Origin of the sequence: Pyxidicoccus xibeiensis (assembly GCF_024198175.1) — a bacterium.
Classification (GTDB): Bacteria; Myxococcota; Myxococcia; order Myxococcales; family Myxococcaceae; genus Myxococcus; species Myxococcus xibeiensis.
Genome location: NZ_JAJVKV010000001.1, coordinates 1,893,177 through 1,947,161, shown reverse-complemented (window position 1 = coordinate 1,947,161; position 53,985 = coordinate 1,893,177). Strand labels below are relative to the sequence as shown.

Annotated in this window: 57 protein-coding genes and 2 pseudogenes (2 of these 59 running past the window's edge); 20 read left to right on the top strand and 39 right to left on the bottom strand. The window is 70.9% G+C overall.

What is annotated here, in order from left to right; all coding sequences use genetic code 11:
• The 7 genes from LXT23_RS07895 to LXT23_RS07865 form a co-directional block, all read right to left on the bottom strand.
• Positions 1–6, bottom strand: the beginning of a protein-coding gene (locus LXT23_RS07895; RefSeq protein WP_253979444.1) for a hypothetical protein. The gene continues 1,347 nt to the left of window position 1, outside the view; 6 of the gene's 1,353 nt are visible here — the first part of the coding sequence; its start codon is at positions 4–6; its stop codon lies beyond the left edge, outside the window.
• Positions 7–456: 450 nt separating this feature from the next.
• Positions 457–1,572: a LysM peptidoglycan-binding domain-containing protein gene (locus LXT23_RS07890; protein ID WP_253979443.1), complete on the bottom strand. Its 1,116-nt coding sequence runs from the start codon at positions 1,570–1,572 to the stop codon at positions 457–459.
• A 108-nt stretch (positions 1,573–1,680) separates the two neighbouring features.
• Complete coding sequence (locus LXT23_RS07885) at positions 1,681–2,667, bottom strand: c-type cytochrome (protein ID WP_253979442.1); 987 nt, start codon at positions 2,665–2,667, stop codon at positions 1,681–1,683.
• Positions 2,664–3,341: a cytochrome c oxidase subunit 3 gene (locus LXT23_RS50310; protein ID WP_253979441.1), complete on the bottom strand. Its 678-nt coding sequence runs from the start codon at positions 3,339–3,341 to the stop codon at positions 2,664–2,666. Before LXT23_RS50310 ends, LXT23_RS07885 begins: the two co-directional genes overlap by 4 nt.
• The gene (locus LXT23_RS07875; protein WP_253979440.1) at positions 3,338–5,080 is read right to left on the bottom strand and encodes a cytochrome c oxidase subunit I; all 1,743 of its coding nucleotides are present in this window, start codon (positions 5,078–5,080) and stop codon (positions 3,338–3,340) included. Before LXT23_RS07875 ends, LXT23_RS50310 begins: the two co-directional genes overlap by 4 nt.
• The gene (locus LXT23_RS07870; protein ID WP_253979439.1) at positions 5,077–6,069 is read right to left on the bottom strand and encodes a cytochrome c oxidase subunit II; all 993 of its coding nucleotides are present in this window, start codon (positions 6,067–6,069) and stop codon (positions 5,077–5,079) included. The genes LXT23_RS07875 and LXT23_RS07870 overlap by 4 nt, the downstream gene beginning before the upstream one ends.
• A complete protein-coding gene (locus LXT23_RS07865) occupies positions 6,066–6,263 on the bottom strand; it encodes a hypothetical protein (RefSeq protein WP_253979438.1) in 198 nt (65 codons plus the stop codon). The genes LXT23_RS07870 and LXT23_RS07865 overlap by 4 nt, the downstream gene beginning before the upstream one ends.
• A 247-nt stretch (positions 6,264–6,510) precedes the next feature.
• On the opposite strand from LXT23_RS07865, the gene LXT23_RS07860 reads away from it, so the two are divergent.
• The gene (locus LXT23_RS07860; RefSeq protein WP_253979437.1) at positions 6,511–7,170 is read left to right on the top strand and encodes an SCO family protein; all 660 of its coding nucleotides are present in this window, start codon (positions 6,511–6,513) and stop codon (positions 7,168–7,170) included.
• Positions 7,171–7,577: 407 nt separating this feature from the next.
• Here LXT23_RS07860 and LXT23_RS07855 read toward each other — a convergent pair whose 3' ends face one another.
• The 3 genes from LXT23_RS07855 to LXT23_RS07845 all read right to left on the bottom strand — a co-directional run bounded on the left by LXT23_RS07855 (position 7,578) and on the right by LXT23_RS07845 (position 9,200).
• A complete protein-coding gene (locus LXT23_RS07855; protein ID WP_253979436.1) occupies positions 7,578–8,018 on the bottom strand; it encodes a hypothetical protein in 441 nt (146 codons plus the stop codon).
• 146 nt (positions 8,019–8,164) lie between these two features.
• Positions 8,165–8,623, bottom strand: a complete 459-nt coding sequence (locus tag LXT23_RS07850) for a hypothetical protein (RefSeq protein WP_253979435.1) — start codon at positions 8,621–8,623, stop codon at positions 8,165–8,167.
• 55 nt (positions 8,624–8,678) lie between these two features.
• Positions 8,679–9,200, bottom strand: coding sequence for an O-acetyl-ADP-ribose deacetylase (locus LXT23_RS07845; protein ID WP_253979434.1), 522 nt, complete (start codon positions 9,198–9,200; stop codon positions 8,679–8,681).
• A gap of 160 nt (positions 9,201–9,360) precedes the next feature.
• Between LXT23_RS07845 and LXT23_RS07840 the strand changes: the two genes are divergently transcribed.
• Entirely contained in the window at positions 9,361–10,206 is an 846-nt protein-coding gene (locus LXT23_RS07840; RefSeq protein WP_253979433.1) for a hypothetical protein, read from the top strand.
• A 135-nt stretch (positions 10,207–10,341) separates the two neighbouring features.
• On the opposite strand, the gene LXT23_RS07835 is transcribed toward LXT23_RS07840, so the two are convergent.
• The 21 genes and pseudogenes from LXT23_RS07835 to LXT23_RS07730 all read right to left on the bottom strand — a co-directional run.
• Entirely contained in the window at positions 10,342–10,926 is a 585-nt protein-coding gene (locus LXT23_RS07835) for a Fis family transcriptional regulator (RefSeq protein ID WP_253979432.1), read from the bottom strand.
• Between the two features lie 168 nt (positions 10,927–11,094).
• Complete coding sequence (locus LXT23_RS07830; protein WP_253979431.1) at positions 11,095–12,456, bottom strand: universal stress protein; 1,362 nt, start codon at positions 12,454–12,456, stop codon at positions 11,095–11,097.
• A 147-nt stretch (positions 12,457–12,603) separates the two neighbouring features.
• Positions 12,604–13,017: a type II secretion system protein GspG gene (locus tag LXT23_RS07825; RefSeq protein WP_253979430.1), complete on the bottom strand. Its 414-nt coding sequence runs from the start codon at positions 13,015–13,017 to the stop codon at positions 12,604–12,606.
• A gap of 8 nt (positions 13,018–13,025) precedes the next feature.
• Positions 13,026–14,486 carry an adenylate/guanylate cyclase domain-containing protein gene (locus tag LXT23_RS07820; RefSeq protein ID WP_253979429.1) on the bottom strand — a complete coding sequence of 487 codons (1,461 nt, stop codon included), beginning with the start codon at positions 14,484–14,486 and terminating at the stop codon, positions 13,026–13,028.
• A gap of 69 nt (positions 14,487–14,555) precedes the next feature.
• Positions 14,556–15,587: an OmpA family protein gene (locus LXT23_RS07815; protein ID WP_253979428.1), complete on the bottom strand. Its 1,032-nt coding sequence runs from the start codon at positions 15,585–15,587 to the stop codon at positions 14,556–14,558.
• 77 nt (positions 15,588–15,664) lie between these two features.
• Positions 15,665–16,381: a SitI6 family double-CXXCG motif immunity protein gene (gene sitI6 / locus LXT23_RS07810; RefSeq protein WP_253979427.1), complete on the bottom strand. Its 717-nt coding sequence runs from the start codon at positions 16,379–16,381 to the stop codon at positions 15,665–15,667.
• A gap of 28 nt (positions 16,382–16,409) precedes the next feature.
• A pseudogene (gene sitA6, locus LXT23_RS07805) lies at positions 16,410–17,102 on the bottom strand (SitA6 family polymorphic toxin lipoprotein).
• Between the two features lie 107 nt (positions 17,103–17,209).
• On the bottom strand, positions 17,210–18,001 hold the full coding sequence (locus LXT23_RS07800; RefSeq protein ID WP_253979426.1) for an energy transducer TonB: 792 nt from the start codon (positions 17,999–18,001) through the stop codon (positions 17,210–17,212).
• 9 nt (positions 18,002–18,010) lie between these two features.
• Positions 18,011–18,439 (bottom strand): ExbD/TolR family protein, encoded by a 429-nt coding sequence (locus LXT23_RS07795; protein WP_253978240.1) that lies wholly within the window; start codon positions 18,437–18,439, stop codon positions 18,011–18,013.
• A gap of 2 nt (positions 18,440–18,441) precedes the next feature.
• Positions 18,442–19,125 carry a MotA/TolQ/ExbB proton channel family protein gene (locus LXT23_RS07790; RefSeq protein WP_253979553.1) on the bottom strand — a complete coding sequence of 228 codons (684 nt, stop codon included), beginning with the start codon at positions 19,123–19,125 and terminating at the stop codon, positions 18,442–18,444.
• Between the two features lie 72 nt (positions 19,126–19,197).
• Positions 19,198–20,064 carry a hypothetical protein gene (locus LXT23_RS07785; protein ID WP_253979425.1) on the bottom strand — a complete coding sequence of 289 codons (867 nt, stop codon included), beginning with the start codon at positions 20,062–20,064 and terminating at the stop codon, positions 19,198–19,200.
• Between the two features lie 2 nt (positions 20,065–20,066).
• Positions 20,067–22,673 carry a TonB-dependent receptor gene (locus tag LXT23_RS07780; RefSeq protein ID WP_253979424.1) on the bottom strand — a complete coding sequence of 869 codons (2,607 nt, stop codon included), beginning with the start codon at positions 22,671–22,673 and terminating at the stop codon, positions 20,067–20,069.
• A 197-nt stretch (positions 22,674–22,870) separates the two neighbouring features.
• The gene (locus tag LXT23_RS07775) at positions 22,871–23,563 is read right to left on the bottom strand and encodes a TetR/AcrR family transcriptional regulator (RefSeq protein ID WP_253979423.1); all 693 of its coding nucleotides are present in this window, start codon (positions 23,561–23,563) and stop codon (positions 22,871–22,873) included.
• A gap of 46 nt (positions 23,564–23,609) precedes the next feature.
• Complete coding sequence (locus LXT23_RS07770) at positions 23,610–26,789, bottom strand: sensor histidine kinase (protein WP_253979422.1); 3,180 nt, start codon at positions 26,787–26,789, stop codon at positions 23,610–23,612.
• A gap of 135 nt (positions 26,790–26,924) precedes the next feature.
• Complete coding sequence (locus LXT23_RS07765) at positions 26,925–28,046, bottom strand: hypothetical protein (RefSeq protein ID WP_253979421.1); 1,122 nt, start codon at positions 28,044–28,046, stop codon at positions 26,925–26,927.
• A 225-nt stretch (positions 28,047–28,271) separates the two neighbouring features.
• Entirely contained in the window at positions 28,272–28,448 is a 177-nt protein-coding gene (locus tag LXT23_RS07760; RefSeq protein WP_253979420.1) for a hypothetical protein, read from the bottom strand.
• Between the two features lie 119 nt (positions 28,449–28,567).
• Positions 28,568–29,254: an RNA ligase family protein gene (locus LXT23_RS07755; protein ID WP_253979419.1), complete on the bottom strand. Its 687-nt coding sequence runs from the start codon at positions 29,252–29,254 to the stop codon at positions 28,568–28,570.
• The gene (locus tag LXT23_RS07750) at positions 29,254–29,778 is read right to left on the bottom strand and encodes a hypothetical protein (RefSeq protein WP_253979418.1); all 525 of its coding nucleotides are present in this window, start codon (positions 29,776–29,778) and stop codon (positions 29,254–29,256) included. The genes LXT23_RS07755 and LXT23_RS07750 overlap by 1 nt, the downstream gene beginning before the upstream one ends.
• Positions 29,775–31,172: an AAA family ATPase gene (locus tag LXT23_RS07745; protein ID WP_253979417.1), complete on the bottom strand. Its 1,398-nt coding sequence runs from the start codon at positions 31,170–31,172 to the stop codon at positions 29,775–29,777. Before LXT23_RS07745 ends, LXT23_RS07750 begins: the two co-directional genes overlap by 4 nt.
• A 15-nt stretch (positions 31,173–31,187) precedes the next feature.
• Positions 31,188–32,420: an antitoxin Xre/MbcA/ParS toxin-binding domain-containing protein gene (locus LXT23_RS50065; RefSeq protein ID WP_267146686.1), complete on the bottom strand. Its 1,233-nt coding sequence runs from the start codon at positions 32,418–32,420 to the stop codon at positions 31,188–31,190.
• 81 nt (positions 32,421–32,501) lie between these two features.
• Positions 32,502–32,567: pseudogene (locus LXT23_RS07730) on the bottom strand (SEC-C metal-binding domain-containing protein); the annotation flags it as partial.
• Positions 32,568–32,866: 299 nt separating this feature from the next.
• Between LXT23_RS07730 and LXT23_RS07725 the strand changes: the two are divergent.
• Complete coding sequence (locus LXT23_RS07725) at positions 32,867–33,250, top strand: hypothetical protein (RefSeq protein ID WP_253979416.1); 384 nt, start codon at positions 32,867–32,869, stop codon at positions 33,248–33,250.
• 77 nt (positions 33,251–33,327) lie between these two features.
• Here LXT23_RS07725 and LXT23_RS07720 read toward each other — a convergent pair whose 3' ends face one another.
• From LXT23_RS07720 to LXT23_RS07710, 3 genes are all read right to left on the bottom strand, one after another.
• The gene (locus LXT23_RS07720; protein ID WP_253979415.1) at positions 33,328–34,206 is read right to left on the bottom strand and encodes a tryptophan 2,3-dioxygenase; all 879 of its coding nucleotides are present in this window, start codon (positions 34,204–34,206) and stop codon (positions 33,328–33,330) included.
• 137 nt (positions 34,207–34,343) lie between these two features.
• Positions 34,344–34,874, bottom strand: coding sequence for a cell wall protein (locus LXT23_RS07715; protein ID WP_253979414.1), 531 nt, complete (start codon positions 34,872–34,874; stop codon positions 34,344–34,346).
• Positions 34,875–35,081: 207 nt separating this feature from the next.
• Positions 35,082–35,579 (bottom strand): hemerythrin domain-containing protein, encoded by a 498-nt coding sequence (locus LXT23_RS07710; RefSeq protein ID WP_253979413.1) that lies wholly within the window; start codon positions 35,577–35,579, stop codon positions 35,082–35,084.
• Positions 35,580–35,793: 214 nt separating this feature from the next.
• Between LXT23_RS07710 and LXT23_RS07705 the strand changes: the two genes are divergently transcribed.
• From LXT23_RS07705 to LXT23_RS07685, 5 genes are all read left to right on the top strand, one after another.
• Positions 35,794–36,516 (top strand): lysophospholipid acyltransferase family protein, encoded by a 723-nt coding sequence (locus LXT23_RS07705; protein ID WP_253979412.1) that lies wholly within the window; start codon positions 35,794–35,796, stop codon positions 36,514–36,516.
• Complete coding sequence (locus LXT23_RS07700) at positions 36,509–37,402, top strand: alpha/beta fold hydrolase (protein WP_253979411.1); 894 nt, start codon at positions 36,509–36,511, stop codon at positions 37,400–37,402. Before LXT23_RS07705 ends, LXT23_RS07700 begins: the two co-directional genes overlap by 8 nt.
• A gap of 25 nt (positions 37,403–37,427) precedes the next feature.
• Positions 37,428–38,366 (top strand): proline dehydrogenase family protein, encoded by a 939-nt coding sequence (locus tag LXT23_RS07695; protein WP_253979410.1) that lies wholly within the window; start codon positions 37,428–37,430, stop codon positions 38,364–38,366.
• Between the two features lie 36 nt (positions 38,367–38,402).
• The gene (locus LXT23_RS07690; protein WP_253979409.1) at positions 38,403–39,059 is read left to right on the top strand and encodes a TlpA family protein disulfide reductase; all 657 of its coding nucleotides are present in this window, start codon (positions 38,403–38,405) and stop codon (positions 39,057–39,059) included.
• 113 nt (positions 39,060–39,172) lie between these two features.
• The gene (locus LXT23_RS07685; protein WP_253979408.1) at positions 39,173–40,060 is read left to right on the top strand and encodes a hypothetical protein; all 888 of its coding nucleotides are present in this window, start codon (positions 39,173–39,175) and stop codon (positions 40,058–40,060) included.
• Positions 40,061–40,063: 3 nt separating this feature from the next.
• Here LXT23_RS07685 and LXT23_RS07680 read toward each other — a convergent pair whose 3' ends face one another.
• On the bottom strand, positions 40,064–40,630 hold the full coding sequence (locus tag LXT23_RS07680) for a PIN domain-containing protein (RefSeq protein ID WP_253979407.1): 567 nt from the start codon (positions 40,628–40,630) through the stop codon (positions 40,064–40,066).
• A 140-nt stretch (positions 40,631–40,770) separates the two neighbouring features.
• On the opposite strand from LXT23_RS07680, the gene LXT23_RS07675 reads away from it, so the two are divergent.
• From LXT23_RS07675 to LXT23_RS07660, 4 genes are all read left to right on the top strand, one after another.
• Positions 40,771–41,247, top strand: a complete 477-nt coding sequence (locus LXT23_RS07675) for a helix-turn-helix domain-containing protein (RefSeq protein ID WP_253979406.1) — start codon at positions 40,771–40,773, stop codon at positions 41,245–41,247.
• 107 nt (positions 41,248–41,354) lie between these two features.
• Positions 41,355–41,696, top strand: a complete 342-nt coding sequence (locus tag LXT23_RS07670) for an SPW repeat domain-containing protein (RefSeq protein ID WP_253979405.1) — start codon at positions 41,355–41,357, stop codon at positions 41,694–41,696.
• On the top strand, positions 41,693–42,145 hold the full coding sequence (locus tag LXT23_RS07665) for a hypothetical protein (protein WP_253979404.1): 453 nt from the start codon (positions 41,693–41,695) through the stop codon (positions 42,143–42,145). Before LXT23_RS07670 ends, LXT23_RS07665 begins: the two co-directional genes overlap by 4 nt.
• 168 nt (positions 42,146–42,313) lie before the next feature.
• Positions 42,314–43,192, top strand: a complete 879-nt coding sequence (locus LXT23_RS07660) for a hypothetical protein (protein ID WP_253979403.1) — start codon at positions 42,314–42,316, stop codon at positions 43,190–43,192.
• 75 nt (positions 43,193–43,267) lie between these two features.
• Here the strand turns inward: LXT23_RS07660 and LXT23_RS07655 are convergent, their stop codons facing one another.
• The gene (locus tag LXT23_RS07655; RefSeq protein ID WP_253979402.1) at positions 43,268–43,837 is read right to left on the bottom strand and encodes a hypothetical protein; all 570 of its coding nucleotides are present in this window, start codon (positions 43,835–43,837) and stop codon (positions 43,268–43,270) included.
• A 117-nt stretch (positions 43,838–43,954) separates the two neighbouring features.
• Positions 43,955–44,953 (bottom strand): SDR family NAD(P)-dependent oxidoreductase, encoded by a 999-nt coding sequence (locus LXT23_RS07650; protein ID WP_253979401.1) that lies wholly within the window; start codon positions 44,951–44,953, stop codon positions 43,955–43,957.
• Between the two features lie 719 nt (positions 44,954–45,672).
• Between LXT23_RS07650 and amrB the strand changes: the two genes are divergently transcribed.
• Positions 45,673–46,485 (top strand): AmmeMemoRadiSam system protein B, encoded by an 813-nt coding sequence (gene amrB / locus LXT23_RS07645; RefSeq protein ID WP_253979400.1) that lies wholly within the window; start codon positions 45,673–45,675, stop codon positions 46,483–46,485.
• A gap of 3 nt (positions 46,486–46,488) precedes the next feature.
• Here amrB and LXT23_RS07640 read toward each other — a convergent pair whose 3' ends face one another.
• Entirely contained in the window at positions 46,489–46,806 is a 318-nt protein-coding gene (locus tag LXT23_RS07640; RefSeq protein WP_253979399.1) for a DUF3817 domain-containing protein, read from the bottom strand.
• 170 nt (positions 46,807–46,976) lie between these two features.
• On the opposite strand from LXT23_RS07640, the gene LXT23_RS07635 reads away from it, so the two are divergent.
• The 4 genes from LXT23_RS07635 (at position 46,977) to LXT23_RS07620 (ending at position 51,167) form a co-directional block, all read left to right on the top strand.
• Positions 46,977–47,381, top strand: coding sequence for a hypothetical protein (locus LXT23_RS07635; RefSeq protein WP_253979398.1), 405 nt, complete (start codon positions 46,977–46,979; stop codon positions 47,379–47,381).
• Positions 47,378–48,562, top strand: coding sequence for a hypothetical protein (locus LXT23_RS07630; RefSeq protein WP_253979397.1), 1,185 nt, complete (start codon positions 47,378–47,380; stop codon positions 48,560–48,562). Before LXT23_RS07635 ends, LXT23_RS07630 begins: the two co-directional genes overlap by 4 nt.
• Positions 48,563–48,725: 163 nt before the next feature.
• The gene (amrS, locus tag LXT23_RS07625; RefSeq protein ID WP_253979396.1) at positions 48,726–49,817 is read left to right on the top strand and encodes an AmmeMemoRadiSam system radical SAM enzyme; all 1,092 of its coding nucleotides are present in this window, start codon (positions 48,726–48,728) and stop codon (positions 49,815–49,817) included.
• A 1,128-nt stretch (positions 49,818–50,945) separates the two neighbouring features.
• Positions 50,946–51,167 carry a hypothetical protein gene (locus LXT23_RS07620; protein WP_253979395.1) on the top strand — a complete coding sequence of 74 codons (222 nt, stop codon included), beginning with the start codon at positions 50,946–50,948 and terminating at the stop codon, positions 51,165–51,167.
• A gap of 15 nt (positions 51,168–51,182) precedes the next feature.
• Here LXT23_RS07620 and mobA read toward each other — a convergent pair whose 3' ends face one another.
• Positions 51,183–51,803: a molybdenum cofactor guanylyltransferase gene (gene mobA, locus LXT23_RS07615; protein WP_253979394.1), complete on the bottom strand. Its 621-nt coding sequence runs from the start codon at positions 51,801–51,803 to the stop codon at positions 51,183–51,185.
• Between the two features lie 138 nt (positions 51,804–51,941).
• Here mobA and LXT23_RS07610 point away from each other — a divergent pair, with 138 nt between their 5' ends.
• From LXT23_RS07610 to fdhD, 3 genes are all read left to right on the top strand, one after another.
• Positions 51,942–52,226, top strand: a complete 285-nt coding sequence (locus tag LXT23_RS07610; protein WP_253979393.1) for a hypothetical protein — start codon at positions 51,942–51,944, stop codon at positions 52,224–52,226.
• 77 nt (positions 52,227–52,303) lie between these two features.
• Entirely contained in the window at positions 52,304–53,554 is a 1,251-nt protein-coding gene (locus LXT23_RS07605) for a molybdopterin molybdotransferase MoeA (RefSeq protein ID WP_253979392.1), read from the top strand.
• A 174-nt stretch (positions 53,555–53,728) separates the two neighbouring features.
• Positions 53,729–53,985, top strand: partial view of a formate dehydrogenase accessory sulfurtransferase FdhD gene (gene fdhD, locus LXT23_RS07600; protein ID WP_253979391.1) — the start only. The gene runs 1,159 nt beyond the window's last position; 257 of the gene's 1,416 nt are visible here — the first part of the coding sequence; it begins with the start codon at positions 53,729–53,731; its stop codon lies beyond the right edge, outside the window.

Sequence of the window (53,985 nt, the reverse complement as noted above, 5' to 3'; positions counted from 1 at the left end):
AGGCATGGGCGCGCTCCGGTCAGGAAACGCACTGCCCGGTGCACCGGGTGGACCATCGTCAGGTGCCCGGCAACACGGCCCGGCGCTGGCCGTGCGGCGTCGCGAGCCCCGGACGTGGCGTCTACCCAATGGGACTCATGCAGGACGCAGCGGCCCACCGAGAGACCCTCACGACAGCGCGCGTCCGCCCGGTGCCAGAAAGGGTCCGTCCCACGCCTGCCCTGGCCGGGTCCGGAAGGTCCATGCCCGCTCCCCACCCCGGCCCTCTTCGCCGCGCGGAATGAACGTTCCTTCCAGCCTCCGGTGCGTGGGAGGGTGCATGGCCGGTCGGACCACCGCGCGCCACCACCGTGCAGGGCCGTTCCGCCTCTGGAACCAGGTCCCTGAAACACAGCGAGGACCGCGGCCTCGTGGGCGCACGGTCCTCGCGTCACTCCGGCTTCGCGGCCGGGCGTGTCAGAACACGTCCTGCGCGCGGCGGTAGTACATCTCGCGGCTCGCCATGCCGTTGTAGCCGCCGTTGATGCGGCGGGTGACCTCGCGGAAGTTGCCCGCGTCCGCGTAGGTGTTGAGGTTGCGCGAAGACCAGTACCAACCCGCGATGCGGAACGCGACGTCCGGGTCCTTCGCGCGCGCGGGGTTGCCCTCCAGGTCGATGCCCAGCGCCTGGCCCGCGGCCCGGTAGTTGGCGCGGCCGGTGAGCTGGATGGGGCCACGGCCCTTGTAGCGCACGCCATCGCCCGGCTGGGTGTTGCCCAAATCGCGACGGCCCTCGTACGCCGCACCGGAGGCAATCTCCTCCATGTAGCGCAGCTCACCGCTCTCGTGCGCGAGCTGCGCCAGGAAGGCGGCCTTGCGCTGCGGCGTGGTGATGTTCGCCTCCGCCATGGCCCGGTTCAGGTGCGGCAGGTACTGCTCGGCCTTCGCCTGGGACAGGTTCGGCATCACCCGGCGCAGCTGCGCCACCGTCACTCCCGCCGAGCCACCCGGCACCGGCTTCGGCCCACCCACCCCGCCCACCGGCGGCGGGTTCGGAGCCGGCTGGCCCGGGGCCGCGCCACCGCCCGGAATCGTGAGCTTCTGGCCCACGTAGATGAGGTTCGGGTTGGAGATGTTGTTCGCCCGCTGCAGCGCGCCCACCGACGTGCCGTACTTGCCGGCGATGCCGCTCAGCGTGTCGCCCGACTTCACCGTGTGCGTCCGGCTACCGCCGGAGGGGGCCGGGCTGCTCGGCGCCGCGCCGCCGCTGCCCGGAATCGTGAGCCGCTGGCCGGCGAAGATGCGGTTGGGGTTGGAGATGCCGTTCGCCTTCGCCAGCGCGCTCACCGAGGTGCCGAACTTGCCCGCGATTCCGCTCAGCGTGTCACCGGACTTCACCGTGTAGCTGGAGCCACCGCCCGAGCCCGAGACCCGGGGCGCGTCGAACCCGTCCGGGACGTTCAGCTTCTGACCGGCGTAGATCTTGTTCGGGTTGGCGATGCCGTTGGCCTTCGCCAGCGCATCCACCGACGTGTTGAAGCGCCGGGCCAGGGCACCGAGCGTGTCACCGCTGCGAACGGAGTAGGTCGTCACGAAGAAGGGCTCCTGGGGGGCGGAGATGAAACGTGCCTGGATTTTCGCAAAGGCTGAGACGTTGTTTCGTCGGCTCCGAAGTTATTTGATTCCCGAATCAGTCCAATCTCACTGGACGGGCATGGTGGAGGCGCGGAGGCGTGCCTTCAGCTCCCGAGCCTCGTCCGTGTCGCGGAGCCGTGCCAGCGACTGCACGTAGTACGCGAGCGCCCAGAGGTTCTCCTCGGGGATGGCGCCCTTCCACGTGGGCATGGCGGCGCCGCCCACACCGGCCGTGATGACGCGGTAGAGGTCCTCGCGCTGGCGCTCGGCGGTGTACGGCGTGCCCTCGACCTTGTCGCCCTCCGGCCACACCGTGCGCAGCCGGTGGAAGAGGAAGTCCGGCGGCAGCACCTTGCCCAGCAGGGTGGGCTCGCCCTGGGCGTCGACCTCGAGGGGGTGCTCGGACTCGCGCGGCTGCGCCGTGTACGGGTCCACCTTCGACAGGTCCACCTTGCGGCCCAGCGACTTCTCCATGAGGGCGGCCAGCTCCGCGCGAGGCAGGTACGCCACGTGGCAGCTCGCACAGCCCGCGTTGCCGCCACCGGATACGTGGTACGCGACGCGGCCGCGCTCCACGGCCTCGGCCTCGCGGCCCTTCCATGGGTCGGGCGTCACCCCCAGGGGCTGGCCCGGTGCCTCCTCCTTCCAGCGGGGGCTGAAGGTCTTGAGGTACTGCACCACGGCTTCCACGTCGGACTCGGGGACGTCCCACGCGAACATCGGCGTGCCGTGCAGGCCGCGGCGCAGCGTGCGCTTCAGGGCGTCGTCCGTGGGCAGCTCGCCCGCGGCGACTCCGCCGAACTTGAAGAGGCCCTGACGGAAGCTCCGGGGCACCGGCCGCATGCCGCGCCCCGCGGGGCCCTGGCCATCTCCGCGCTCACCATGGCAGGACGCGCAGTAGTGCGTGTACACCGCGTGCCCGCGAGACAGCGTCGCCGCCGGGACGACGCGCCCGTCGGCCAGCTTCAGCGGCTCGAAGGTGGGCGCGGTCCTGGAGCTGCACGCCGCCAGCGAGAGTGAGAGGACCGCCAGCAGGAACCGGGGGGCACTCATGGGAGGTACACCGCCAGGAAGAGCAGCAGCCACATCGCCGTCACGAAGTGCCAGCCGGGCGCATGCCTTCGCACCGCGTCCCGCACCTCCGTTCCCCGCCACAGACGCACGGCGGAGAGGAACACGCCCGCGAGCACGGCGAGCACGTGCAGCACATGCAGGCCCGTGAGTCCGTAGTACGCGGAGGCGGGCACGCCGTCCTGGGGGATGCGCAGCTGGTGGTTCCACCACGCGACGTGCGTCAGCCCCGCCTGCATGGCAACGAAGCCCCCGCCGAGCACCAGCGCCGTCACGAGCCTGCGAAGGGGTGCGCTTCGCCTCGACCGGTGGAGCACGACACTGCCCGCCACGAGGAACAGGCCTGGCGCCGCGAGCAGCAGCGGAGAGAAGGGCAGCGGCGGCCAGGGCTCGCGCATCCGATACCAGCCCACGGCGAACGTCAGCGAGACGAAGAACATCGTCCACGCCGCGAGCCCCAGCACCATGCCGAGCCACCGGGTCCCCTCCGCGTGAGCTGAGAGGTCGTGGCGTGGGAGCCCGGGAGCATCATCGCTCGCGTGCCGCTGCGCTCCCTCGGGAGCCGGAGTCCTCCCCCACGCCTCCTCTCGTGGCCCTTCAGGGAGCTGCGCGCCGTCCTCACGCTGCTGCTCACTCACGGGCACCGTGGACTTCACGTGGCACCTCCCACCGTGGACACGCTCCCGAGCGCGTCGTCTGCTTCCGACGACGCCGGCTCGGGCAGCGGCTCCGCCTGTCCAATCCAGTCCCGGCCGAGCCGCTCCAGCACCTCCGGCTGCGACAGCGCATGCGGCCCGCGCAGCACCACCGGCACCGTGGCGAAGTTGCCCTCGGGTGGTGGGCTGAGCGCGCTCGTCCACTCCAGCGTCCCCACCTCCCACGGGTTCTGCTCCGCCGCCCGGCCGCGCCGCAGCGTCCAGACCAGGTTCACCACGAACAGCACCTGCACCGCGCCGAGCAGGAACGCGAACACCGTCGTCCACTGGTTCAGCGCCAGCAGGTGCTTCAGGTACGTGTACTGGTACGGGTCATACAGCCGCCGGAGCTGTCCCGCGTACCCCGCCGCGAGCTGCCCGCCGAAGACGCCGAGGAACAGCACCGCGCTCGACAGCACGTGGGCCTTCGCCAGCCCTTCGTGCATCGCCCGCCCGTACATCTTCGGGAACCAGAAGTAGAGCCCGGCGAAGACGGCGAGGAAGCTCGCCGCGCCCATCGTCAGGTGGAAGTGGCCCACCACCCACAGCGTCCCGTGCAGCGGCACGTCCGTGGCCACCGCGCCCAGCGCCAGTCCGGTGATGCCGCCCAGGCCGAACACGACCATCGTCCCGAGCGCCGCGAGCATCGGCGACGTCAGCCGCACGCTCCCCCGCCACAGCGTCATCAGCCAGTTGAGGAACATCACCTGCGCCGGCAGCGAGATGATGAGCGTCAGCACCATGAACGCGCGGCCGAGCAGCGGCGACATCCCGCTCGTGAAGAGGTGGTGCGCGTAGACGAGCCCGCTCAGCGCCGTCACCGCGCCCATGGCCCCCGCCGTCAGCCGGTAGCCGTGCGCGGGCCTGCGGCTGAAGAAGGCCACGAAGTCGCCCACCATGCCCCAGGCCGGGAGGATGAGGATGTAGACCTCCGGGTGGCCGAACAGCCAGAAGAGGTGCTGGTACACCACCGGGTCGCCGCCTCCGCCCACCGCCGCCGCGCCCGCGATGAAGAACTGCGTGCCCAGCAGCCGGTCCATCAGCAGCAGCGCGGTGGCCGCCGCCAGCACCGGCACGAACAGCACGTTGAGCACCGAGGCGAAGAACAGCCCCCACACCGTCAGCGGCAGCCGGCCCCACGTCATCCCCGGCGCCCGGCACCGCACCACCGTGACGACGAAGTTGAGGCCGTAGAGGAACGCGGACGCCGCCGCGCACAGCACCGCCACCGTCACCAGCGTCTGTCCCAGGCCCGGCGTGAAGGCCGGCGTCGACAGGGGCGGGTACGCCGTCCACCCCGCGCTCGCCGGGCCGAGCCGCACGCCGAACGAGGCCAGCACCAGCACTCCACCGACGGCGTAGACCTGGTACCCAAGGGCGGACAGCCGGGGGAAGGCCAGGCCTCGCGCGCCAATGGCCAGCGGCAGCACGAAGTGCCCGAGCGCTCCGAAGAGCAGCGGCGTCACCGCGAAGAAGATCATGATGAGGCCGTGCATCGTGAACACGGCCGTGTAGGACGGCGGAGTGAGCGCGCCGTGAGACTCGGGGAGCGCCCAGGCCAGCCCCGGTACCGGCTGCCCCGGCAGGGCCCACTGCCAGCGGATGAGCAGCGCCAGCACCCCGCCGAGCAGCAGGAAGCCCAGCCCGCTCCACAGGTACCGCCGCGCCACCGCCTTGTGGTCCGAGGAGAACAGGCTCACGGCGCCTTCCACTCCCAGCCCCACCGCGCCGCGCTGTCGTTCTCGTCATGGGCCTGCACGGCCTGCCGTCCCGCCTCGTGCAGCCACGCGGCGTAGGACTCGGGTGACATGACGTGGAGCAGGCCGCGCATCTTGTAGTGGCTGGTGCCGCAGTGCTGGTAGCAGGCCACCTCCCACGTCCCCTCGCGCGCGGCCTGGAACCACGTCTGGTTCACGCGGCCCGGAATCGCATCCAGCTTCACGCGGAAGTGCGGCAGCGAGAAGCCGTGCACCACGTCCGTGGACACGAGCTGCACCCAGACGGGCACGCCCACCGGGACGCGCAGGTCGTTCCACGTCACCACGTCGTCGGGCGTGCCGAAGCGGCCGTCCTCGCCGGCGTACCGCGCCTCCCAGGACCACTGGTGCGCATTGACTTCAATCCGCACCGTGCGCGGGTCCTCCGCGGGCACGTGGAAGTTCCACAGCACGTCGCGCAGGTAGGCGTGAGAGCCCAGCAGCAGCGTGCCGTCCACCACGACGAAGGCGCCCAGCGCCAGGCCCAGCACCCACGCTCGCGAGCGCCGCGTCCCTCCATCCGACGCCACCCGCCGTGCGCCCCGGAAGCGCCACACCGCGAACACCAACCACCCCAGCGCTATCGCCACCAGCACCGCGTCGAAGCGATGGCTCCATCCGAGCAGCGCGTCGATGCGATGTCCGTGTGTGCTCGCATCCTCGGGCAGCGCCAGCGTCCAGGCGTCACGAGGTGCGTCGGGAGTGAGCCCCGCAGCCACCGTGGGCGCGGAGCCGGGCGGGACGAGTCCGCTCTCCGGTCGTGCGGCTCCGTCCGGCAGGGTGTCTCCGCGCCCTGGCGATGGGGTTTCATCGGGCAGGGCCGCGCCCACCTCTGGCGCACCATGGAGTCCGGCGCCCCCGTTGCCCGGCAGTGCCGCTCCCACCTCGCGGAGCGCAGCCGTGTCCTCCGCTCCGGAAGGCAGCGGGCTCACGGGTGGTCCTCCCGCGCGGCCCACCGTGCCGCCCACACGCCCAGGCCCACCAGCAGGAACGGCGCGAGCACCAACGCCCCCAGCAGCAGCACCGACCGCACCGGCGACTCCGACGCACGCACCGTGCACGCGGGGCAGGCGAGCCCTTCCGCCGGCAGCAGGGCCAGGAGCCCCGCGAAGAGCAGGGCCGTCACCCGGGCTCCCTGTCCCCGAAGGCAGGCCGCCATGTCACGGTCGGAGGTAGGGCGCTCGCCGGGCATCACCACCCTCCCGGGTAGCACGCGGCCCGGGTGGCCTCAAGGCACGGGCCCCGGCCCCCTCCTCCGGGCCTGCCTGCCCTGGAGGCGACCCTGCGCCACCTACATCCCTGGAGTAGCCATGATGTCGCAGGGGGCCCCCCACCGCTTGTGCCGCCCTCCGGCTTCCGTTACCTCCGGGCCCATGTCCGCTGACTCCCCCATCGCGGCCCCCCAGGTCCGCCTGACGCAGCGCCCCGGCTTCTGGGCCGGGCTCGCCATCGTCGCGCTCGGCAGCGCGGCCGCCACGGGTGCCACCCTGCTGAAGGACCGGAGCGTTCCGCTGCCGCAGCTCGGCGCCCTGCCGGAGTTCACCTTCACCCGCCATGACGGCCAGCCCTTCGGCAGCGGCCAGCTCCGGGGCCGGCCCTACGTGGCCAACTTCATCTTCACGCGCTGCCCCACCATCTGCCCCGCCTTCACGCGGAAGATGGTCGGCGTGCAGGAGCGCACCACGTCCTTCGGAGCCGGGCTCCAGCTCGTGTCCTTCTCCGTCGACCCGAAGTACGACACCCCCGAGCGCCTCGCCGAGTACGGCCAGCGCCACGGCGCCGACTTCTCCCGGTGGAGCTTCCTCACCGGCGACTACGAGCAGCTCAAGGCCACCATCGTCCAGGGCTTCAAGGTCAGCATGGGCCGCGAGGCCGGCGCCGCCGAGGATGACCTGCTCTCCATCTTCCACGGCACCCACTTCGTGCTCGTGGACCCTGAAGGGCAGATTCGCGGCTACTACGACAGCGCCGACGACGAGGCCACCTCCCGCCTCCTCGACGACACCCGGCGCCTGGCCCGCGAAGAGCGCTGAAGGCCAGGCCGAACGGAGCGCTCCGGAGCACGTGGGGCCTCCGCGACACGGATCATCCTCTCATCCACCGAGACGCTGAGAGGGCCGCCGGCCTGCGGATCCGCCCGCACCACCGAGACGCCGAGAGCGCCGCCGGGCGGCTCCACCCGCACCACCGAGACGCTGAGCGCACCTCCAGCCCGCGGATTCGCCCGCAGCATTCGCGGCTCCGGGGCCTCGCGGCCTTGCCTTCCCGGCCGCGCGGAGTCGATGGCGGGCGGGTGATCCACCTGGGGCACCCGTGACACCGCCTGCGCTCACGGGCGAAGCACGCCAGAGGCACCCCGCAACGCCGGAGGGCCGGCCCCGCGTTTCGCGGAGGACCGGCCCTCGGGCTTGCTGCACTGTCGCGCCAGGGGCGCGGGAACTCACTCCACGAAGCGGGCGTGGTTCTGGGCGATGATGTTCTGGAAGTTCTCGAGGCCAATCGGGTTGTTGGTGAACGCGCCAACCTTGTCCGCGCCCTTCTTGACGGCCTCGGCAATCTTGGTGATGTCCTCCAGCTTGGGGGCCAGCTTCGACAGGAAGCCGATGCCGCCCAGGGGACCCTCGCCCAGCAGGGACGTCGCGCCCTGCTTCAGCAGGTTCTCGGCGATGGGGCCGAGGAACTTGCCCAGGAAGGGGAGCTTGCCGACCTTCTCGCCCACGAACTTGGCAATCGGGGCAACCACCTCGCTCACCGGCTTCTTCAGGAACTCCATCGCCTTGCCAGCGATGTTGGCGATGCCGCCAGCGACCTTGCTGACCGTCTGCGCGACCTTGCCAACCGTATCGGTGACCTTGCTGATGATCTTGCCAATGCCGCCCATGGTAGTACCCCTGGAATTCTTGGAAGTTTGAGGGAGATTTTTGCCGGAGTTGAAGCTCGAAAGGATTCTCGGGGAGCCAGCCGAATTGTTTCCTCGTGATTTTCCGGCTGAATTTCACTTCCGGCCCAGCCCCCCTCGGTACCTCGTTACGCGCGGTTACCGCCGCTCCCGCCGCGCTTGAGCTGATCCTGCAGGGCCTTCTGGGCCTCGGCGTCCTGCGGACCCGTGGGGGCCTGGCCCTGGGGCGCCGTCAGCGAGGGCTTCCCGGCGGCGGACTTGTCCTGGGTGAACTTGGACGCCTCGAAGTCCGGAGGAGAGCCGGGGAGCTCGCCCTTCATGCCCTTGATGAGGATGTTGGCGGCCTCCTCGGCGGACAGGGGGTTGAAGCCGTTCTTCTTCAGCTCCTCGTCCGAGATGACGGCAATCTCGGGCTCCTTGTCCTTGTCCTGCGCGTACTTGAGGACCAGCTCCACGTAGTCCTCCAGCTTCATGCTCACGGCCGCGGCGATCTTCTTGGTCTCCGGGTCCTTGAGCAGCTCCGCACGAACCACCTCGACGGGCCGCTTGAGGCCCCGCTTCGGCTTGTTGGCGTTCTCCTGCGTCATGTCTTGCTCCGGGAAGAGAATGGCTGTGCCCCGACTGTAGCCCAGTTTTCCCGGTTCACACATTCTCCCCCGGGGCCGCGGAGAGGGCGCGCTGATACGCCTCCAAATCCCAAGGAGAGAAGAGGACCACCGTCACCTTCTCGAGCTGGGGCAGCCGCGCGAAGGCCGCGCGGATTTCGCGCACCGCGATGGGCGCGGCCCTGTCGATGGGGAAGCCGAAGCGTCCGGTGGAGATGGAAGGGAAGGCCACCGAGCGCAGGCCGTGGGCCTGCACCTGGGCGAAGACGCTCTTGTAGCAGCGCGCCAGCGTCGCTTCCTCGGAGTGGGTGCCGCCCTGCCAGACGGGGCCCACGGTGTGGATGACGTGGCGCGCGGGGAGCCGGTAGCCCTTCGTCAGCTTCGCCTGGCCCGTGGGACAGCCTCCGAGCAACCGGCATTCGGCCAGCAGCTCCGGGCCCGCGGCGCGGTGGATGGCGCCGTCCACGCCGCCACCGCCCAGCAGCGAGCTGTTGGCGGCGTTGACGATGGCGTCGGCAGCGACCTTCGTGAGGTCTCCCTGGATGAGCTCCAGCTTCACGTGTCCTCCTCGGGTGGCGGTGCGGCTGCGGCTGGGACGGTACGCCGTGGCGCGGGCTGACGGGGAGAGCCTGCTGGCGGGCGGCGCCGCTTCACGCGCGGTCCCAGGTGACTACCTTTGACGGCATCCGCGGAACACTCCCCCGTACGAGAGGTGCCACATGACGACGGCCAGGCATGGACTGGTGGACAGGATGAAGCGGGTGGCCTTCCGGGCCGGCACCCGGGGCGCGCTGGCGCTGGTGGAGACCGCCGTCGTGACGGTCCGCACCGTGGACGCGCTCCAGTCGAAGCTCGAGAGTGTCCGCGGGCTCGGGCGCCGCGTCGCGAAGGCCCGCGACTCCGTGACGGGCGCGCGCGGCGAGACGCTCTTCACGGCGGTGCGTGAGCAGGTGGCCTCCGCCGCCGCCAGTGTGGGGGCGGCCGTCACCGGTGAGCACGCTCCTTCCCCGGACCGGGCACCGAGCGACCAGCCACGCACCCGGCCCCCTCGCGCTCGCGCCGGAGCCACGGGCGCAGCGGCCCGGGCCACGAGCCCGAGGGAGACGCGGCCTCCGGGCTCGCGAAGCGGACGTGGCACGAGCGTCCGCGAAGCCGGGGCCGCGGGCGCCCGGAATGTGCGTGGCGCAGGTCCTCAGGAAGCCGGGGCCGCGGGCGCCCGGAGCGGACGTGGCACGAGCGCCGAAGGCACACGGACCTCGGGCCTTCACAGCGGGCGGGCGGTGAGCGCCACGGCCTCCAGAGCCCTGAGCGGCACCACGCCCTCCGCCGCCGAGCTGCGGCGCGCGGCCGTCACACCTCGGGGCGCCATCGAGAGCGCCCGGCCCTTGAAGACAGCGGCGACCCGCCGGAAGGCTCCGGCCCGTGAAGCCTCCAGTGAGGGAGTGGAGACCGCGAGCCGGGAGACAGGACGCAAGAGCCTGCCGACGCAAGCCGCGGCGAAGCGGAGCGCCGCGAGGAAGCGCCCACCGCTCAAGGTGAAGCGCGGCCAGAAGCACCGGCACTGAAGCCGGCGGCCGCCACGTGCGGAGGACGGAAGTCTCGCGGCCGGGCCCACCCGAGGTGCGCGCCGTGCTTCCTCCCGAGCGTCCCATGTCCCGGCGCCGCCCGTGGAGCAGGCCGGCGCCGTCGCTTCCAGTGCCTCAGCGGACCGCGTTCCTCGGTGCCGCCTTGCGCGAGGCCGAGGCGACCGCCTTCCGCTTGGGCGCGATGCGAGTCACCGAGCCGGGCTTGCGCGGGTCGAACAGCGCGCGGGCCTTCTCTTCGGCGGCCTTCGCGGCGGCGGCCCTGGCCGCGAGCTGCTCGGCCTGCGCCGCCCAGCGCCGCTTCAGCAGCTCCCGCAGCCCGTCCTTCTGCAGGTCCACCTGCGCCTGATGCAGGCGGTAGTGCAGGTCCTCGCGCAGCGTGCCGCGCGCCAGCGCCGCATCCGCCGCGCCGGACAAGCCCACCACCAGCTTGGGGCGCTCCTCCTGCATCTGCAGGCAGCGCAGCAGGACGAACTGCGCCTCGCGCCCCAGCTTCGCCACATCGGCGATGAACACCACGCCGTTGGGTTGCCTCAGCGCGGTGGGCAGGTCCGCCGCCTGTTTCACCTCCACCAACTCCACGTCGAAGTTGCGTGCAGCCTCCTGGGCCCAGGAGCGGCGTTCCTCCTCCGTGCCGCCATGGATGAGCAGCGACGAGCGATTGCTGACCAGTTCCTCTTCACGATAACCGCGCGGTGTCACCGGATGACCCCCTGCTGTCTGGAAAATCGTGGCTGCAGGAGTCTACCGCCCTACCGGGTCACTCTTTCAACGGCCCATTGTCCTATCGGGCCATCAGCAGGAGACCCACCTGAAAGCCCTTTCACGTGGGCCCAGGTGCGCCCACCTTGGATGGCGCCCGTCTTCCCTCTACGCGGTGGGCACCACCATGACGGGCCGGCGGCAGCGCGCCACCAGCTCGCGCGCCACCGCGCCCTTGAGGGCATCCGGCTCGCGCGAGGGCCCGTGCGAGGTGGCCACGCACACCAGGTCCACCCCTTCGCGCTCGGTGGCCTGGCAGATGGCCTGCGTCACGTCGTCGCCGGTGACGCCCTCCACGCTCCAGCGCAGCGCCTGCGCGCCCTCGTCGCGAGGCACGAGGCCCCACAGCCGCTGCAGCACCTGCACCTTGTCGCGCGGAGGCTCGGGCAGCACGCCGTAGTGGTCCTGGAAGCCCACGTCGCCCACCCGCCGCCGGTGCACGTGCAGCAGGTGGACGCGGCCGCCGGGCCCCACCAGCGTGCGCGCCTGGGAGATGGCGCGCGTGCTGGCCTCGGAGAAGTCCACCGGCACCAGCACGCTGCGCGGAGGCGTGGCCCTGCGCGGCTCCCGCACGCTGGAGGGCACGCACGCCACGGCCTGCTCCGCGCGCCGCAGCACGCCCGCCGACACCGAGCCGTGCCACAGCCGGCTCACCGTGCCTCGGGGATGCATGCCCACCACCACCAGGTCCACGCCGCGCCCGTGCGCCACGTGCAGCAGGTGGTCCGCGGGCCGCCCATAGCCCGGCTCCAGCACCACCTCCACGCCACCCTCTCCCTCCAGCGTCCCCACCAGCCCGTGCAGCTCCCGGTGCAGCACGCGCTCCACCGCCGGGTCCAGCGCCTCCATGCTGCGCACGGACGGATCCAGCACCTCCACGTGCACGGGCGTGTGGATGCCCAGCCGCTCGCGCTCCTCCAGCGGCGAGCACACGTAGGTGGCCAGCACGTCGCACGGGCCCACCCGGCGCAGCTCGCGCAGGAACGTCACCGCGGACTCGGAGGTGGACGAGCACGGGTCCACCGCCGCCAGGACCTGGAGCCGCCTGCGGCCCCGGGCCCAGTCCAGCAGCGCCGACTCGCGGCGCACGGACAGCACCGGGGCGCAGGCGTGCCGCGCCAGCCGCTCGGGCACGGAGGCGCGCCGCCAGGACGAGGTGCGCCACCCCTGCGCCGCCACCACCACCCAGCGTGCGCGCCGGCACTCCTCGTCGCTCAGCACCTCCTCCGCCGAGGCGCTCGTGAGCAGACGGGAGCGCGCGCTCCCCGAGGGCCCGCCCAGCCGCGTGCTCTCGGCATCCAGGCGCTTCTGGAAGGCGGTGCGGGCATCCGGCCCCTCGTCGAGGGGGGCCTCTCCATCCATGACACCGAGCAGCAGCAGGGGCTCACCCAGCCGCCCCGCCAGCGCCGCCGCCACGTTCGCTGCGTCCTGCGACTCCGGGGAGAGGTTCGTTGCGCAGACGATGGCCATGGCCGCCCTCCTTCAGCGGGGTTTGCACTTCACCCCGTGAGGGAACAGATGGGCATGGCGCCACCAGGCGGCGGGCCCCTCCTTCACGCTGGCCTGCTCACGGGCCTGGCACTCGTGAGCCGCCTGCCCGCTCGCGGCGCGTGCGAGTCACCGCACCGGCGGCTGGGGGTGTCCGTCCGTGTTGGTGTGGTCCTGCTCCTCGCCATTGCCGCCGCGGTCGTCGCTCTTCCCGAAGGTCGCCAGGAAGAACTGCTGGCCGTTGCTGGTGTAGCGGTAGTGCCGGCCCCACGGGTCCAGCGGCACCGAGGACAGGTACTTCGGCACCAGCAACTCCTCCAGGTCCGCCTCCTCGGGGAGCTGCCCGCCGTCCGCGCGGTAGCGCTCCAGCGCGTCCTGGAGCACCGCCAGGTCCTGGTGGATGCGCTCCGAGTGGATGGCCTTCGAGCGCGTCATCGCCCCCACGAGGATTGCCACCAGGAGGCCGAGCGCGAACACCAGCGCCACCCAGAGGATGGGGGAGCGGCGGGACGGCGGAGGTTGGGCATCGGCGGGGGTGCTCATGAGCGCCCTTATAGCGCGCGATACAGCGGCACCGGCTGCTGTTTCCCCTTCAGTCGCACCGGCGGCAGGTCCTCGAAGGCCGTCTCGTTGGCATTCACCAGCTCGCGGGCGCGCTCGCCCACCAGGATTTCCCCAGGTCCGGCCAGGGCGCACAGGCGCGCGGCGACGTTCACCGCGTCGCCGATGCAGGTGTACTCGGCGCGCACGGTGCTGCCGATGTTGCCGGCCACGACCACGCCCGAGTTGATGCCGATGCCCAGCTCCAGCACCAGCGGCCGGCCCTCGCGCCCGTTGGCGGCCCACTCCGCCTCGGCTTCGATGCGCAGGTCCGCCATGGCGTCCATCATCATCTTCGCGCACTGGAGCGCGCGCAGCGCGTCGTCCGTGCGGGCCACCGGCGCGCCGAAGACGGCCATGAGCCCGTCGCCGAGGAACTTGTCCAGCGTGCCGCCGCAGGTGAACACCGCGTCCGACAGCCGGCTGAGCACGGAGTTGAGCACCCCGACGACCTGCTCTGGCGGCAGGCTCTCCGCCAGGCCGGTGAAGTTGCGGATGTCGGCGAACAGCACCGTCACCTCGCGCTTCTCACCGGTGAGCACCACCGCGTCCGCGCTCTTGAGGATTTCGTCCACCACCGCGTCGGAGGTGTAGCGCGCGAACAGCTTGCGCATGCGCTCCGTCTCGCCGGTGCGCCGCACCACGCTCTCGATTCGCGCGGCCAGCTCGTCCATGGAGGCGGACTTGTTGACGTAGTCGTCCGCGCCGGCGCGCAGGCCGCGCACACGCTCGGCCTCGCGGTCGTTCGCGGTAAGGATGATGACGGGCACGCCGCGGCTGGGGCCCTCCTTCAGCCGGCGGCACAGCTCCACGCCGTCCAGGCCGGGCATCTCCAAATCACTGAGGACGATGGCCGGCTGCAGGCGGCTCATGCCCTCCAGGGCCTCGAACGGGTCCTGGTAGCAGAGGACCTCGTAGCCCAGGGCGACGAGCCCCTCCTGCACGAAGGCGCAGGCCAGCGGGCTGTCGTCCACCACCACCACCCGGCGGCGGCCGTCGATGAAGGGGCGCGGGGCCTCCTGGCGGCCGGCGATGCGGTTCTGCAGGCCGAGCCCCTCGTAGATCTGCTTGTAGGTGCAGTGGCCCAGCTCCACGAGGATTTCGCCCAGCTTGCGGCCGTCGCGGCGCTGGCGGGCGAGCGCCTCCTCGAGCTGCGCGAGCGTCACGTACTTCAGCCCCACGAGCAGCTCCCCCAGCGCGGGCTGGAGGGGGCTCTTGTCCTGGTGCAGGCCGAGCGCCTCGCCCAGGGCGTCCTGAATCTGCTCCCGCGTGACGTAGCCCAGGGAGATGAGGGCCTCGCCCACGCGCTGGCCGGTGAGGGCCTGGAGGGCGAGGGCCTCCTGCACCTGGCTGGGAGTGACGATTCCCAGCTTGAGCAGCAGATCACCGAAGAGGGGGCTCGAAGCACTCATGGACGGGAAGCGTACTCCAGGGTGCGGGGAGGAGGCAGGGGGGCACCTCCGCCGGAGGCGGAGCGCTGTTCAGCGGACCGGGGCCCTCGGGCGCCGGGGCCGGGTGCCGGGGGGTGGCGGGAGGAGGAACTCCACGCGGCGGTTGGCCTCGCGGCCCTGGGAGGTCTCGTTCGACTCGATGGGCTGGTCGGGTCCGAAGCCCCGGGCCTCCAGGCGCTCCGGGGGTACGCCCTGCCCCAGCAGGTACTCGCGCACGACGTCCGCGCGGGACTGGGTGAGGGTGCGGTTGGCGTTCGGGTCGCCGCGGTTGTCGGTGTGGCTCGCCACGGTGACGCGGTCGAGCTCGGGGTGGGCGAGGAGCACGCGGGCCACGTTGTCGAGCAGCGGGAGCGAGCGCTTCTGGAGGGTGGCGGTGCCGACGTCGAAGGCGATGCGGTCCAGCAGCTCCAGCCGGTCGTGGCGGATGATGACGAGCTGCCGGGGCTGGGGCGCGCAGCCCTGGTTGTCGGGGATGCCTCGCTCGCGGGGGCAGTTGTCGCGGTGGTCGGCCACGGAGTCTCCGTCCCGGTCGCGCTCGGGGCAGCCGCGCAGGGAGGCGAAGCCCTCCTCCTGGGGACAGGCATCGACGGCGTCCGGGACGCCATCGCTGTCGGCGTCCTTCTCGGGGCAGCCCTCGCGGGCAGCAGGACCGGCCTCTTCCGGACACTTGTCGGCCGCGCCCTCCACGCCGTCCCGGTCCAGGTCCTGCACGGGGCAGCCCTTGCGCTCCAGCACGCCGGCCACGCGCGGGCAGTCATCGCTCGCGTCCTCCACGCTGTCGTCGTCCACGTCGCGTGCGGGGCAGCCCGCGCGGTGTGTGGGGCCGGCGCGGCGAGGGCACGCGTCGGCGGAGTCGTCCACGCCGTCGCCGTCCGTGTCCTTCGGCGGGCAGCCACGCGTGTCGGCGGGGCCGCGAGCGTCGGGACAGGCGTCGTCGGCGTTGAGGACGCCGTCCCGGTCATCGTCGTGCGTGGGCCGGTTCTCGGGAGCGTGGCGACATCCGAGCGGGAGTGTCCCCAGCACGGCGGCGAGCAGGGCCAGGCGGAGGAAGGCGTGCGTCATGGCGGAAGCAACAGAGCGCAGCGGGCTCGGGCTGTCCAGGAGGTGTACGGTGGCGAGCGCGCGGCGCACACGCGGTGTCAGCGCATCTGGACTTCGCGGAACACGACGCCGTCGAGTCCCAGGCGCTTCACGGCGTCGACGAAGCGCTCGGTGGCGATGATGAGCGAGGACCAGCCGGCGAGACGGAACAGGTCCACCTCGCCAGGCAGCGTAGCGGCGTCGAGGATGGGCGGGTCCGGGAGGCTGTAGTTCTTCGAGCCACAGCGCTCGCACGTCTTCGCATCGGCGGGCAGGCAGTCACGGTGGAGCTCGCCGCGAATCTCCAGCTGCGGCTCCAGCAACTCCGGTGGGCTCTTACCCCGGAAGCGCAGTTCCGTGGGGCAGCCTCGCAGCCCCCGGACGCCCGCTTCCTGCAGTTGCGCCAAGGCTTCGCGACGTATCTCGAGATGACCGGGGTCATGCATGAAGAGGGGTCCGAAGCTTCCCGAGGCGCGTCCAACCATCGGCCCCAGGGCCGTTCCCGGTCCCAGCACCGCTCCTGGCGGAAGCTGCGGGAGTACCTGCTCGCGCAAGCGCAGATACACTTCGAGTGGCCGGGGAGATGGGTCCTCGAACTCCCGCAGATTCGGGAGCCCGGTCAGGTCCACGCACGGGTACCGGAACGTATCGGTTCCAAAAACCCCGGGGCCACAACCGGGACAGTCGAGCACCGGTGGCAGGTACCATTTGTAGATTCCGCTCAGGTTGCCAGAGTGAGGCGCCGACGGGTCACGTCGTGCTCGGTAGAACTTCACTTTCGTCTCTCCCCTTGGACCAAGAACTTCACTGGAGCCGCCGGAAGTAGGGCTGTACGGGCCCACTCAGCTCGAAGCGAAAGATGAGCACCCCAACGTGTTGGTAGATTTCCTCACGAGGCACGGTCCTGTAGCGGTTGGCATCCTTGAACTCCCGCCAGGCCTCGTTCCATAGACCGCCCATGGGTCCTCCAGAATGGATGCGTCGGTGGACATGCTCCGGAATGAGCATGGTGTAGTCGTGGATGTTGATGCCACGGCTCTTGAACCACAGGGCCAGGTCCTCCGCCTGAGGGAAGAGGTGGTGCTTCTGCATGCGCGGCGCCGGCAGTGCAAGGGGCGGTCGCGGAGGCAGGGGACGCGGCTGGGACGCCGCGTACCATTGGAACGTCATCACTGGCTCGGCGCCACTGCGCAGCCAGGGCGACTATCGCCTCACACGTCCGGGCCGCACAGGCCCCATGGGAGGAAGAGGCCTCGCGAACTGCACCCGCTCCACCTCGAAGCGGGATGAGTCCTCGACCAGCACGTCCTCACAGCGGAAGAAGCCGCACAGCGCCTCCTCGCATGCGAGCGTCACGCACGAGTCCAGCTCCGGCGCTTCACAACCGGCGGCAGGCGCTGCCTCCTCCCACGCGCGAAGGACCGGATGCGAAGGAGCGCAAGCGGTGAGCAGGCATGAAGCAACGAGCAGCCACCAGGAACCGCGAGTCTTCTGCATGCTCCGCACCTGTTCCGGTGAATGCCTTCGCCCGCTCCTCGATGCCGACGTACACCGTCAGCGCATGCGCGTGGAGACAAATAGCCCTTGAAGTACAGAGCGACGCCTCAGTCGAGCAGGAACGTGTAGGAGTACTTCATCTCCGTGGAGACGGGCTCACCGGCCTTGAGGGCGGGACGGAAGCGGAAGCGGAGGATGGCGTTGCGCGCCGCCTCGTTGAGGCCATGGCCGGGCCCATTGAGCACCTTGGCGGCCACCACCTTCCCGTCCAGGTCCACGGTGATGGACAGCGTCACCGTGCCCTCGATGCCTGCCCGGCGCGCCTCGTCCGGGTAGGGAATCTTCACCTCGTTGGCCAGCTGGGGCTCCCGGTCCACCTGGTAGATGGGCGTGTACTTCGGCGCGCTGTACGCCTTCACCTCCTGGGGCGCCTTCGCCTTGTCCGCCGTGCGGCCATAGAGCGTGTTGCCCACCGGCGCCGCGAAGCTGCCCGCGCTGGTGGTGGAGGACATCGTCATGCCCACCACCAGTGGCGCCGGCTTCGCGGCCGGCGGAGGCGTCTCATTGGGCGGAGGTGGCGCGTCCACCGGCGGAGGCGGCAGCGGCTTGGGCGCCTCGGCCACCTTGATGGGAGGAGGCTTCACGCGCACCTTGGGCGGCGGAGGCGGCTCGGGCTTCGGCTCCTCCACCACGGGCGGCGGCGGAGGCGGCTTCCGCACCTCCACCATGACGAGCTCCACCGGTCGCTGCACCGTGGGTCGCTCCGCGGGTCGCAGGTGCAGCATCGCCAGTCCCAGCCCGTGCAGCGTGAGCGAGCCGACCACGAAGCCCACCAGCAGCCCGTTGCCACCGCGCCTGGGCGGCTCCCACGCCCTGTCGTCGAGCACCATCTCACTCATGGGTTCGCGTCAGCCCCGCGGCGCGGTGGGCGCGACGTCCTTTTCGATATTGAGGGCGAACTTCGCGATGCCCTGGCCCTTCACCACGTCGATGAGCTTCATGACGCGGCCGTAGGGAATGGACTGGTCGGCGCTGATGATGGCGCGGGTGTCCTTGTCCTTGGCCACCTGCTCGGCGACCTTCGCGGACAGCTCCGCCTCGCTCAGTTCGGTGCCGTCGAAGAAGAGCTTGCCGTCCTTGTCGAGCACCACGTTGACCAGGCCCTGCACGGTTTCGCCCCCGTTGGCGGCGCGGGGCAGGTCCACCTCCACCGTCTCGCGGACGATGAAGTTGGCGGTCACCATGAAGATGATGAGCAGCACCAGCACGATGTCCACCAGCGGCGTGACGTTGATACCGGTGATTTCCTCTTCGTTGTCCTGCGCGCTACCGGCCATGACTAACGAGCCTCCGCGCGCAGGCTGCCCACGAGCGCATGGCCCAGCGCATTGGCGCGGCTGGTGAGCGTCTTGAGCTGGCGGTTGAAGATGTTGAAGGCCACCACCGCCGGAATCGCCACCGCGAGGCCCACGGCCGTGGCCACCAGCGCCTCGGAGATGCCGGCCATGACCGTCTGTTGAATCGCCGCGCCCTTGCCGCCCATCTTCCCCAGGTCGTTGAAGGCCTTGATGATGCCGAGCACCGTGCCGAACAGGCCGATGAACGGAGCGTTGTTGCCCAGGGTGCCGAGGAACGACAGGAAGCGCTCGTACTGCGGACGCTCGCGCGCCATGGTGGAGGCAATCACCTGCTCCACGGTGTCCGCGCCCTGCGGGGTGGATGCCAGCGCCTCGCGCACGACGGCGGCTTCCATGCCGCTCCTGCCTTCCACCGCCTTGCGGGCCGCGTCGAAGTCGCCGCGCGCCAGGCGCACCGCGAGCCCTTCCGAGTCCGGCAGCCGGTTGCGGGCGAAGTACACCGTCCGCTCCAGCATGATGGCGATGGAGAGCACCGAGAGGACGACGAGAATCCACAGCACCCACTCGGCGGAGGTGAGCGTCACGCCGAGCAGCTTGCTGCTCAACCACCCCAGGCCTTCCGCGCCCGGGGCCATCTGTCCGAGCACAAAGACTGACGACTGCATCATGAGAACCCCATCCCTTCGAAATCCGCTTCAGTGAAGACCACGTGAGGAAGAAGACCCGTCCGCGCCGCTTCAGCGCACCTCGACGGTGCGCACGAGCCAGTCGGTGCCACCGCGCCCGTCTCGCGCCACCACGTAGAGCGTGACCTGCTGGGGCGTGGCGGGCGTGGTGTACTCGGTGCCGGGCTCACCGGGCTCGCCCTCGGCGGGCAGCACCGAGCGGAAGAACTCCACCTCGCCCGTGCCCGTCGCATGCCAGGCAAAGGAGACCGCCTCCGTCACCTCGCCCTGCGGGCCCGGGTAGCGCTCCTGGCTGTCCTCGGCGAGCACCGGCGTGAGCGCCACCTCCGTGCCCACGGGCAGCGGGCCCACGAGGGACTCGCCCTGATAGAGCACGTCGGTCACCCGGGGATTCTGGTTGGGCGCATCGGTGAGTCGCGCGGTCAGCCGCCGCAGCCCCCGCTCGCCGCCCTCGGGTGTGCCGCTGCCATCACTCACCTCGTACCCCACGTAGAACGGCACCCCCGCCTCCAGGCGTGAGCGCACCGCCGGGTCGCTCACGTCCGTCCCGCCGAGCATCTGCTCCAGCAGCGCCTCCACCTCGGGCGCATCCGGCGAGAGCACTCCGCCAGCCAGCTCCACCCCATCCCGGCCCGGGCACTGGAAGTCCGCCGCGTACACATTGCCCGGACGGCACAGCGCGAAGGTCACCGTGAGCGGCCGCGCATCCGGCGCCACCGCGAGCGCCTCCAACCCCAGCGACTGCGGCGCACCGCCCTCCGGAGGCAGCACCCACTCCGCGGGCGTGGCCCGCACCGCGAGCACCCGCACCCGCGTCACCTGGCTCTGCTTCTCCAGGTCGTTGTCACACCCGGAAGCCACCAACCCCACCGCCAGCACGGCGGCACGAGCCCACGAGAACTCCTGGAGCACGCCCATGACTAGAAGCTCCCCTTGACGCCCAGCACGGGCAGGATGGGCAGCCCGCGGAAGTACTCCCGCTGGCTGTAGTTGTAGCTGTAGGTGACGCCCTCGAAGGCCGCGCGGTTGTACGCGTTGGTCAGGTCGAGGAAGAGGTTGAGGCTCCACCGCTCGTAGACCCACGTCTTGTCCACGCGCACGTCGAGCTGGTGGAACGCCGGCAGCCGCTCGCTGTTGGTGGCGCCGAAGAAGGGCACGTAGATGTCGGCCACGTCATCGCGCACCGAGCCCACCACGGGCGTCGTCGGGTTGCCCGACGCGTAGCGGAAGCGCGCCCCCACCTCCCAGCCGCCCGGCAGCTTGTACGAGCCCACCAGCGTCAGCACGTGCGTCTGGTCGTTGTCGAACAACCGTGACGCCGCGCCGGGCCGGTCCACGCGCTCCGAGCGGCTCACCGTGTACGCCAGCCACCCGAACAGCCTGTCCGTCAGCGCGCGCCGCACCAGCAACTCCGCGCCGTACACGTTGCCGCGCCCGTCGTTGTTGAGCCGCTCGGGCACCGGCTGCCCGCCCCGCTCCACCGTGCGGCTGGAGCCGACGACGAGCTGGCTGAGCCGGTTGTAGAAGCCCTCCGCCGACACGAACCACTCCTGCGACGGCTTCCACTCCGCGCCCAGGCTCGTCTGCAGGCTGCGCTCGGCGAGCAGCTCCGGGTTGCCCAGCTCGCGAGTGGGCTCTCCGCGCGTGGGGAACACGTGGTACAGGCCCGCGCCGCCCTTGAGGGCCCACTGCTCGCTGAGCGTGTAGCGCGCGGCCAGTCGCGGACTCAGCACCCGGCGCGGGTCCTCCTGGTCCGAGTACACGTACGACTCCGAGCGCAGCCCTGGCACCAGCAGCAACTGCGGCACCGGCTTCAGCCGCGCCTCCACCCAGGTGGCCGGGTAGTACTGGAGCGCGCGCTTGCTCTCCACGCGCGTGCGCGTCTGCACTGCGTCGGGCAGCTCGGGCTGGCCCTCGCGGGACGGCGTGGTGGACGACTCGGAGGACAGCCGCGCGCGCTGGGCGGAGATGTCCAGGCCGCCCGCCAGCGTCACCGCGTCGGACAGCGGGTACTCGGCGGTGGTGCGCAGCGTCCCCTCGCGGTAGCGCAGGTCGATGCCACCGGGCCCTGGCGGGTTCACCAGGACGATGCCCCAGCCGTACATGCCAATCGTGTCCAGGCGGAGCTTGTCGCCCCGGTAGCGGTGGCGCAGCCGCAGCTGGGTGAAGCCGGTGCGCAGCTTGAACTCGCCAGAGGCAGCCGGGTCGTCATCGTCCGGCCGCTCGGAGACGAGCCCCAGCTGGTCATCCGAGGTGAGCGTGAGGAAGTCCACCGTGTGCCGGGACGACACGCGCCACTCCACGCGGGCCTGCGCGTCGTAGTAGCGGGGCGCCACGCGGAAGCCGTCCGTGACCTCCTCGGGCGCCAGCCCCAGCACCGCGTCCACGTAGCTGCGCCGGCCCGCCACCGCCACGCTCACGTCCTTCGACACCGGCAGCTCCAGCACCGCGTTCGCCTCGATGAGGCTCACCGACGCGGTACCGCCGAAGCGGTCGTCGCGAGGCGCGCGGCTCTTCACGTCGATGACGCCGCCAATCGCATTGCCGTACGCGGCCGGGAAGTTGCCGGGCAGGTAGTCCAGCGACTCCAGCAGGTCGGAGTTGTAGACGCTGTTGAGGCCACCGAAGTGATACAGCAGGGGGATGCGCACCCCGTCCAGGTAGACGCCGGACTGCTGCGGGCCCGTGCCGCGGATGATGATGTCGCCGCCGTTGAAGGCCGGGCGCGCGACGCCGGGCAGGTTCTGCACCACCTTCAGCGTGTCGCCCTGGGTGCCGGGCACGCGCTGCACCTCGGCCACCTGCAGCGTGGTGCGCGTCACCTCCTTGCGCTCGCGCTCGCTGCGCACCACCGTCTCGAAGGGGCTGAAGATGCGCTTGCGGACGTAGTACGTGGCGCGAGTCTCCTGTCCCTCCGCCACCGTCTCCTTCGTCTCGAAGCGCTGGTAGCCGGTGAGCACCACCACCACCTCGTGAGTCCCCGGCGGCACCCCGCGCAGCGAGAAGCGCCCTTCCGCGTCCGTCACCGCCGACAGCCCCAGCGCGGGCAGCGCCACGTCCGCGCCCTCCAGCGGCCTGCGGGTGCCCCGCTCCAGCGCCTGTCCGCTGAAGTTGACCGGCGCCTGCGCAACGCCTCCGTCCGACGGCGCCTCGGCCGGGGGCGCCTCGCGCCAGACGAACTGGTACGCATAGTTGATGCGCACCGGGGCGGGCACGCCGTCCACCTCGGCCGGCTCGAACTCGAACTGGCGCACCGCCGCGACGGCGGCCTCGTCGAAGCCGTGCCCCGCGGGCTCCAGCACCTGGACGTCCGTGACGGTGCCGGTGTCGGAGATGTCCACCTGGAGGACCACCGTCCCGGACAGCTGCTGCTGGAGCGCCTCGGGGGGATAGGGGGCCTCCACCTGGCGCTTCAGCGCCGGGGGCCGGGTGAGCACGCCGGTGCCCGCGTCGGAGGTGCCCGCGTCCGCGTCCGCCGCCAGGGCCCCCGCCGGTGCGAGCCACAGCGCCAGCAGGGCCAGGAGCACGCCCCTCCCCAGGAACCCGGGACTCGAGCGCCATTCTCCAACCCGGGTGATTGCATCTATCAAGGTGTGCCTCCAGGCCGCTTCCGCCCGTTCGAAGGCACAGGACGGCCAGGAGGAAATTACGTTACCGGGATTCGCACGCCGGCTCGGATATCCTCATCCAACCGGTTCCAGATACAAACCCGACACTCGAAAGCCTAGGTGCGGGTGCGCCGCACCGGCCGTGCGCCCTGCTTCTTCACAGCGAGCGGCTTCGCGGGCCGGGCCCCCTGCACGGCATGGGACCGCAGGAACCACTCCAGGTGGTCGTCGAGGAACCCCGCCAGCCCGAGCGGGCGGCACCGCGCCCCCTCCAACCCGTGCTGGTGGAGCAGGGCGAACATGAAGGGCGACACCAGCTGCAGGGCCGCGTGGCGGACGTCGCAGGGGGCCAGCTCGCCCTTCGCCACGTGCAGGGCGATGCGCGCCTCCGCGGACTGGAGGGTCGGGTCCAGCACCTGGTTGAGGTAGGACGCGCCCACACTCGGGTCCAGGAGGCCGGCCGTCAGCCCCAGGGTGTGCATGGGGCCGAGGCCGCGGGACCAGCCCTCCTGGAAGTACTCCAGGAACCAGCGCAGCGAGGCGCGAGCGTCCCCTTTGTCGGCGGTGGCGCCCTCGGCGATGAAGCGCTCCCCCACCTCGCGCAGGGCGGCGAAGACGGCCTGGAGCAGCTCCTCGCGCGTCTTGAAGTAGTGCCGCAGCGTCGCGGGGTTGAGCCCGGCGCTGGCCGCCAGCTCCCGGAAGCTGGCCGTCGCGCCTCCTGGGCTCAGCAGCCGCCGCTGCAGCGCGCGCAGGATGGAGCGCCGGGTCTCCTCATGGTCCTGGTTGCGGCTCCCCTTGGGCCTCGGCATCGGCTCCCACTTAACGACACCCGGGCCCGCCGGCAACGAGGTTTCTTCAATCCCTGGGTGAAGATATCCGGCCGCCCCCGAGCGGCAGCTCCACGGTGAAGGTGGAGCCCGCCCCCGGCTGGCTCTCCACGCGGATGGAGCCGCCGTGGGCCTCGACGATGCGCTTGGTAATCCAGAGCCCCAGCCCCAGCCCCTTGAAGTGCTGCACCGAGGCCGAGCGCTCGAAGCGCTCGAAGATGCGCTCCTGGTCCTCCGGGGGCACGCCGATGCCCTCGTCCCGCACGACGAGCCGCGCCACCGGGCCCTGCGTGTCCACCGACACCATGACCGGGCGGCCCGCGCCGTACTTCGCCGCGTTGGAGAGCAGGTTCACCAGCACCTGCTCCAGCCGCAGCCGGTCCCAGTGTCCCGTCACCGGCCCGTCCAGCGACATCCGCACCTCGCTGCCCGCGCGGACCAGCTCCTCGGACATGCGCGACACCAGCTCGCGCGCCAGGGCGGACAGGTCCACCTCCTCGCACTGGAGGCTCAGGCGTCCTGCGCTGATGCGCGACACGTCCAGCAGGTCGTCGATGAGCAGCCCCAGCCGCTGGCTCGCGCGCGCGGCCTTCTCCGCCCGCTCCGCCAGGCCGCTGGCCGCCATCGCCTCCTTGGCCATGCGCGCCAGCAGGTGGATTTGAAGCTGGAGCGCGTTGAGGGGGGACTTCAGCTCGTGGCCGGCCACGGACAGCAGCTCGTCCCGTGCCCTCACGGCCTGGGTCGCCGCGCCGTACAGCCGCGCGTCTTCGATGGCCAGCGCCGCCCGGGCCGCCAGGCTCTCCAGCAGCGCGCGCTCCTCCAGCGTGTACTCGCGCCCCTGCGCCTCGCGCATCACCGCGAGCGTCCCCAGCACCCGGCCTCGAGCACCCAGCGGCGCGATGATGACGCTCTGGGGGCCGTACCGCTCCAGGAAGGAGACGCACTCCGGCAGCCGCTCGCCGTGCAGCTCCTGCGCCGTCAGGCGGGGCACGAAGAGCGTCTGCCCCGTGGCGGCCACGCGGCCCGACAGCCCCTCGCCCACCTGGGGCGGGCAGCGCCACAGCGACTCCTCCAGCACGCCGCGCGCCTGCGGGTCCGGGTGGTGGATGGACACGACCTCCAGATGCTCCCGGTCCGCCGAGAGGAGCTGCAGCACGCACGCGTCGCCGATGGCCTCGGACACCTTGCGCGCCAGCACGTCCAGCACGGTGGGCAGGTCCAGCCCCGCCTCCGCGATGAGCTGGCTGACCTGCACCAGGATGTGGAGCCGCGCGGCGCTGCGCCGGCTCTCCTCCTCCGCCACCCGGGCCTTGCGAAGCAGGCGCGCATTGTCGATGGCCAGCGCGGCGCGCCCCGCCAGCTCCTCGCCCAGCGCCAGGTCCGCGTCGTCGAAGGGCGGCTGCTCCTCGCCCCGAACGAAGGTGAGCGCTCCCAGCGTGCGCTGGCGTGCCACCAGCGGCGTCAGCAGGAGCGAGCCCACAGCCCGGGGATGCGCCGCCTCACCCGTGCTGCCCTCTCCGCTGCCGGGAGCGTGCGTCGACCCACCGGCCTGGGGCTGCTCCACGCCGGGAGCACGCCCCACCTCACCGGACCAGGCCCGCTCCGCCTCAGCTCCCGGCGCACGTACCACCTCAACCGGCCGCGCCGCCTCAGCCCCCGGCGCACGTACCACCTCAACCGGCCGCGCCGCCTCAGCCCCCGGCGCACGCCCCACCTCACCCGGCCATGCCTCCTCTACCCCCGGAGCACGCCCCACCTCACCGGACCAGGCCCGCTCCGCGCCCGCCGCGCGCGCCTTCGGCTCCTGCACGGAAGCACGCGTCATCATCCGAGAGCGCCCGGTGGCCAGCACCTCCGCCAGCAGCGTGGAGTGCGGGGCCTCGGGCGCCGCGCGCATCAGCTCCAGCGCCCCCGGCGCCAGCGCGGCGTCCGCGTGCAGCACCGCCAGCCGGCGCACCACGCCGTCCTCGAACGAGTCCACCGTGCACCCATCCGCGAAGGTGCCCAGCGCCAGCCGCGCCACGCCGGCCACCGTCTCCTCCCACTCCAGCGAGCCCGCCACCAGCGCGCTCGCATCCGCCAGCAGCCGCAGCCTCCGCCCCGCGGCCTCCGCCTGGAGCCGCGCGGTGCGCTCGCGCTCGTACAGCCGAGAGCGCTCCAGCGCCTGGCCACACTGCCGCGCCAGCCCGGTGATGGACGTCCGCTCCAGCGCGGAGAACCGCTTCGCCTCCGCGAAGCCGAAGCCTAGCGTCCCGAAGATGCGCCCCTCCACGTACAGCGGCAGCAGCACCAGCGAGCGCATCCGCCCCGACGCCACCAGCGGCGCCAGCCGCGGGTAGCGCGTGCGCACCTCGTCCGCGCTCTCCAGCCACACCGGCGCGCCCGTGCGCACCGCCTCGTAGCCCGGCAAATCCTTCCCGCCCCGAGGCAGCACGCGCATCGGCGCCACCAGCTCCTCGGGCACGCCCACCGACGCCGTCAACTCCACCGCCGTCCCGCCCGCGTCGAGCAGGTGCACCATGCCACCCACCGCGCCCACCGCGGGCAGGCCCAGCTCCAGCACCACGCGCGCCACCTCGTCACGGGTGAGCGCGCGGCCGAAGGCCTCCGTCACCGTCTGGATGCGGCTGAGCCGCTGCACCTCGGCCTGCTCCACCTCCGCGCGCGCCTGCAGCACGGACTGGCGGGTGTTCTCCACCATCCGCTCGCGCTCCAGCGCCAGCCCGGCCAGCCGCGCATAGAGGCCGAAGCGCTTGATGTCCTCGTCCGTCATCCCCCGCGCCTCGCGGAAGACCACCACCAGCACCCCGGCGGCGCCCCGGCCCGCGGAGAAGAAGATGGGCAGCGACAGGAGCGCCCCCGCGCCCAGCCGGCGCCGCGCCTCGGGCTCGTCCGCCAGCAGCGCGTCCGCTTCCAGGTCCACCGCGACATACGGCCGGGGCGTCTCGGAAGGCCCGGGCGCGCGCTCCAGCAGCCGCTGGGCGCAGATGGCCGCGGGGTCCTCGGGCACATCCGGCGTGACGAGCGTGCGCAGGCAGCCCGCGTCACCCCACCAGCAGATGAACGCACCGGGCGCGCCCAGCGTGGCGGAGGCTTGGCGCAGCAGCTCCTCCAGCACCGCCACCACGGGCGGTGCCGCCGCGAGCCGCTCCAGCGCCCGCGACATGCGGTCCACCGCGGCCACCAGGTTGCTCTCGGGCATCTTCATGCCCCACTCCCCCCGGCACGGCCCTGCTGCCCCGCGCCTCGTGCCTCAGTCTCCCACGTCCAGCGAGTCAGGGAAACCTGGGTGCCTTGGACCCTGTCCACGGGTGTCAGGGGTGCAAGGGGTACAGCGCCCGTGTCAGTGCTCGAACACCTTGAAGAAGGCGAAGAAGATTTCGAGGACGATGAGGAGGATGATGATGGCCTCGAGCGTGTGGGATCGGTCGATATCGACATCCCCCTTGAGCAGGCCATACGTCTGGGCGAGCAGCTGCTGCTTCCGGGTGACGGAGTCCTGCCACGCGGGGATGCGCATGCGGCGCACGGCGCCCTCGTAGACCTTGGCCAGGTAGAAGTCGCCGATGATCTTCAGGCTGTTCTCCACCCGCTCGATGAACTCGTTGAGGTCCACCAGCGTGGAGAGCGTCTGCCGCGTCAGGTTGCGGTAGGGGCTGCGGAAGAGGCGGACCCACCCATGGCGCTTGGCCTGCACCTCGTCATGGATGCGGGCGATGTGCGTGTCGAGCCGCTCGTCGTAGTAGCGGAACTCCAGCAGCTGCGCGTTGGCGATCTCCAGCAGGTCCGGGATGTCGCGCGAGCCGGAGGGCTCGTAGACGAAGGCGCTGTTCCAGTCGATGACGACCAGGTCATTGACGGTGTAGCTGAAGCGCGTGTGGGTGACGGACTCGGCCTCGCGGGAGGACAGCGGCACGGCGCCGTTCTCTCCCAGCAGGAGGCGGGCGATGTCGGCGCGGGCGAGCAGCTCGTCGGCGCTCGGGTTGTCGCGGATGCTCTCCGCGAAGATGACGGTGTAGCTCTCGTTCTGGTCCCACAGGTGCGGTTCCTGGAGGGCGGGAGCAATGGTGCGGCGCACGCCCTCGACGAGCTCCAGGGCCAGGTCCTCCAGGGCCTGGCTGTCATAGAGCTCGTCGGCGACGCGGGTGAGGTGCTCCAGCGAGGTGCCGGGGACGACGGGGACGCGGAGGATGATGGACGCGGCGCCGTGGTCGAACAGGCGCGCGGTGCAGTCCACGGTGACGGGCCCGTCGCGCAGGGCGAGCGGACGGCGGCCCAGCTCATACGCGAGGGGCGGGTTGGGGAGCTGGAGGTACTGACTGTTCTCGCGGGACAGCTTGAGACGGCGTGAGTCCTCGGTGAGCGCCTTGCGAGCGCGCTCGAGGTCGACTTCATCGGCGATGTCGAAGGTGCGGTAGCAGAGGACGTGGGCCTTGTCGAAGAGCAGCGGGGACGCGGCAGCCATGATGTGGGCAGCCTACCGCGCTCAGTCCTCCCAGAGGACGCGAAGTTCCAGCGCGAGCGCCTGGAAGGGTTCGGCACGGACGGTGGCATCCCCCGTCCAGGACTCGAGTCTGGTGAGTCGTGGACCTTCGAAGCGGAAGGTCTCCAGGGTGCGGGCCTCCGGGTCCACGACTCCCAGGTCGTCTCGTGACCGGCAGGGCGGCGCATCACCCGTACACGCGATGCCTCAGTCCTGCGGATTGCTTCCGGGGAAGCCCACGGGCCTGCCGGGGCCGGGGCTGTCGTCGGGCAGGTTGCCGAGGTGGTCCGGCGTGGGGGCGGGACGGTCTCCGGCCTCGCGGCGGATTTCCTGCTCGTCCTCGGGAAGCTTCGGCTCCTTCTTCGGGCGCTGGTGCTCGGCCATGACTGACTCCTTTGCCTGGAAATGAGTGGACCTGACCTCATCAAGCTAGGGAGTGCCGGAGGGACGGGCAGCGCGTCCAGCACGCCTGTCCGACAGGCAGACAGGTGGGGCCAGCGGCGTCAGGCCGGGCCTGGAGCCAGGGTGTTGCGCTCCAGCGGCCGGGAGGACCAGTGCTCCTCGATGGCCTGGACGAACTCAGGCCGGACGAGCTTCGCGCGGCACTGGAGCCAGTCACCTTCATCACGCCGCAGGTAGACGCCCTCCATGGAGCCCTGGGTGAGGAGTGAAGGTCCGAGCTGCCGCACCACCTCGTCCACCGTGAAGTGCCCCCGGGCCACCACGGGCACTCGCGCGAGCCCGAGTGTCTCCACCAGAGCGTCCCGCCGAGCCGAGGACCAGAAGCGACCTGTCTGCTTGTCGTACAGGTCGAAGGCCAGGAACCAGTCCGGCAGCGCGTCGTAACGGACGCTGTGGACGGCGAAGCACCACTCACCGAAGAGCATCAGGTGCTGTCCCAGTGCGCCGACGAGCTGCGAGCGCCGGGCCTCCAGCCAGGGCCAGAGGGGCTGGAACTGGGGCGACGCACGGGTGCCCAGGTACGAGCCACGGTTCTGTGCGCGCAGCTCGCCACCCGGCCCCACGGAGAGGCCCAGGTTGGCGCCATCCACCTTCTCCTCGATGAGCACCTCGCCGCGCAGGAACTCACGGGCTTCGGGCGGCGAGAGCACCTTGTCGTGGCGCACGGGCGCCGAGGAGAGCCAGGTGAGGTGTGGAGTATGGGGGAACTTGAAGAAGTCGTCCGCCATCACTCCCCGCCTTTGCGCTCGTGAATCTCCGCGATGTCCCCGGGGCAGAGGAAGTGGACATTCACACCACAGCGCGTCAACTCCTCCCGTAACCCCCACCACTTGCTGTCCGTGGCCTGGAGGATGGGAGGGCGCTGAGGATGCGCGCAGCTCACCGCGACGAACTTCCGGTCTGATGGGTCGAAGCCAGCGAGCGCCTCGTCACGAGGGAACTCATCGAAGTCGCGGGGGTCCTCGGGACGCTCCGTGAGCGGAACGGGGGTGCAGTGCTTCGGGTTCGCATGATTGGTCAACACCCACTTGAGGAAGCGGTCACCTACTCCCGGTTGGCCCGCTGACCGCAGGTTGTTCGTGTACTCCCTGATGATGCGCCGCTTGTCGTCGATGAGGAGGTGGCCGCCCTTCATCAGTGCGTCCAGGGTATGGACGCAGGCCAGGACACAGGCGGGGCTCGGCTCACCCTGCTTGTTGGCCGTGACGGGGACGTTGGTATCCACGACGCACGGAGCGACGGGAACGCTCATTCCTGTCCCTGCTCCATCTGGCGCTTCATCGCGGCCTCGGTCATCGCAACGAGGTCTCCCATCTCGTCGCCGAAGAAGTTCTCCGGCCAGTTGGTAATGTTGCCATCGTCATCGAGCTTCAACTCCTCGATGCGAGAGCCCTCCGGGCCTGGAGAGCAGAAGTAGAGCGCCGCGTCCTCGCGCTTCAGCCGCCCCTCGGCGATGCGCCGCTGGATGCGCCGTAGCAGGTGCTCGGAGTGGCTCTCGATGAAGAGCTGGATGCCGCGGGGCATCCCACCCTCATGAGCGTGCAGTGCGTCGATGAAGACGTCGCCGAGCTCACTCTGAGCACGCGGGTGGAGATGCAGTTCGGGCTGTTCGAAGACGAGGGTGGAGCCGGGTGCCGAGTAGAAGCACTGCACCAGGACGGGGAGCACCTGCGAAACACCGAAGCCGACGTCCGTCAGGCTCACGTCCCTGGGACTGCCCGGCGTCCTCACGAGGAGCTCATACTCCTTGCGACGCTCGGCGACGATCCGCGTCTGAAACGACTCGAGCAGCCCCATGTCCAGGAGATGTTGGGCGATGACCTCCAGGAACGGACGCGCCAGCCCATCCCTCACGTAGAGGAAGCGCTCCTGAGCCGCCAGCAAGGCTGGGACCGTACGTTCACCCTCGATTCCTACATTCTCGGGGGCTTCGCCCGACCAGGAGTAGGTGCGCCAAGGCTTCTGCCGAAGGGGGCCCAGGTACTCAATCATCTCCAGTTGCTGCTCAAGTTCGAACGCGAGTTCATCCGTCATCGCAGTGCGTCGGTGGAGCAGCTCAAATCCATAGAAGTGAACGGGTGGCGGAAGCAGGGCAGCCGTAGCATCCCGTTCGGGCGCGAAAGGAGGAGGGTCCCCACTCAGCTCATAACCCTCATCGCGCACCTTCCGCATCCCCAGTCGCCGCCAGGGTGACTCCTCTATTCTGTCCGGGCGGTGGCGCAACAGCCTGTATCGGAAGTCGAAGCTCTTCACTTCGATACGGTCTGCTGGGCCTGCGGCACGTCCAATGGATGCCTCGAATGCGAGCCCCGGTCCGATACCAGGGAGGCGCTCATGCATTGCCGTCGCCAACATTCTTTCCAGGGAATGCTTCCACTCCAGTTCGAACTGGAGCATCGCCGCCGGGTCATGGTTGAAGACCATCTCCGGCCAGACGCCCAGGTCCACGAGCGAGTCCGCATCCCCGAAGTGCAGCACGCGGCGGCGGTCACGCGACTGTGCCGTCTGCTTCAGCATCAACAGGAACTGCTGGAGGCTCGTCTTGCCCGAGCTGTTCCTGCCAAAGAACATCGTCAGCGGCGCGAGGCGGATATCACCCGTGTCCTTCCACGCCTTGAAGTTCTGGATGCGAAGCCGCGTGAGCATGGCCCCTCTTCTACCTCACTCCTCCAGCCCAAGCTCCGAGCGCAGCGAGGAGAAGTCCACCCGCTCCCCGGCTGGCAGGGCCGCCTCGTCGTGCTCCATCTCCTTGAGCAGCGTGTCCACCGCCCGGCGCCCCGCCGCGCTCCGCACCGCCTGCCTCGGAGTCTTCCCGTTCAGCGCGGGGAGCGGGCTGTCCGTCCAGCCCGCGTAGTGCTGCTGCTTGAACAATCGCAGCGCCTCCTGCACCTCGGGAGGAGCCGCCTCGCGAGGAGGAAGCGGCACACCCGCCTCCTCCAGCTTCTCCACCAGCGCCAGCGGGTCACTGTGCTCACGCGCCCTGAACCGCAGCAGCCCTGCACACGCCGCCTCCACCCGCGAGCGCAGCGCCTCCGAACGCGCCACCGAGTTCGCCTCCAACCTCAGGGATGCCGCCTCCACCACGGCCTGTCCCACCACGGTGTTCTCCCAGGAGGCGTGCATCGCGTTCCCCTCCTTCAGGAACGAATACGTCGCCGGCACACCTTCTTCCTCCACCTCCGCGCCCTCCACCCGCTCCAGCGCCGCCATCACCTGCGTCCTGTTCCCACCGTCGAACTCGAAGTGGTCCACCGTGAGCAGCAGCGGCTCACCGTCCGTGTTCACCAGGGTGAGCGGGCGTTCGGCGGCCGCCTCCTGTTCCTCCTCCCACGCCAGCTCCGCGTCCTGCCAGGCATGCACGAGCTCCAAGGTGGCCCCCGGGTCCAGCAGCTTCTCGTGCGGTACCGGCTTGCGCCCACGGACCTTCAGCCCTTGACGCGCCACCCGCACCACCTCCGCCGCCCAGGAAGGAGGGAGCGGCACCGGATACAGGCCGCAGAACACCGCCCCCCCCGCATGGTCCACGACCCGGCCCAGCACGGCATCCCGCGCCCGGAGCACCCGTGAGGCCCGCCCCTCCCGCACGAAGCGCTCGTCCCAGCGAAGCAGGTCCTTCACCACCAGCCCCTCGCCCGCGCGCACCTCGAGGACCTCCCAGATGGACACCACCACCGTCCGCTGGGCTTCCAGCCACTGCCGCTCGGCCTCCTTCAGCTTCGTGCCGCGCTCCTCCAGGAACCACTCACGCACGGGCCGGCCCCCGGCTGGCCCGTGGTGCACCGCCCAGGGAATGAAGAGCTGCAGGTCCTCGGGCCCCGCGTCGAGGTCCTGGAAGTAGGCATCCATCGCCTCGCGCAACCATCCCGCGCCCAAGCGCCGTCGGGCGAAGCGCATCAGGTCCTCCGCCAGGCGTTCGTCCCGCTGGTGGACCTCGGCCCCGGGCCCCGCCTGTCCCGAGGAGGCGCGGCCACCAGAGCAGCACTTCTTGTACTTCTGCCCGCTTCCACACGGACAGGGCTCGTTTCTTCCAGGCTGGCTCATCCGGCCTCCACATGGCCTCAGGCGTGGACTACCTGGAATGTAGGCCACGAAGCCCTGAAAGGCGCAACCCACCAGGTTGCCAATCGCGACGCAGCCACCCAGCCCCCGGGGCCCTCACGTGCGACTCCACCTGCCCGTCCGGCAGGCAGGCATCACCCGCCACCAGGCCACTCCGGATGCCCCGCCCCACGCCGGGCGTCTTCTCCGCGTTCCGCTCGCTCCGGCGGAAGCAGGCCTCTAGAGTGGCACGCCAGCACAGTGGCGGGGTGCGCCGGGCTCCGCCTCGAAAGGACGGAATCATGGTTCAGCACGTTGGGCGTCTGGGTCGACTCGCGGGCCTCACGGCGGCGGTGCTGCTGCTGGCCTGCACTCCCGCCAGCGCGAAGGAGCCCCAGGCCGACGCAGGCACCCCCGCGGGCAAGGACGCCGGCCCCTCCACCGCGGCGAAGGACAAGGACAAGCCCGCGCCGGCCCCCACCGAAGACGCCGCGAAGCCCTCCGGCGGAGGAAGCTGCACCGGCAAGGCCACCCTCTGCGCCGTCTACCCGCAGATGTGGTGCAGCAGCCAGCCCGGGTGTTCCTACTCCTACGCCCGCAACGCCTGCGGCGGCCTCGCCATGCAGTGCGAGAAGGCCACCAACCAGGCCTTCTGCCAGAAAATCAAAGGCTGCAAGTGGCAGTGAGCCACGCCGCGTAAGCCCCCGCCGTGACGCGCGAACGACTGCGCGTCATGGCGCGCGGTGACACCCCGGCCCCGCGCTCACGGCCCCTTGTGCCGCGCCGAGGGCGGCGCCAGCTCCGTGCGCACGTCCCACAGCTCCGGGAAGAAGCGCAGGTCCAACGCCTTGCGCAGGAAGCCCACGCCGGACGAGCCGCCCGTGCCCTGCTTGAAGCCGATGATGCGCATCACCGTCATCATGTGACGGTAGCGCCAGAGCTGGAACCGCTCCTCCGTGTCCACCAGCTTCTCGCACATCTCATACGCGTCCCAGTGCGCCTCGGTGTCCTCGTAGATGCGGCGGAACACCTCCACCACCTCCGGGCTCTTCTCGTACGGCTGGCGCCAGTCGCGCTGCACCCGGCTGGGCGGCACCGCGTGCCCCATGCGCGACAGGTGGCGCAGGAACTCGTCGTACAGGCCGGGCGACTCCAGCAGCCGCTCCAGCTCCGCGTGGACGGCGGGCACGTGGCGGAAGGGCGTGAGCGCCTGCGGGTCCTTGTTGCCCAGCAGGAACTCCACCGCGCGGTACTGGAAGCTCTGGAACCCCGACGCGCTGCCGAGCGTGTCCCGGAACTCCAGGTACTCGTTCGGGGTGAGCGTCTCCAGCACGCTCCACTGCTCGAAGAGCATCCGCTGGATGTGCGCCACCCGCGCGAAAATCTTGAACGACGGCTCCAGCCGGTCCGTCTGGACGTAGCGGATGCACGCCCCCAGTTCGTGGATGAGCAGCTTCATCCACAGTTCGCTCGTCTGGTGCTGGATGATGAACAGGAGCTCGTCGTGGTGGGGGGGCTGCGAGCGCGGCACCTGCGCTGACAGCAGCCGGTCGAGCTGAAGATAATCACCGTACGTCGTCCGTCCGGACAGGTCGGTGATGATTCCTGGCTCCAGGTCTCGTTTGTTCATGGGCCCGGGCATTCATGCTCCTGCCAGCCCCTGCGAGCAAGTGTCTCTCGCACGGGCATACCCCGAACCCTCTCCCACCAACGAAGCGGGAGCACGGTAGACGGGGGTGCGGTCACATCCTGCCCGGGCCGGGGCAGCGTGCCGCGAGGCTAACCTGCGTTGCCAGCCTGAGCAGCCGCTGCCAGCGCCTTGGACGCGGCGCGTCCACGGGGCAGCTTGATGTCGTCCACGCTGTCCGGGTCCGCGTAGTCCTTCCAGTCGGCGGGACGGCGGTTGGTCTTCTCCAGCATGCGCAGCTTCTGGTAGTGCGCGGCGCAGTAGCCCTTGGTCCGGCTGGGCTTGCCGCAGCCGATGATGGCGCACGCGCGCGAGCCCTCGGTGCCGCCCGCGGCCGGCTTGCGGCCCCGGCGCTTGCCACCCGCCGCCGCGGCGGGAGCAGCCATCATGGGACGGGAGGGAGGACGGCCCGGGCCCCGACGGCCCGCCTTGCCCGCGGGGAGCTGGGCGCCGAACAGGGGGCCCACCACCTCGGCCAGCGGCGCCAGCCGCTCGGCCACATTGCGAAGCGCATCCAGGTCCGCCGTGCCCGACTCCAGTCGCGAGACCACGTCGCGAAGGGGCTTCAGCTGAACCTCGATTTCATTGCGGATCATGTCCCGAAACGCTTTATCCACGGACATTCGTTGAATCCTCACCTGGGGGGGTAATGCGGGAAGCTAAGGGGATGTGATTTGTGATGCGGGGTTACCCTTACCTTCCAATTTGGGATTTGTCTAAAGGAAGTGATAAAAGTTGTGACTGAGCAACGGACCAGCCACCCTTTTGTCGCAGGTTTCACCCGTTTCCCGGCGCCATGGGCAGGCTTCCGGGGGGTATGGGCAGGCGCGTCAGCCGTCCCAGCGGAGGGATTCCAGCAGGGAATCCCGTCCGGGGACCTGTAGCGCCAGGGCGCGCGCGAGCAGCTCCTCGCGGGTCAGCGATAAATCACGCCGCAGCTCTTCCTGGTCGTGGAAGTCCAAGGCGGCTCTCAGCCGCGGGAGCAGGGCGCTCTCTTCTTCTTGGAAATGCGCTACCACCAGGTCCTCGAGCGCATAGAGGCGCGCCTGCCACTCGGGATGGCCGGGAGGGAGTTCCTCCAGTTCGTCCATCAACTCACGCATGGTGAGGTGGTCCTCGGCCTCTTGGCGGGTGCGGGCCCGCCCTTCCACCCGCAGGAGCACCGGGTACAGACAGCGCTCCTCCAGCCGGGAGTGCAGCCGCAGCAGCTCCAGCAGCTCCGTCACCCCGTCCTGGATGTCTTCCAGGTCACCGCCAGACGCCAGCCGCTCGAAGCACTCCTCCAGCTCCCGGTGCTGTTCGATGAGGATGTCGAATGGGCCAGCCATGTCCCAACGTTCGACACGGTGGGGGAGGCAGACAACCATAGCACGGCTTCATACTGGCATTAAATCATCTCAAACTAGACGCTGAGAGGCATCCTCCCGGGGCGTCGGCTTGACGACTTGCCCCGGGCCGGCAGCGGCGGGCGGCCAGCCGGCCGGCTGTACGTCGGGTCCGGGTGGGTGGCGGAGTGCGGGGGCGTCTCCATCTTTCTTCCCCGTGGAAGCCTCGCTCGCCAGCCTGCGCCGGGCCGTGTTCCGCTTCGCCGAGCGTGGCGCCGCGCTGTCCGCCCTCTACCACCGCGCGAAGCTGGTGGGCGCCGAGCACCTGCCCCTGGACGGCCCCATGCTGCTGGTGGGCAACCACGGCGTCTGGGGCTACGAGACGCCGGCCTTCTTCCACCTGCTGCACGAAGCGACGGGGCGCTACCCCCTGGGGCTCGCGGAGCGGGGCTTCTTCCGCATCCCCGTGGTGCGCACGGTGCTGCCCTGGCTGGGGGGGGTGGAGGGCACGCGGGAGAACGCGCTGGCGGCGCTGGAGGCGGGGGAGCTCGTCGTCTGCTACCCGGGAGGGGCGCGGGAGACGTTCAAGCGCAGCCAGGGCCGCTACCGGCTGCGCTGGGAGCAGGCGCTGGGCTTCGCCCGGCTCGCGGCCCGGGCGGGGGTGCCGGTGGTGCCCTTCGCGGGCTTCGGCGTGGACGACACCTTCTTCTGGCCCCCGGGCGAGGAGCGGCTGTGCCTGCGCCTGGCGCCGGGGGACAAGTACCGGATGCCGCTGGTGATGGGGCTGGGGCCGCTGCCCCTGCCCGTGCAGCTCACCTTCGCGGTGGGCGCCCCACACGAGCCGCCGCCCGCGGACGCGCCCGAGCACCGCCTGCGCGCCTTCAGGGACCATGTGGCCGCCAGCGTCCGGCGGCTGTTGGTGAGGGCCTGTCATGCTTGAGACCTCCTCGCACCTCCCCCCTCCTCCCGCCCCGGCGCCGCACCGCGTTCCGCCGCTGGTGCCGGACGTGGAGGACATCCAGTCCGGCTACGAGCACCTGCTCCACGAGGAGCGGCTGGTGCGCGGCACGCCGGTGCGGCTGTTCACCTTCCCCGACGGCCGCGTGGACGAAGCGCGCACCGTGGTGTGCCTGCCGGGGCTGGGCGCCAGCGGGCGCTCCTTCGCGCCCATGGGGCCGCTGGCGGACGAGCTGCGGCTGCTGCTGTGGACGCCGCCCTTGCGCACGCCGGCCACGCACTCGCCGCTGCAGTGGAACCTGGCCGTGCTGAACCACCTGGAGGCGCGGCTGCCGGAGCGCTTCGCGCTGGTGGGCTCGTCGTACGGCAGCCTGCTGTCCATCGCCTATACGCTGGCGCACCCGGAGCGGGTGAAGGCCCTGGTGCTGGTGTCGCCGGTGGCCAGCGTGCACCGCATCCGGCGGCTGGCCCTGACGCTGTCCACGCTGGTGCGCTCGCCCAAGCCGCTGGCGTACTTCATGGCGCCCACGGTGGCGCGGGTGCTGGGCGGCCCGCACCTGCCCCCGGAGGGCCGCGCGGAAATCGTGCGCGAGGCGCGGCGGCTGTCCTCCATGGAGCTGCTGCGCCGGCTGCGGGACGTGCTGGCGGCGGACTTCATGCCGCGGCTGCGCGAGCTTCGCGTGCCCACCCTCATCATCCAGGGTGGCAGGGACTTGCTGGTGCCCACCTACGCCGCCCGGGACGTGGCCGAGCACATCCCCGGCGCCCGCATGCAGGTGCTCCGGGCCGCCAGCCACCTGCCGTACATGAGCCATTCCCAGGACTTCAACCGCTTCGTCGGAGACTTCCTCCTCGAGCACGTGCACTGACAACGCCGCCTTCGACAGACACGCCATGACCACCGCCTCCGCCCAGCTGTCCCGCTCCGCGTTGCTGTACCTGTCCCGCCAGGCGGGCCTGAAGGACGTGGCCACGCGCCTGCGCCCGTTTCGCGAGCTGGCCTCGCGCTTCATCGCGGGGGAGACGCTGGAGGAGGCCGTGGACGCGGTGAAGGCGCTCACCGCGCGCGGGCTCCTGGCGTCTTTCGACCACCTCAACGAGGCGGTGAAGAACCCGGAGGAGACGCGCGACGAGGTGCGGGAGTACCGGCGACTGCTGGCGCGCATCGACCAGACGGGCGTGAAGGCCAATGTGTCGCTGAAGCTCACGCAGTGCGGCCTGCTGCTCGACAAGGCGCTGGCGCTGGAGAACGCGCGCGCGGTGGTGGCGGACGCGACGCAGCGCGGCTCGTTCGTGCGCGTCGACATGGAGGAGAGCGCGGTGACGCAGGCGACGCTGGACATCGTCCGCGAGCTGCACGCGGAGTTCGGCGAGCCGCACGTGGGCGCGGTGCTCCAGAGCTACCTGCGGCGCACGGAGGCGGACGCGCGCGCGCTGTGCGCGGAGCGGGTGCGCATCCGCCTGTGCAAGGGTGCGTACCTGGAGGGCCCGGACGTCGCGTACCCGGACAAGGCGGACGTGGACGCCAACTTCGTGCGCTGCATGAAGGTGCTGCTCGACAGCGGCGTGTATCACGGCATCGCCACGCATGATGAGCGCATGATTGACGCCACGCTGGAGTACGCGGCGAGGCAAGGCCTGCCACGCGGCGCGTATGAGTTCCAGATGCTCTATGGCATCCGGCGCGACTTGCAGGAGCGGCTGGTGAAGGACGGACACCCGGTGCGCATCTACGTCCCGTATGGGCGGCACTGGTACCCGTACTTCATGCGCCGGCTGGCAGAGCGGCCCGCCAACCTCTGGTTCGTCATGCGCAACCTCGTGCGCGGGTAGCGCGGGGGCGCGGAGCGGGTATCCTCCGCTCCGCCCATGACTCTCGCGAAATCGCTCGTCCTCTGTGGAGCCGTCTGGCTGGCTGCTGGCTGTGCGTCCTCCCGTCCCGCGGCCCCGTCGGAGCCGGCGCATGGCCAGCTCAGCTCGCTGAGCGTGGCGTCGCGCCCGGACGCGGAGTTCTGCGAGCACCGCGTGCCGAATGAGACGTGCACCCGGTGCAACCCGCACCTGGTGGAGAAGTTCAAGGCGGCCCGGGACTGGTGTGGCGAGCACGCCGTGCCGGAGTCTCAGTGCTACGAGTGCCACCCGGACCTGTCCTTCGAGCCGCTGCCGGTGCTGGCCGAGGGCGCTGACTTGAAGAAGCTGTCCGAGGCGGGCGAGGACGTGCCGGACCTGGGCGCGCACGCGGTGCGGGGCAAGGTGACGGTGTTCGACTTCTACGCGGACTGGTGCCCGCCGTGCCGCAAGGTGGACGCGCACATGTTCGGGCTGCTCAACGGGCGCTCGGACGTGGCGTACCGGAAGCTGAACGTCGTGTCGTGGGACACGCCGGTGGCGAAGCGGCACCTGGGCGGAGTGCCCAACCTGCCCTTCGTGGTGGTGTACGGCCGGGACGGGCGCGAGGTGGCGCGGGTGCAGGGGCTGGATTTGGGCGCGCTGGACAAGGCCATTGCCGAGGGAGGCTCGCGATGAAGTGGGTGGCGGTGGCGGCGGGGCTCCTCGCGCTGGCGGTGCCCGGACGGGCCTCCGCGTGCGCGGGTTGAAGCAATCCCAACCTCCCGGTCGGGGGGACTTCACAGCAGGGGTTGAAGTCCGGGCAGACGGCGGTGTCGCTGGCCCTGCTGGCCACGTCCGTGCGCGTGGTGCACGAGTCGTACTGTCCCGACATCGGCCCCATCTGCAGCGAGCGCGACGAGCCACCGCAGCTGCATGACCAGCGCTTCTCCCTGGGAGAGCTGCGGGCGCGGGTGGAGTACGGGCTGACGGACAGCGTCGGGCTGGAGCTGCAGCTGCCCCTCCGGCTGAGCTCCACGACGGTGCAGTTCCGGCGGCTGGACGGGACGCCGGTGACGCTCGATTACGTGAACATCCACCACCGGGACGAGACGCTGTTCGGCCTGGGCGATGCGTGGCTGCGGGCGCGGTATGCCTTCGGGCTCGGGGGCGTGGGGCTGGTGGCCCGGGCGGGGCTCACGGTGCCAGTGGGTGGCACGGTGGAGAACCCCTTCGCGCTGGGAGAGGCGGGGCAGGAGCACCAGCACGTGCAGTTCGGCACGGGGACGGTGCAGCCGCTGCTGGCGCTGGAGGCCGAGCGGCGCTGGGAGCGGTGGAGCGCGCGGGCGTGGGGCCAGGCGCAGCTGTCCTTGGCGGAGAACCGCTTCGGGTACCGGAGCGGGAGCCGCTTCGCGGTGGGAGTGTCGGGCGAGGTGAAGGTGCTGGGCGCGCTGCGGGTGAGCGCGGGCGCGAACCTGGCCAACGAGCAGCCCGAGCGGTGGGACGGGCGCGTGCAGCAGGACGGCAACCTGGGCCGCACGGACGTGCTCGTCGGCGGCGGGCTGGCGTATCCGGTGGGGAAGGTGGAGCTGGGGCTGACGGTGCGCGTGCCGGTGTATCAACACATCATCGGCCACCACGGGCAGCTCACGTACCCGGGCCTGCTGGGCCTCACGGCGGAGACGGTGTTCGGGAAGTGAGCGTCACGACTTCATGAGTCGTGCGAGCACCGTCACCGAGCCAGGCAGGCCTTGCTGGCTCATGACCTCGAGGAGCTCTGAGGGAGTTCTCGGTGGGCTCCTGAGCGCAGCGGCCTGCTCCCGCACCCCCCTGACCACGGCGCGGCCATCCAGGCTGAGGAGGTTCAGGACGAAGTCGTCTGGATGCTGGGCCTCCATGCCGTAGCGCGTGAGCACGCTCGACGGAAAGTCCTTCAGGTTGAAGGTGACGATGACCTGGGCGCCACATCGGATGGCGGCCGCGAGCACATGCCGGTCATCCGGGTCCGGGAGCCCCATGAGCCCCTCCATCAGGGAGTCGTAACCCTGGACCTCGCTATCCGGGACGGCGAGCTCCAGGAGCTGGCTGCTGCGGCCCAGCTGCTCGGGCCTGAGGTCGGGACGCTGCGTGGAGATGCTGCGGAAACACTCATCGAGAATCCGGCCGGTCCACTTCGCCTGGAAGCTGCCCGTCAGCGCCAGCCGGACGAGCAGGTCGCGAAGAGGCGCGGGAAAGAGGACACAGGCGTCGTAGACCGCGATGAAGGCCATGGCGACGGGAGCGTAGGGACTACCTCTGACGTCTCCCCGGCAGGCCACAACCCGAATCATGCGCCAGGTTGCGTTTGCTTCGATTGTTGCGGATATTGCGTCTGGGCGGGCCCGGCGGAGTCCCGCGCAGGAGGAGTGACATGGGCGTCGGAGTGGACCTTCGTGGCATGACGGCTCCTGGTGAGGAGCAGGCACAGGAAGCGGCCCGTGCGGCACGCATGCTCGCCCCGCTGTTGCGCAAGACGCGCAAGCGTGGAGCCCCCCGCGTCAGCATCCAGCCGGAAGGCGGAGCTCGCGCCGAGGCCGTCACCGTTCCCCGGGAAGCGTTCGAGCTGCTGGTCCGCATCCTGGAGGAGATGGCTCAGGGCCACGCCGTGACCATCGTCCCCATCCACGCGGAGCTGACGACCCAGGAGGCCGCCAATCTGCTGAACGTCTCGCGGCCCCATCTCATCGGACTGCTCGACCAGGGTGCAATTCCCTTTCACCGCGTCGGCACCCACCGGCGCATCCGCTTCGCGGACCTGCTCGCCTACCAGCGCCAGGACGCAGCGCGCCGCAAGCAGGTGGTCGATGAGTTGACGGAAGAAGCCCAGAAGCTGGGGCTCGGTTACTGACGGAGGGGCGGAGCGCCGGGCCCCTGCCTGCCCTCCCGCCCCGACTTGGGCAAGGCGCCTCCCACGCCCCACCTTGCCGTGGATGCCCCACGCTCGGAGGTGCCTCCATGTGGGCTCGCTGGCTGAACATCTTCCTCGGCATCTGGCTCGTCGCCGCGCCCATCGTGCTCGGCTACCCCGAGCGCGTGGCGAGGCTGAATGACGCGGCGGTGGGGCTGCTCGTGGCCTGTCTCACGCTGGCGTCGTCGCTCGTGCCGGTGCTGCGCTTCGCCGGCACCGCGCTGGGTGCCTGGCTCATCGTGGCCCCCGTGGTCCTCGCCTACGGTGACTCCGTCACGCCCACCGCCAATGACATCGTCGTGGGCGCCCTGGTGCTGTGTTTCTCACTCGTCTCCGCCGAGCGCGAGACCTCGCCACGGCGCACCGGGCGCCACCCCCTCCAGACATGAGCACCCGCGCGCTGCTCCCCCAGGCCCTGCTCGCGGGCGCCGCCGGCACCGTCGCGCTGCGCGCCTTCGTGGCATTGCGCAACCGCGTGCTCGGCCGTCCGCCTCCGTATGCGGCACGGCACATCGCCGCGCGCCTCGCCGGGTCCCTCTTCCACCGCCAGCTGTCTCCGCTCCAGGCCCGCCGCTGGGGTGACGGCATGCGCGCCGTGTATGGCCCGCTCCTGGGCGTCGCGTGGACCTTCGTCCGCGAGGCCGCGTCCGGCAGTCCCGCGCCCCCCGGCCTGCTGCTCGGCGTGGGCGTGCTGGGCTTCGAGCTCGCGACCTTCCCCGTGCTGCGCGCGACCGAGTCCTTCCGCACCTGGAGCGCCGCCGAGCATGGGTGGCTCGTGGCCCAGACGGCCGTCTACGGCGTCGTCACCGAGGCCACGCTGTCATTCCTCACCCGCTGACCCACCATCCCAGACAACCGTGGACGAATAGACAATCACCCCGTCCGCGAGTGCCGGCACGTCAGAGGATTGCCTCTGGCTGCGTCTGTACTTTTTGAGCCCTGTCAGACGCCTCTGCGATTCTGGGCTCACTCGACTCGAGCACGTCCTGCTCGACGGAGGTGTCCCATGTCGCCGCGTCTCATGACACGTGCCCTCGTGGGCACGATGATGCTGCTCGCCCTTTTCTCGGGCTGCAAGAACACGCCTCCAGGTCCAGGCACCGGCTCGGGTGCGGGCCATCGCGCCATCGACACGAGCCTGCCGCCCGCCACGAATGCGAAGGCGATGCAGGAAGAAGTCTCGCGCGTCTCCTCCCAGGTGTGGGCCGTGGCCGCGGGCGTGCGCGACGTGGACTCGCGGCTCGTGTTCACCTTCTGGGCAGAGCCCGGCGCGCTCACCCTGACGGGCTACAGGTCCGACGACCGGGGCGGGAAGCGCGGAAGACAGCCGAGCGAGGACAGCACCCGGCGCCGCGTCATCGAGAAGCTCGCCTCGGCCATGCTGACCCCCGGGTGCGAGCTGACGCTGACGCTCCGGCGGGCAGAGTCCACCTGGGAAGTCGAGTCGAGCACCTTCATCCAGTCGCACCGCCCCCTCGGCGTCCGCACCCTGCCCGTCCGCCAGGGCCTGCTCGGCTCCGGACAGACCTCCGCGACCATGGCCGCGGGGGTCCGGGAGCTGCTCTCGTCCGTGCAGGTGCCCGCGGAGGGCAGCGCGTACGTGGACCTCGAGGTGGTCATGCGGCAGGGGCGCGCGGTGAGCTGGAACGTCTCCAACCGGCGCGCCCTCCGCGAGGGCCGGGGCGGCACGCCCCGACCGGTGGCGCCGCGCCTCAGCCAGGAGGCCGCGGACGTCATCCTCCTCTACGCGCAGGGTGCCGGACAGCGGACCGTCCATCTGGGGCTGCGGCTGTCCCACCAGAAGAACGAGCAGACCGCGGACGGCTGGGTGGAGGAGACGCGCGTGGAGGCCCGCGAGGGCGTCGCGAGCCATCTGCCTCAGTGAAGAGACGGGCCCCGGCACGTGACGGAAAGTCTCCCGCCACGCCCGGGGCCCGGGGCACTCACGACCGGGTCGTGATTAGAAGTAGCCGCCGATGGTGGAGGCCACGGAGAACGCCACCTCCACTTCGTCACCCAGGCCGATGGCCAGGCGCGGGCCGGCACCGACGAAGAAGTGGTTCGTCACGTGGAACAGGAAGGGCGAGTAGCCCTCCAGGATGACGGTGGTGTCGCCGGACGAAATCGGGTTGGCGAACGGCAGGATGTCGTCACCCACCTGCAGGGTGATGATGCCCTTGGGCCACACCGACACCCGGTCGGTGAGCGCGATGTTGTAGCCCACGCGCGCGTTCAGGCCGAAGGCGGCGACCGTGTCGCCATCGCCGAAGATGGCCCGAATCTGGAGGCCGCTGCCGACCGACAGGTTCTCCTTGAGGAAGTAGTCCGCGCCCGGCTCCAGGAAGAGCCAGCCCGCGCCGCTGCCCTGCGTGGTGTACCCCATGCTCGCGGAAGCGTCCGTGCTGATGACCAGCTGGCCGGCGCTGCCGAAGTTGCCACCCGTGGAGACAGACGACTCCTGCGCACCCGCGTTCAGCGACACCATGAGACCGGCCACCGCTGCGGCCGCCTGCCACTTGTTCAGATTCATTTGAAGCATCCCTCCGTTGCGTGTTCCCGGTCGAGAAGCCCGGGCGCTCGCTGCCCCTTCTAGCGAAAGGGCGCGGAGGAGCATCAATTTTTCCTTATCGATGTGTTCCGTCCGGCATCACCGGACGGCGCGGGCCAGCCCTCGCGCCCCCAGCGCCGCGCCTCCCAGCACCCCACCCGCCAGCGCCGCCAGGCCCGCCACCGCCGTGAAGCGCTTCCACCTCGGCGTCGCCGGTACGCTGCCGTACGCCCCCACGCCCTGCGGCACCGGCTGGAAGAGGTTGCCTTCGGGCCGGTCCACCGACGCCCGCTCCATCTGCATCCGCGGGCCATACCGGCCCAGCACGGCTTCGCCGACGAAGGGCGCCACGCGGTCCAGCCACAGCAGCAGCGTGCCCTGGAGGAAGGCGGGCGTCACCGTGCGCCCCGGCCGCCGCGCGCACTTCACCACCGCCCGCGCGACGAGGTCCACGTCGTACGTGGGCGGCACCGGCACCGGCTGCAGCCCGAACTGCGTGGGCGCATGGTCGAACATCGGCGAGGACACCGACGGCACCAGCACGTTGGACACCTGGATGCCCGTGCCATGCAGCTCGAGCTTCAGGGTCTTCGCCCACCCCAGCGTCGCGTGCTTCGCCGCCGTGTAGGCGGACAGCAGCGGCGCGGCGCCCTCGGACAGCATGGACTGGATGTTGAGGACGTGGCCGCTGCCCTGCTTCCGGAAGTGGGGCAGCACCGCGTGGGCGAAGCGCAGGAAGCCCATGCACGTGACGTCCAGCGTGCGCTGGATGTGCGCCCAGGGCAGCTGGTCGAAGTAGCCGTAGGTCTGCACCGCCGCGTCGTTCACCAGGAGGTCGATGCGGCCGTAGCGCTCCAGGCACGTGCGCACCACCCGGTCCACGTCCTCACCCACCGTCACGTCCCCGGGCACCACCAGGCACTCGCCGCCCGCGCCCTCGACGCGGGCTCGGAGCGCCTCCAGCGCGTCGCGCCGCCGCGCGGTGACGCACAGCCGCACGCCCTGCTCCGCGAGCCGCACCGCCGACTGCCAGCCCACCCCGCTGGAGGCTCCCGTGACGATGGCGACCTTTCCTTGCAGCTCCTCTCGACGGGGCATGTGCGCACGTCTCCTCGTGGGGCGGGGTTCCTGGGGAGGATGCGGCGTCATCGCTGGCGCGGTAACCGGCGGCCCGAGCGGGAAGGACACGGACGAGGGGGGCGGCCGGTGGAGGAGTAGAAGCCCGGCCGCCCCCCTGTCCGCCCGCCCCGCGCTCCCAGCAGGCGGAGCCCACCAGGGAGGAGTGCGCGAGGCGGAGCTATCCGGTGCGCGACGCCTTGGAACGCCGCGCCTCGGAGACTGGAATCCACGCAAAGCAAGGCGCGCGCCAGGGTGCTGCTCCCTGGAAGGAACGTTCATTCCACGGTGCCAGGGGGCTCGGGGACGCCCGGCCCCGGGACCCACGCATCCCAGGAGCGGACACCCTGGGTCGTGCCAGGCATGAGGCCCATGAACCGGGAGCAACTGCTGGACGGCCTGGTTCCCGGAGCACCGCGCGAAGCTGGGCGAGGTCCACCACCTCGTCGCCTCGAAGTTCGTGGCCCTCACGGCGAACGTGGCCAGGCACTTCTCGCGCACCGGCGAGCTCATCCGCATCCACTCGGCGACTCCCGAGCCCCTGTCGCCAGCACCTGACGCCTTCCACGCGCGGCTGCAATTCCTTGCAGTTCAATTCCAATCAGACCCCTGACTGGCCGGTGGCAGTCCGGTTGGATGGGCGTGGTCCCCGCATGTCATCGTTGGCAAGGTTTGTCAGCGACATGACCGATGGGAGGACCATGTCTCGTATGCGCGCTCCCGCCGTGGCGGGCTCCTTCTATCCCGCCAGTCCTTCCGCCCTGGCCCGCCAGGTCGACGGCTGGCTGGAGCGGACCCCCGCGCACGTCGGTGACAGGCCCCTGGCGCTCATCGTCCCGCATGCCGGCTATGTGTACTCGGGGCGGGTGGCGGCCGCGGCCTACGCCACGCTGAGAGGACACCCGGACAAGCCCCTGCGTGTGCTGCTGCTGGGCCCCTGCCACTTCCTTCCATTGAGCGGGCTGGCGTACCCGGACGTGGACGTGCTGTGCACGCCCCTGGGTGAGGTGCCGCTGGACGACGACCTCCGCCAGCGCGCCGCGAAGCTGCGGCAGGTCTCCGCCTCCACGGCGGCCCATGAGGCGGAGCACTCGCTGGAGGTGCAGCTCCCCTTCCTGCAGCGTGTGCTGGGGCACTTCCGGGTGCTTCCCCTGGTGGTGGGCAGGGCGCGCGCGGAGGAGGTGGAGGAGCTGCTCGACCTGCTCTGGGATGACGACGTGCTGCCCGTCATCAGCTCGGACCTGTCGCACTACCTGCCGTATGAAGACGCGCGGGAGGCGGACCGCGAGACGGCGGAGCGGGTGCTCACGCTGGATGGCCCGCTGGACGCGGGGAGCGCCTGTGGCGCGGCGGCCATCAGCGGGTTGATGCTGGCGGCCCGGAAGCGCGGGCTCCACCCGAGGCTGCTGGACTTGCGCAGCTCCGGAGACACCGCGGGCGGGCATGACGAAGTCGTGGGCTACGGCGCCTTCGCCTTCTACCCGCCCGCGAAGGGCCCCGGCACGGCGTCCTGAAAGTCAGGCCACGGGCCGGGCGGGCGCCGCCTGCGCCTCGCGCCGCAGCCGCGCGTCGAGCACGAACGTCCCGAAGGGAACCAGCGAGGCGCCGAACGCGAGCACCCCGCGCACCAGGGACCAGCGGCACGCGATGGCGGCCTCCAGGAGGGCGAAGAGGTACAGCATGAAGAGCAGCCCGTGCGCCCAGCCCACGAACTTCACGCCCAGGGGCATGCCCGCGAGGTACTTCAGCGGCATCGCGATGAAGAGGAGCACGACGAAGGACAGGCCCTCGGCCAGGGCCACCGCGCGGAATCGTCCAAGGGGGGTCGTCAGCATGGGAATCTCGGCCTCCTGTTTCCCATCCCGGGCGTGCCGCGTCCATGCGTCAGGGTGACGCACCCTCGCGGCCGGCCGGCCGCCGGGGCAGCGGACGCGAGGGAAGCCACTGTATGCTGTGACGCACGCGGCAGGTGAAGTCCGCGCGCTCCACTACAGGGGGAAGAGTCATGTCGGGGAACGACAAGCTGGCGGGGACCATCCAGATTGCCCGCGCGGACCGCCGGGGCGCGAAGCTCGTCCTGGAGCGCCCCGTAGGCACGCTCAACACCGCCGCCATGCGGCTGGTGGTCAGCGGGAAGATGGCGGGGCAGGAGCGCAAGCAGGTCCACAACGCCAGCTTCTCCGGCGCGCTGAGCGTCCCGCTGCCCGACGACTTCCTGCCCTCCGCGGCGCAGGGCTGGGTGCGGGCGACGTTCTCCGTGGCGGACCTGACGGGCGCGGGCGCCACCTTCCTGCAGAAGGCCTCGCTCGTCTTCGCGAATGGTCAGACGGAGGTCCTCTGGGACGACTTCAACCTGCCGTCCGGCGCCCAGGCGGACTTCATCAACCTCACCTGGACGGTGACGGAATGAGAGCCGTCCTCGCGCTGCTGCTCCTGCTCACCGCGGCGGTCTCCCGTGCCCAGGATGGCGGCACCCCGGACGGGGGCGCCGTCGAGCTCGACTTCCCCAGCTTCCTGCGCGGAGGCTCCGAGGCCGCCGCCGGCCTGGACGTCGCCGCCGCCGGCGAAATCGTCCACCCCTCGAATCCCGCCGCCCTGGTGGCCAGCCTGCGCAACGCCGGGGCCGTGCTGGAAGGGGGCCAGAAGTCCTTCGTGCTGCAGTTCAATCCCTACCTCCTCTCACAGGGCTATGAGCAGCTCTACCCGGAGGCGCTCGCGGCCCGGAAGGCGCGCTTCACCCGCTACCTGCAGGACAGCGCCCTCACGCTCGCGCTCGCGGAGGACACGCCGTACGAGGACGTCACCCTCGAGGAGGGCCGCTTCGCCACGGTGATGGCCGGCGCGGCCGTGGACGTCTTCGGCGAGCGCAGCATCTACGGCGAGTTCTACAGCACCTGCGTCAACACCCTGATGGCGGACCCGAGCCTCTACGACTTCCCCGACTCGCCGCTGGAGGATGAATTCAAGAACGCGGCGGGCGAGGTCGACCGGGCCGCGTACGACAAGGCGGTGGCGGGCCATCCGGCCGCCATGGAGGCCGCGCGGCAGGCGGGCATCGACAAGCTGCGCCTGGGGCTCACTGGTTGCGCGCGGCAGGTGCGCCAGGCGTCCACCGCGCTCTTCGTGTCCGCGGGGGGCCGGTGGGTGATGCCGGGCCTGAAGCGACAGGACGGAGACGGCGTCGCCATCCAGCGCGGCTTCGCCGGGGCCACGCTGGAGCTGCTGTCCGGAGGGGATGCCAGCGTGGAGGCGGCGCTCCAGCTGCGCGCGCTGTACGAGCGGCAGAGCCCCGGAGTCCCCATGGGCAAGTGGCTCGACGCGGGCTTCTCCGTGGGCGTCGCCTCGCCGCGCTTCCAGCTGAAGGTGGAGGCGACGCAGTCCTTCGCGAAGCTGGAGGACACCGACACGAAGCGGGCCAGCGTGGTGGCCACCAGCCGCATCGTGGTGGTGGACAACGTGACGGTGGGCATCGGCGTGCAGGGCACCGGCGAGGACCTGAGCGATGCGCTCGGACAGCTGCGCCCGAGCCTCGTCTTCAACTTCGCGGACCTGCCGACGGTCCTCCAGCCCGTGCCGAAGCCGCCAGGGTAGCGGGGCGCTCCGCGTCGCACGCCGCGTCCCCGGGCAGCCGGCTTGCCGGGCACGGTGTGGGCTCGCGGCGAGGCGCGGCGTCTCTGGTTAGCGATTGTCCTTTCGGGGTCCGGGTGCGCGCGGGACGGCTCGCGTGCGCAAGGACTGGGAGGAGCTGTCCGTCATGAGCAGTGCGTTCCCCGCTCGCTGGTGGCACAGGCTGGAGGACGGGCGTGTGCAGTGCGACCTGTGTCCCCGCGACTGCAAGCTGCACGAGGGGCAGCGCGGCTTCTGCTACGTGCGCCAGCGCGTGGGCGAGGGGATGGTGCTGGACACGTATGGCCGCTCGTCGGGCTTCTGCGTGGACCCCATCGAGAAGAAGCCGCTGAATCACTTCCGGCCGGGCAGCAGCGTGCTGTCGTTCGGCACGGCGGGCTGCAACCTGGGCTGCCGGTTCTGCCAGAACTGGGACATCTCCAAGTCACGGCAGCAGGACACGCTGGCGGACGAGGCCTCGCCGGAGGCCATCGCACGGCATGCGGTGAGGCTCGGCTGCCGGAGCGTGGCCTTCACGTACAACGACCCCGTCATCTTCGCCGAGTACGCCATGGACGTGGCGGACGCCTGCCATGCGGTGGGCGTGGACGCGGTGGCCGTCACCGCGGGCTACATCCACGCGCAGCCGCGCTGCGAGCTGTACGCGAAGATGGACGCGGCCAACGTGGACCTGAAGGCCTTCACCGAGGACTTCTACCAGCGCATCACCTTCGCGCACCTGCAGCCGGTGCTGGAGACGCTGGAGTACCTGCGGCACGAGACGCGCGTCTGGTTGGAGGTGACGACGCTGCTGATTCCGGGGCACAACGACTCGGAGGCGGAGGTGACGCGCCTGTCGGAGTGGATGCTGGAGCACCTGGGCCCGGACGTGCCGCTGCACTTCACGGCGTTCCACCCCGACTTCAAGATGCGCGACGTGCCGCCCACGCCTCCGGCGACGCTGAGCCGGGCGCGAGGGATTGCGCGGCGCACGGGCCTGCGCCACGTGTACACGGGCAACGTCCACGACGCCGAGGGCGACACCACGCTGTGCGGCGGGTGCGGCACGGCGCTCATCGTCCGCGACTGGTACGAGCTGCTCTCGTACCGCGTGACGCCCGAGGGGCGGTGTCCCGACTGTGGCGTCGAGGTCCCCGGACGGTTCGACGCGGCGCCCGGTGCCTTCGGGGCACGGCGGGTTCCGGTGCGGCTGGCGTCGCGGAGCGTGGACCTGCCGTGAGGCTCCGGTGATGGACAGCGCTGAGGGCGACCGGTAGCGTTCCTTCCCTGGACGGCACCCACTCCACGAGGGCCCGATGAAGCGTGGCGAGCGGTATGCGTGCCTGTTCACGCTGGGTCTGCTGCTCGGGTGCTCGAGCACGCGTCGCTACTACTCTCACGCGGAACTACCCAAGCTGGAGGACAACGCCCTTCTGCCCGTAGCCCCTGGACCGTGGCCACAGGTGCCCGCCGTCATCTCGGACGCAGCCAGCATCCCGGACGACCTGGTGCTCCCCTCCCTCACGGCATTGATGAACCTGCCTGGTGCTTCGGAAGCCTGCGACCCCAACACGGGCCGTCCCCGCCCGGACGCTGCTGAATACTGCGTCGCGGTCTATCGGACGCCAGAGGACTGGCGGGTGTCCTGGCCTGTTCGCAATGTGGCGGACGCGGCAGACTCCTGCTGGCCTCCGTATGGCGGTGTCGATGATACGGACTTCGGGAGGGACCTGCCCGTCTTCGGCTTTGCCCACAACCATCCATGCGCCACCGACGTCAGCAGCAAGGACCTGAGCGTGTGGCCCGCGATGAAGTCGGGCGAGGCCGCCTGGATGATGGTCGCGTATGGAGCCACTCCTGGTGGCAAACTGGCCCGAGACTCCCGAGGAGAGCCGATCCTGGCCTGGGGCTGGCTTGCCACGGGGCACCGAAGCGCGCCACGGTTCTACAAGTGGAATCGGGCAGGTGAAGTATTCACGTGGGATGGCGTCAAGCAGCAGTGGCGGTTCACGGCCACCTGCCGCCCCGGGTCGCCCAGCGCTTTCAATCCACGGGGGGTACCGCCTGATTGCTCCCCCGAGTCATTTCCTTAAGAGGTGCCAAGGTTCCCATGCAGAGTCCTCACCACTGGCTCCTGCTCATCGCTCTGATGGCTGACGGAGGCAGCGTTCCTGTCCGGCCCGTCATCGCCAGTCCAGACGCGGGAGCGGTCGTGCCTCACACCCACCCGAGGAGCACAGATGCAGGAACGGCTGCCCCCAGGTCCGACACTTCATCGGACATCCCCTGGCCGGAGGGGGAACTCGCTCCACTGGCTACGCTGGACGGGCCCGCCATCCTCGCCGCACATGCCGCGCTACAGCAGGTGATGAAGCGCTTTCCCAAGGAGTACGCGCGAGATTGCGCCTTCTCCCCCAAGGCCCTGGAGCTATCCATCGGGTACCAGGCGGGGTGGTACTTCATTCGAGTCAATCGCCGGGTGGATAAGTGTCCTGGCTTCGCCCCAGGCTTCAGCTCAGGGTTCGACGAGTTCGAGCTGTTCGCCTACTCGCCAGATGGGCGCCTGGAGCGCTACCCGCATCAACCGTAGGCGATGTACCGCCGCTCACGTCGAAGGCAGCGTGACTCCGTGGCGCGCCAGGTCCTCCGGCGTGTTCACGTTCACCAGGGAGCGCAGCCCGGCGTCCACCGCGCGCAGGGCGTCCTCGGGCAACAGCCGCGCCCGGAAGCCGGAGAGGAGCTGACGCAGCGACGGGTCCTCCACCAGCGCCTCGCCCCACGCAGGCGCCAGCGCCGTCCGGTACGCCGCGAGCAAGGGCTCCAGCCGGCCGGCGACCTCGAAGCCCACCGCGTCCACCGCGTCGCCGCGCGCGCCGAGCAGCACGCGCACCACGTCGGGCGAGACGAAGGGCATGTCACACGCCACCGCCAGCACCCACGGCGTGCGCGCCGCCACCAGCGCCGCGTGCACCCCACCCGGTGCCCCCTTGCCCGGAACCACGTCCGCCACCGTGCGCACACCGAAGCGCGCATAGGGCTCGGGCACGTTCGCCACCAGCAGCACGTCTCCGAAGCGCGGCGCCAGCTCCAGCAGCCGCTCCACCACCGTGCGGCCCTCCACCTCCAGCAGCCCCTTGGGCACCCCGGACAGGCGCCGGCCCTGGCCACCCGCGATGATGGTCAGCGTCACGTCCGCAAACTCGGGGCCTGCGCTCTGGGGAGCCATGAGGCAGCGGTGTATCGCCACGTGCCTGGACCGTGCCAGCGCTTGCACACCTGCCTGGCATCCCAGGTCCCCCTCTGTCTGGAGCAGGCACCCTCCCGCTGACGGTCCGGCGCTTGCTTTGCCATGGCCCGAGCTTCCATGAACGACTCCCCGAAACGCCCACCCCGCCCCCCCACGCCCCGCTTCCTCCTCATCTTCTGCATCGGCTTCACGCTCCTGGGCTTCTTCCTACCGCCGCTGGTGGGGCTCGCCTGCCACAACGGCGCCAGAGCAGGCGGCTTCGAGAGCATCTCCGTGATTCTGGGGCTCTACGCGAGCATGCTCACCGGCCCCCTCGCCCTGGCCATCTCCCTCGTCACCTTCGCCATCCACCGGTGGCTGACCTCGAAGAAGAGGGCCTCCCCCGAGCAGCCCGCCCGCTGAGGAAGGTACCGGGCGGACGTCGGGCGCTGTCCCGTGGACAAACGGCCTGCTCCACGGCGTAGGCTGCGCCGCCACGCATGCCGCTCACGCCCCTCCCCACCGCCCGGCAGGCCGCGCTCGACGCCATCGCCCCGGCGGCTCCCGAGCGTGTTTCCCTGCTCGACGCCCACGGTCGCTTCCTCGCGGCCGAGGTCACCGCGTCGCGCTCGCTGCCCGGCTGCGACAACTCCGCGATGGATGGCTGGGCCGTGCGCGCCGAGGAGACCCGGGGCGCCAACCGCGACCACCCCGCGCGCCTGCGCATCGTCGACACCGTCTACGCCGGCGCGCTTCCCACCCGCGCGCTCCAGCCCGGCGAGGCCGCTCGCATCTTCACCGGCGCGCCCCTCCCCTCCGGCGCGGATGCCGTCGTCCGCCAGGAGGCCGCGCGCGCCCATGACGACGGCCTCCACGTCGACATCTTCATCACCGTTCCGCCCGGCCACGACATCCGCCGCAAGGGCGAGGAAGTCACTGCCGGAACGGCGCTGTTCCCACGCGGCCAGCACGTGGGCGCCTCGGTGCTGGGCGTGCTCGCCTCCCTGGGAGAGACGACGGCCTGGGTGCGCCCGGCGCCTCGCGTCGCGGTGCTCGCCACCGGCGACGAGCTCGTCCCGCCCGGCTCGCCCGCCCTGCCCCACCAGGTCTACGAGAGCAACCTCATCCTCGTGGCCGCGCTCGCCCGCGAGGCCGGCGCCGACGTGCGACACCTGGAGCGGGCGCGGGACGACGAGGCCGCGCTGCGCGACGCCCTCTCCCGGCTCGCGCCCCAGGTGGACGTCCTCGTCACCACCGGCGGTGCCTCGGTGGGTGACAAGGACCACGTGAAGCGCGTGCTCTCCGCGCTCGGCGCCCGCTTCTTCGTGGACGGGGTGGCCCTCAAGCCCGGCAAGCCCGTGGCCGTGGCCCGGCTCGGAGACACCGCCGTCGTCGTGCTGCCCGGCAACCCCGGCGCGGCCACCGTCGCCTTCGACCAGCTCGCGCGGCCGCTGCTCCTCAAGCGCCAGGGCGTCCTCGAGACGCGCCGCCGCGTCCGCGCCCACCTCTCCGAGCCGCGCCACAAGCAGGCCGGCCTCACCTACCTCATCACCGCCACGCTGGAGCCTCGCGGCGAGGGAGCGCCGCTGGCGCGCCTGCGCCCCCAGGGCGCCGGACAGATTCTGCAGAACGCCCACGGCGAGGGCTGGGCCGTCCTGCCTCCGGGCCGCGCCGACTTCGCCGAGGGTGACTCCGTCGAGGTGGAGCTGTTCGACCGCCCCCTCCACACCGCGGTGGATGCCACCGCATGAGCACCGTGCTTGCGGTCAGCACCGTCGGCGGGTCCGGCTCCGCGAGGACACCGCGCCTCACGAAGCGCGCCCCGGAGCGTGCCGCATGAGCGCCGTGCCCGCTGTCAGCATCGTCGGCTGGTCCGGCTCCGGGAAGACACCGCGCCTCACGACGCGCTCCCTGGAGCGTGCCGCATGAGCGCCGTGCCCGCTGTCAGCATCGTCGGCTGGTCCGGCTCCGGGAAGACGACGCTCCTCACGAAGCTCGTCCCCGAGCTCGCCGCGCGCGGCGTGCGCGTGGCCGTGGTGAAGCACTCCTCCGACGCGCACCCCCTGCACCGTCCGGGCAGCGACACCGAGCGCTTCCATGAGGCCGGGGCCCGCCTCACCGGCTTCGCCGTCCCCTCCGGCGTGCAGCTCACCATGCCCGGCGCCGCCCTGGACACGCAGCT

Bases quoted from the DNA above. Each gene is read 5' to 3' on its own strand.
- LXT23_RS07710 (WP_253979413.1), bottom strand. From the start codon at position 35,579: ATGGCTGGCCCATTCGACATCCTCATCGAACAGCACCGGGAGCTGGAG.
- LXT23_RS07665 (WP_253979404.1), top strand. From the start codon at position 41,693: ATGAGCACCCGCGCGCTGCTCCCCCAGGCCCTGCTCGCGGGCGCCGCC.
- LXT23_RS07670 (WP_253979405.1), top strand. From the start codon at position 41,355: ATGTGGGCTCGCTGGCTGAACATCTTCCTCGGCATCTGGCTCGTCGCC.
- LXT23_RS07765 (WP_253979421.1), bottom strand. From the start codon at position 28,046: ATGGCTGCCGCGTCCCCGCTGCTCTTCGACAAGGCCCACGTCCTCTGC.
- LXT23_RS07885 (WP_253979442.1), bottom strand. From the start codon at position 2,667: ATGAGTGCCCCCCGGTTCCTGCTGGCGGTCCTCTCACTCTCGCTGGCG.
- LXT23_RS07855 (WP_253979436.1), bottom strand. From the start codon at position 8,018: ATGGGCGGCATTGGCAAGATCATCAGCAAGGTCACCGATACGGTTGGC.
- LXT23_RS07655 (WP_253979402.1), bottom strand. From the start codon at position 43,837: ATGAATCTGAACAAGTGGCAGGCGGCCGCAGCGGTGGCCGGTCTCATG.
- LXT23_RS07675 (WP_253979406.1), top strand. From the start codon at position 40,771: ATGGGCGTCGGAGTGGACCTTCGTGGCATGACGGCTCCTGGTGAGGAG.
- LXT23_RS07605 (WP_253979392.1), top strand. From the start codon at position 52,304: ATGCCGCTCACGCCCCTCCCCACCGCCCGGCAGGCCGCGCTCGACGCC.
- LXT23_RS07825 (WP_253979430.1), bottom strand. From the start codon at position 13,017: ATGAGCACCCCCGCCGATGCCCAACCTCCGCCGTCCCGCCGCTCCCCC.
- LXT23_RS07830 (WP_253979431.1), bottom strand. From the start codon at position 12,456: ATGGCCATCGTCTGCGCAACGAACCTCTCCCCGGAGTCGCAGGACGCA.
- LXT23_RS07620 (WP_253979395.1), top strand. From the start codon at position 50,946: ATGAAGCGCTTTCCCAAGGAGTACGCGCGAGATTGCGCCTTCTCCCCC.
- LXT23_RS07760 (WP_253979420.1), bottom strand. From the start codon at position 28,448: ATGGCCGAGCACCAGCGCCCGAAGAAGGAGCCGAAGCTTCCCGAGGAC.
- LXT23_RS07725 (WP_253979416.1), top strand. From the start codon at position 32,867: ATGGTTCAGCACGTTGGGCGTCTGGGTCGACTCGCGGGCCTCACGGCG.
- LXT23_RS07785 (WP_253979425.1), bottom strand. From the start codon at position 20,064: ATGGGCGTGCTCCAGGAGTTCTCGTGGGCTCGTGCCGCCGTGCTGGCG.
- LXT23_RS07795 (WP_253978240.1), bottom strand. From the start codon at position 18,439: ATGGCCGGTAGCGCGCAGGACAACGAAGAGGAAATCACCGGTATCAAC.
- LXT23_RS07840 (WP_253979433.1), top strand. From the start codon at position 9,361: ATGACGACGGCCAGGCATGGACTGGTGGACAGGATGAAGCGGGTGGCC.
- amrB (WP_253979400.1), top strand. From the start codon at position 45,673: ATGTCTCGTATGCGCGCTCCCGCCGTGGCGGGCTCCTTCTATCCCGCC.
- LXT23_RS07850 (WP_253979435.1), bottom strand. From the start codon at position 8,623: ATGACGCAGGAGAACGCCAACAAGCCGAAGCGGGGCCTCAAGCGGCCC.
- LXT23_RS07630 (WP_253979397.1), top strand. From the start codon at position 47,378: ATGAGAGCCGTCCTCGCGCTGCTGCTCCTGCTCACCGCGGCGGTCTCC.
- LXT23_RS07715 (WP_253979414.1), bottom strand. From the start codon at position 34,874: ATGTCCGTGGATAAAGCGTTTCGGGACATGATCCGCAATGAAATCGAG.
- LXT23_RS07640 (WP_253979399.1), bottom strand. From the start codon at position 46,806: ATGCTGACGACCCCCCTTGGACGATTCCGCGCGGTGGCCCTGGCCGAG.
- LXT23_RS07775 (WP_253979423.1), bottom strand. From the start codon at position 23,563: ATGCCGAGGCCCAAGGGGAGCCGCAACCAGGACCATGAGGAGACCCGG.
- LXT23_RS50065 (WP_267146686.1), bottom strand. From the start codon at position 32,420: ATGCGCTTCGCCCGACGGCGCTTGGGCGCGGGATGGTTGCGCGAGGCG.
- LXT23_RS07750 (WP_253979418.1), bottom strand. From the start codon at position 29,778: ATGAGCGTTCCCGTCGCTCCGTGCGTCGTGGATACCAACGTCCCCGTC.
- LXT23_RS07860 (WP_253979437.1), top strand. From the start codon at position 6,511: ATGTCCGCTGACTCCCCCATCGCGGCCCCCCAGGTCCGCCTGACGCAG.
- LXT23_RS07635 (WP_253979398.1), top strand. From the start codon at position 46,977: ATGTCGGGGAACGACAAGCTGGCGGGGACCATCCAGATTGCCCGCGCG.
- mobA (WP_253979394.1), bottom strand. From the start codon at position 51,803: ATGGCTCCCCAGAGCGCAGGCCCCGAGTTTGCGGACGTGACGCTGACC.
- LXT23_RS07700 (WP_253979411.1), top strand. From the start codon at position 36,509: ATGCTTGAGACCTCCTCGCACCTCCCCCCTCCTCCCGCCCCGGCGCCG.
- LXT23_RS07660 (WP_253979403.1), top strand. From the start codon at position 42,314: ATGTCGCCGCGTCTCATGACACGTGCCCTCGTGGGCACGATGATGCTG.
- LXT23_RS07770 (WP_253979422.1), bottom strand. From the start codon at position 26,789: ATGAAGATGCCCGAGAGCAACCTGGTGGCCGCGGTGGACCGCATGTCG.
- LXT23_RS07695 (WP_253979410.1), top strand. From the start codon at position 37,428: ATGACCACCGCCTCCGCCCAGCTGTCCCGCTCCGCGTTGCTGTACCTG.
- LXT23_RS07800 (WP_253979426.1), bottom strand. From the start codon at position 18,001: ATGAGTGAGATGGTGCTCGACGACAGGGCGTGGGAGCCGCCCAGGCGC.
- LXT23_RS07690 (WP_253979409.1), top strand. From the start codon at position 38,403: ATGACTCTCGCGAAATCGCTCGTCCTCTGTGGAGCCGTCTGGCTGGCT.
- LXT23_RS07650 (WP_253979401.1), bottom strand. From the start codon at position 44,953: ATGCCCCGTCGAGAGGAGCTGCAAGGAAAGGTCGCCATCGTCACGGGA.
- LXT23_RS07820 (WP_253979429.1), bottom strand. From the start codon at position 14,486: ATGAGTGCTTCGAGCCCCCTCTTCGGTGATCTGCTGCTCAAGCTGGGA.
- LXT23_RS07720 (WP_253979415.1), bottom strand. From the start codon at position 34,206: ATGCCCGGGCCCATGAACAAACGAGACCTGGAGCCAGGAATCATCACC.
- LXT23_RS07610 (WP_253979393.1), top strand. From the start codon at position 51,942: ATGAACGACTCCCCGAAACGCCCACCCCGCCCCCCCACGCCCCGCTTC.
- LXT23_RS07745 (WP_253979417.1), bottom strand. From the start codon at position 31,172: ATGCTCACGCGGCTTCGCATCCAGAACTTCAAGGCGTGGAAGGACACG.
- LXT23_RS07790 (WP_253979553.1), bottom strand. From the start codon at position 19,125: ATGCAGTCGTCAGTCTTTGTGCTCGGACAGATGGCCCCGGGCGCGGAA.
- amrS (WP_253979396.1), top strand. From the start codon at position 48,726: ATGAGCAGTGCGTTCCCCGCTCGCTGGTGGCACAGGCTGGAGGACGGG.
- LXT23_RS07755 (WP_253979419.1), bottom strand. From the start codon at position 29,254: ATGGCGGACGACTTCTTCAAGTTCCCCCATACTCCACACCTCACCTGG.
- LXT23_RS07680 (WP_253979407.1), bottom strand. From the start codon at position 40,630: ATGGCCTTCATCGCGGTCTACGACGCCTGTGTCCTCTTTCCCGCGCCT.
- LXT23_RS07815 (WP_253979428.1), bottom strand. From the start codon at position 15,587: ATGACGCACGCCTTCCTCCGCCTGGCCCTGCTCGCCGCCGTGCTGGGG.